Source organism: Funiculus sociatus GB2-C1, from assembly GCF_039962115.1.
Classification (GTDB): domain Bacteria; phylum Cyanobacteriota; class Cyanobacteriia; order Cyanobacteriales; family FACHB-T130; genus Funiculus; species Funiculus sociatus.
In genome coordinates, this window is sequence record NZ_JAMPKJ010000033.1 from 1 (window position 1) to 55,612 (window position 55,612).

General features: G+C 46.6%; 65 protein-coding genes, 1 tRNA gene and 1 pseudogene (1 of these 67 cut by a window edge). 49 read left to right on the forward strand and 18 right to left on the reverse strand.

From position 1 onward, the window contains the following. Positions 1-225: 225 nt before the first annotated feature. The 11 genes from NDI42_RS16100 to ndhN form a co-directional block, all read right to left on the reverse strand. A complete protein-coding gene (locus NDI42_RS16100) occupies positions 226-1,863 on the reverse strand; it encodes a calcium-binding protein (RefSeq protein WP_190459349.1) in 1,638 nt (545 codons plus the stop codon). 206 nt (positions 1,864-2,069) lie between these two features. Further along, the gene (locus NDI42_RS16105; RefSeq protein WP_190459350.1) at positions 2,070-2,846 is read right to left on the reverse strand and encodes an HAD family hydrolase; all 777 of its coding nucleotides are present in this window, start codon (positions 2,844-2,846) and stop codon (positions 2,070-2,072) included. Positions 2,847-2,950: 104 nt separating this feature from the next. Continuing rightward, a tRNA-Gln gene (locus NDI42_RS16110) sits at positions 2,951-3,022 on the reverse strand. A 282-nt stretch (positions 3,023-3,304) separates the two neighbouring features. Then, entirely contained in the window at positions 3,305-5,158 is a 1,854-nt protein-coding gene (locus NDI42_RS16115) for a R3H domain-containing nucleic acid-binding protein (RefSeq protein WP_190459352.1), read from the reverse strand. 83 nt (positions 5,159-5,241) lie between these two features. Further along, positions 5,242-6,477: a circadian clock protein LdpA gene (ldpA, locus tag NDI42_RS16120; protein ID WP_190459354.1), complete on the reverse strand. Its 1,236-nt coding sequence runs from the start codon at positions 6,475-6,477 to the stop codon at positions 5,242-5,244. A gap of 110 nt (positions 6,478-6,587) precedes the next feature. Further along, positions 6,588-7,205 (reverse strand): vWA domain-containing protein, encoded by a 618-nt coding sequence (locus tag NDI42_RS16125; RefSeq protein ID WP_190459357.1) that lies wholly within the window; start codon positions 7,203-7,205, stop codon positions 6,588-6,590. Between the two features lie 19 nt (positions 7,206-7,224). Beyond that, the gene (locus NDI42_RS16130; protein ID WP_190459359.1) at positions 7,225-7,833 is read right to left on the reverse strand and encodes a vWA domain-containing protein; all 609 of its coding nucleotides are present in this window, start codon (positions 7,831-7,833) and stop codon (positions 7,225-7,227) included. Between the two features lie 96 nt (positions 7,834-7,929). After that, positions 7,930-8,535 carry a VWA domain-containing protein gene (locus NDI42_RS16135; protein ID WP_190459417.1) on the reverse strand — a complete coding sequence of 202 codons (606 nt, stop codon included), beginning with the start codon at positions 8,533-8,535 and terminating at the stop codon, positions 7,930-7,932. Positions 8,536-8,666: 131 nt separating this feature from the next. After that, positions 8,667-9,134: a salt stress protein, Slr1339 family gene (locus NDI42_RS16140; protein WP_190459361.1), complete on the reverse strand. Its 468-nt coding sequence runs from the start codon at positions 9,132-9,134 to the stop codon at positions 8,667-8,669. Positions 9,135-9,236: 102 nt separating this feature from the next. Beyond that, positions 9,237-9,842, reverse strand: coding sequence for a vWA domain-containing protein (locus NDI42_RS16145; protein WP_190444212.1), 606 nt, complete (start codon positions 9,840-9,842; stop codon positions 9,237-9,239). Positions 9,843-10,062: 220 nt separating this feature from the next. Beyond that, a complete protein-coding gene (gene ndhN, locus NDI42_RS16150; RefSeq protein ID WP_190424358.1) occupies positions 10,063-10,518 on the reverse strand; it encodes an NAD(P)H-quinone oxidoreductase subunit N in 456 nt (151 codons plus the stop codon). Positions 10,519-11,132: 614 nt separating this feature from the next. Between ndhN and rplC the strand changes: the two genes are divergently transcribed. The 31 genes from rplC to prfA all read left to right on the forward strand — a co-directional run bounded on the left by rplC (position 11,133) and on the right by prfA (position 29,074). Beyond that, positions 11,133-11,771, forward strand: a complete 639-nt coding sequence (rplC, locus tag NDI42_RS16155) for a 50S ribosomal protein L3 (RefSeq protein WP_190424360.1) — start codon at positions 11,133-11,135, stop codon at positions 11,769-11,771. Between the two features lie 87 nt (positions 11,772-11,858). Further along, entirely contained in the window at positions 11,859-12,491 is a 633-nt protein-coding gene (gene rplD / locus NDI42_RS16160) for a 50S ribosomal protein L4 (RefSeq protein WP_190424362.1), read from the forward strand. Next, positions 12,484-12,786, forward strand: coding sequence for a 50S ribosomal protein L23 (locus tag NDI42_RS16165; RefSeq protein WP_190459363.1), 303 nt, complete (start codon positions 12,484-12,486; stop codon positions 12,784-12,786). Before rplD ends, NDI42_RS16165 begins: the two co-directional genes overlap by 8 nt. A 69-nt stretch (positions 12,787-12,855) precedes the next feature. Then, complete coding sequence (rplB, locus tag NDI42_RS16170; protein ID WP_190424367.1) at positions 12,856-13,719, forward strand: 50S ribosomal protein L2; 864 nt, start codon at positions 12,856-12,858, stop codon at positions 13,717-13,719. Between the two features lie 97 nt (positions 13,720-13,816). Next, positions 13,817-14,092 carry a 30S ribosomal protein S19 gene (rpsS, locus tag NDI42_RS16175; RefSeq protein ID WP_190444217.1) on the forward strand — a complete coding sequence of 92 codons (276 nt, stop codon included), beginning with the start codon at positions 13,817-13,819 and terminating at the stop codon, positions 14,090-14,092. Between the two features lie 51 nt (positions 14,093-14,143). After that, complete coding sequence (gene rplV / locus NDI42_RS16180; RefSeq protein ID WP_190424371.1) at positions 14,144-14,506, forward strand: 50S ribosomal protein L22; 363 nt, start codon at positions 14,144-14,146, stop codon at positions 14,504-14,506. A 95-nt stretch (positions 14,507-14,601) separates the two neighbouring features. Beyond that, complete coding sequence (rpsC, locus tag NDI42_RS16185; RefSeq protein ID WP_190424372.1) at positions 14,602-15,330, forward strand: 30S ribosomal protein S3; 729 nt, start codon at positions 14,602-14,604, stop codon at positions 15,328-15,330. 72 nt (positions 15,331-15,402) lie between these two features. Next, entirely contained in the window at positions 15,403-15,822 is a 420-nt protein-coding gene (gene rplP, locus NDI42_RS16190; protein WP_190424373.1) for a 50S ribosomal protein L16, read from the forward strand. Positions 15,823-15,825: 3 nt separating this feature from the next. Then, complete coding sequence (gene rpmC / locus NDI42_RS16195; protein ID WP_190424374.1) at positions 15,826-16,080, forward strand: 50S ribosomal protein L29; 255 nt, start codon at positions 15,826-15,828, stop codon at positions 16,078-16,080. An 11-nt stretch (positions 16,081-16,091) separates the two neighbouring features. Further along, a complete protein-coding gene (rpsQ, locus tag NDI42_RS16200; RefSeq protein ID WP_190424375.1) occupies positions 16,092-16,337 on the forward strand; it encodes a 30S ribosomal protein S17 in 246 nt (81 codons plus the stop codon). 168 nt (positions 16,338-16,505) lie between these two features. Continuing rightward, on the forward strand, positions 16,506-16,874 hold the full coding sequence (gene rplN, locus NDI42_RS16205) for a 50S ribosomal protein L14 (RefSeq protein ID WP_190424376.1): 369 nt from the start codon (positions 16,506-16,508) through the stop codon (positions 16,872-16,874). Further along, the gene (gene rplX, locus NDI42_RS16210) at positions 16,874-17,239 is read left to right on the forward strand and encodes a 50S ribosomal protein L24 (RefSeq protein ID WP_242017833.1); all 366 of its coding nucleotides are present in this window, start codon (positions 16,874-16,876) and stop codon (positions 17,237-17,239) included. Before rplN ends, rplX begins: the two co-directional genes overlap by 1 nt. 90 nt (positions 17,240-17,329) lie before the next feature. Further along, a complete protein-coding gene (gene rplE / locus NDI42_RS16215; RefSeq protein WP_190424377.1) occupies positions 17,330-17,875 on the forward strand; it encodes a 50S ribosomal protein L5 in 546 nt (181 codons plus the stop codon). Between the two features lie 24 nt (positions 17,876-17,899). Further along, the gene (rpsH, locus tag NDI42_RS16220; protein WP_190424378.1) at positions 17,900-18,301 is read left to right on the forward strand and encodes a 30S ribosomal protein S8; all 402 of its coding nucleotides are present in this window, start codon (positions 17,900-17,902) and stop codon (positions 18,299-18,301) included. 123 nt (positions 18,302-18,424) lie between these two features. Continuing rightward, positions 18,425-18,964: a 50S ribosomal protein L6 gene (rplF, locus tag NDI42_RS16225; RefSeq protein WP_190424379.1), complete on the forward strand. Its 540-nt coding sequence runs from the start codon at positions 18,425-18,427 to the stop codon at positions 18,962-18,964. Positions 18,965-18,966: 2 nt separating this feature from the next. Next, positions 18,967-19,329 carry a 50S ribosomal protein L18 gene (rplR, locus tag NDI42_RS16230; protein WP_190424380.1) on the forward strand — a complete coding sequence of 121 codons (363 nt, stop codon included), beginning with the start codon at positions 18,967-18,969 and terminating at the stop codon, positions 19,327-19,329. A gap of 102 nt (positions 19,330-19,431) precedes the next feature. Then, complete coding sequence (gene rpsE / locus NDI42_RS16235; RefSeq protein ID WP_190424512.1) at positions 19,432-19,956, forward strand: 30S ribosomal protein S5; 525 nt, start codon at positions 19,432-19,434, stop codon at positions 19,954-19,956. Between the two features lie 128 nt (positions 19,957-20,084). After that, on the forward strand, positions 20,085-20,537 hold the full coding sequence (rplO, locus tag NDI42_RS16240; protein WP_190424381.1) for a 50S ribosomal protein L15: 453 nt from the start codon (positions 20,085-20,087) through the stop codon (positions 20,535-20,537). Positions 20,538-20,590: 53 nt separating this feature from the next. After that, the gene (secY, locus tag NDI42_RS16245) at positions 20,591-21,931 is read left to right on the forward strand and encodes a preprotein translocase subunit SecY (protein WP_190459365.1); all 1,341 of its coding nucleotides are present in this window, start codon (positions 20,591-20,593) and stop codon (positions 21,929-21,931) included. Continuing rightward, positions 21,931-22,497 (forward strand): adenylate kinase, encoded by a 567-nt coding sequence (locus tag NDI42_RS16250; RefSeq protein ID WP_190459366.1) that lies wholly within the window; start codon positions 21,931-21,933, stop codon positions 22,495-22,497. Before secY ends, NDI42_RS16250 begins: the two co-directional genes overlap by 1 nt. 153 nt (positions 22,498-22,650) lie before the next feature. Continuing rightward, entirely contained in the window at positions 22,651-22,878 is a 228-nt protein-coding gene (gene infA, locus NDI42_RS16255; RefSeq protein ID WP_015203280.1) for a translation initiation factor IF-1, read from the forward strand. 125 nt (positions 22,879-23,003) lie between these two features. Next, positions 23,004-23,117: a 50S ribosomal protein L36 gene (gene rpmJ / locus NDI42_RS16260; RefSeq protein WP_071782548.1), complete on the forward strand. Its 114-nt coding sequence runs from the start codon at positions 23,004-23,006 to the stop codon at positions 23,115-23,117. Between the two features lie 62 nt (positions 23,118-23,179). After that, positions 23,180-23,563 (forward strand): 30S ribosomal protein S13, encoded by a 384-nt coding sequence (gene rpsM / locus NDI42_RS16265; RefSeq protein ID WP_190424384.1) that lies wholly within the window; start codon positions 23,180-23,182, stop codon positions 23,561-23,563. Between the two features lie 104 nt (positions 23,564-23,667). After that, positions 23,668-24,063 carry a 30S ribosomal protein S11 gene (rpsK, locus tag NDI42_RS16270; protein WP_190424385.1) on the forward strand — a complete coding sequence of 132 codons (396 nt, stop codon included), beginning with the start codon at positions 23,668-23,670 and terminating at the stop codon, positions 24,061-24,063. 118 nt (positions 24,064-24,181) lie between these two features. Next, positions 24,182-25,150, forward strand: a complete 969-nt coding sequence (locus tag NDI42_RS16275; RefSeq protein ID WP_190424514.1) for a DNA-directed RNA polymerase subunit alpha — start codon at positions 24,182-24,184, stop codon at positions 25,148-25,150. Between the two features lie 93 nt (positions 25,151-25,243). After that, positions 25,244-25,594, forward strand: a complete 351-nt coding sequence (rplQ, locus tag NDI42_RS16280; RefSeq protein WP_190424386.1) for a 50S ribosomal protein L17 — start codon at positions 25,244-25,246, stop codon at positions 25,592-25,594. A 62-nt stretch (positions 25,595-25,656) separates the two neighbouring features. Then, positions 25,657-26,589 (forward strand): tRNA pseudouridine(38-40) synthase TruA, encoded by a 933-nt coding sequence (gene truA, locus NDI42_RS16285; RefSeq protein WP_190459368.1) that lies wholly within the window; start codon positions 25,657-25,659, stop codon positions 26,587-26,589. Positions 26,590-26,627: 38 nt separating this feature from the next. Then, positions 26,628-27,080: a 50S ribosomal protein L13 gene (gene rplM / locus NDI42_RS16290; protein WP_190424388.1), complete on the forward strand. Its 453-nt coding sequence runs from the start codon at positions 26,628-26,630 to the stop codon at positions 27,078-27,080. Continuing rightward, positions 27,080-27,493, forward strand: a complete 414-nt coding sequence (rpsI, locus tag NDI42_RS16295) for a 30S ribosomal protein S9 (protein WP_190424389.1) — start codon at positions 27,080-27,082, stop codon at positions 27,491-27,493. Before rplM ends, rpsI begins: the two co-directional genes overlap by 1 nt. Before the next feature lie 134 nt (positions 27,494-27,627). Next, positions 27,628-27,882 (forward strand): 50S ribosomal protein L31, encoded by a 255-nt coding sequence (gene rpmE / locus NDI42_RS16300; protein WP_190424391.1) that lies wholly within the window; start codon positions 27,628-27,630, stop codon positions 27,880-27,882. A gap of 94 nt (positions 27,883-27,976) precedes the next feature. After that, positions 27,977-29,074: a peptide chain release factor 1 gene (prfA, locus tag NDI42_RS16305; protein ID WP_190459370.1), complete on the forward strand. Its 1,098-nt coding sequence runs from the start codon at positions 27,977-27,979 to the stop codon at positions 29,072-29,074. 53 nt (positions 29,075-29,127) lie between these two features. Here the strand turns inward: prfA and NDI42_RS16310 are convergent, their stop codons facing one another. Beyond that, positions 29,128-29,565 carry a hypothetical protein gene (locus NDI42_RS16310; protein ID WP_190459372.1) on the reverse strand — a complete coding sequence of 146 codons (438 nt, stop codon included), beginning with the start codon at positions 29,563-29,565 and terminating at the stop codon, positions 29,128-29,130. A 243-nt stretch (positions 29,566-29,808) separates the two neighbouring features. Here NDI42_RS16310 and NDI42_RS16315 point away from each other — a divergent pair, with 243 nt between their 5' ends. From NDI42_RS16315 to NDI42_RS16335, 5 genes and pseudogenes are all read left to right on the forward strand, one after another. Beyond that, positions 29,809-30,156, forward strand: coding sequence for a helix-turn-helix transcriptional regulator (locus NDI42_RS16315; RefSeq protein ID WP_190424397.1), 348 nt, complete (start codon positions 29,809-29,811; stop codon positions 30,154-30,156). Positions 30,157-30,167: 11 nt separating this feature from the next. Continuing rightward, positions 30,168-30,431, forward strand: a complete 264-nt coding sequence (locus NDI42_RS16320; RefSeq protein ID WP_348231430.1) for a hypothetical protein — start codon at positions 30,168-30,170, stop codon at positions 30,429-30,431. A gap of 246 nt (positions 30,432-30,677) precedes the next feature. After that, on the forward strand, positions 30,678-31,160 hold the full coding sequence (locus NDI42_RS16325) for a hypothetical protein (protein ID WP_190459375.1): 483 nt from the start codon (positions 30,678-30,680) through the stop codon (positions 31,158-31,160). Between the two features lie 412 nt (positions 31,161-31,572). Beyond that, positions 31,573-33,267, forward strand: coding sequence for an ABC-F family ATP-binding cassette domain-containing protein (locus NDI42_RS16330; protein WP_190459377.1), 1,695 nt, complete (start codon positions 31,573-31,575; stop codon positions 33,265-33,267). Between the two features lie 157 nt (positions 33,268-33,424). After that, positions 33,425-33,724 (forward strand): annotated as a pseudogene (locus NDI42_RS16335) (endonuclease III domain-containing protein); the annotation flags it as partial. A 150-nt stretch (positions 33,725-33,874) separates the two neighbouring features. Here NDI42_RS16335 and NDI42_RS16340 read toward each other — a convergent pair. Beyond that, positions 33,875-34,009, reverse strand: coding sequence for a hypothetical protein (locus NDI42_RS16340; RefSeq protein WP_348231431.1), 135 nt, complete (start codon positions 34,007-34,009; stop codon positions 33,875-33,877). Between the two features lie 108 nt (positions 34,010-34,117). On the opposite strand from NDI42_RS16340, the gene gpmI reads away from it, so the two are divergent. From gpmI to NDI42_RS16355, 3 genes are all read left to right on the forward strand, one after another. Continuing rightward, positions 34,118-35,716: a 2,3-bisphosphoglycerate-independent phosphoglycerate mutase gene (gene gpmI, locus NDI42_RS16345; RefSeq protein ID WP_190459381.1), complete on the forward strand. Its 1,599-nt coding sequence runs from the start codon at positions 34,118-34,120 to the stop codon at positions 35,714-35,716. Between the two features lie 91 nt (positions 35,717-35,807). Further along, positions 35,808-36,038 carry a preprotein translocase subunit SecG gene (gene secG / locus NDI42_RS16350; protein WP_190424408.1) on the forward strand — a complete coding sequence of 77 codons (231 nt, stop codon included), beginning with the start codon at positions 35,808-35,810 and terminating at the stop codon, positions 36,036-36,038. Beyond that, on the forward strand, positions 36,019-36,834 hold the full coding sequence (locus NDI42_RS16355) for a peptidase (RefSeq protein ID WP_199311407.1): 816 nt from the start codon (positions 36,019-36,021) through the stop codon (positions 36,832-36,834). The genes secG and NDI42_RS16355 overlap by 20 nt, the downstream gene beginning before the upstream one ends. A gap of 24 nt (positions 36,835-36,858) precedes the next feature. Here the strand turns inward: NDI42_RS16355 and NDI42_RS16360 are convergent, their stop codons facing one another. From NDI42_RS16360 to deoC, 4 genes are all read right to left on the reverse strand, one after another. Continuing rightward, positions 36,859-38,106, reverse strand: a complete 1,248-nt coding sequence (locus NDI42_RS16360; RefSeq protein WP_190459383.1) for a glycosyltransferase family 4 protein — start codon at positions 38,104-38,106, stop codon at positions 36,859-36,861. Positions 38,107-38,207: 101 nt separating this feature from the next. Next, positions 38,208-39,896 carry an MFS transporter gene (locus NDI42_RS16365; protein WP_190459385.1) on the reverse strand — a complete coding sequence of 563 codons (1,689 nt, stop codon included), beginning with the start codon at positions 39,894-39,896 and terminating at the stop codon, positions 38,208-38,210. 23 nt (positions 39,897-39,919) lie between these two features. Then, entirely contained in the window at positions 39,920-40,903 is a 984-nt protein-coding gene (gene recO, locus NDI42_RS16370; RefSeq protein WP_190459387.1) for a DNA repair protein RecO, read from the reverse strand. An 86-nt stretch (positions 40,904-40,989) separates the two neighbouring features. Next, on the reverse strand, positions 40,990-41,670 hold the full coding sequence (gene deoC, locus NDI42_RS16375) for a deoxyribose-phosphate aldolase (RefSeq protein ID WP_190424413.1): 681 nt from the start codon (positions 41,668-41,670) through the stop codon (positions 40,990-40,992). Between the two features lie 236 nt (positions 41,671-41,906). Between deoC and NDI42_RS16380 the strand changes: the two genes are divergently transcribed. Continuing rightward, positions 41,907-42,644 (forward strand): DUF3592 domain-containing protein, encoded by a 738-nt coding sequence (locus NDI42_RS16380; RefSeq protein WP_190459389.1) that lies wholly within the window; start codon positions 41,907-41,909, stop codon positions 42,642-42,644. A 299-nt stretch (positions 42,645-42,943) separates the two neighbouring features. Here NDI42_RS16380 and NDI42_RS16385 read toward each other — a convergent pair whose 3' ends face one another. After that, a complete protein-coding gene (locus tag NDI42_RS16385; protein WP_190459391.1) occupies positions 42,944-43,966 on the reverse strand; it encodes a metal ABC transporter substrate-binding protein in 1,023 nt (340 codons plus the stop codon). A gap of 168 nt (positions 43,967-44,134) precedes the next feature. Here NDI42_RS16385 and NDI42_RS16390 point away from each other — a divergent pair, with 168 nt between their 5' ends. The 9 genes from NDI42_RS16390 to NDI42_RS16430 form a co-directional block, all read left to right on the forward strand. Next, positions 44,135-44,902: a metal ABC transporter ATP-binding protein gene (locus NDI42_RS16390; RefSeq protein ID WP_199294923.1), complete on the forward strand. Its 768-nt coding sequence runs from the start codon at positions 44,135-44,137 to the stop codon at positions 44,900-44,902. Between the two features lie 75 nt (positions 44,903-44,977). Beyond that, on the forward strand, positions 44,978-45,874 hold the full coding sequence (locus NDI42_RS16395; RefSeq protein WP_190459393.1) for a metal ABC transporter permease: 897 nt from the start codon (positions 44,978-44,980) through the stop codon (positions 45,872-45,874). An 80-nt stretch (positions 45,875-45,954) separates the two neighbouring features. Then, positions 45,955-46,929 carry an alpha/beta hydrolase family protein gene (locus tag NDI42_RS16400; RefSeq protein WP_190459395.1) on the forward strand — a complete coding sequence of 325 codons (975 nt, stop codon included), beginning with the start codon at positions 45,955-45,957 and terminating at the stop codon, positions 46,927-46,929. A 410-nt stretch (positions 46,930-47,339) separates the two neighbouring features. Next, a complete protein-coding gene (locus tag NDI42_RS16405) occupies positions 47,340-47,945 on the forward strand; it encodes a hypothetical protein (RefSeq protein ID WP_190459398.1) in 606 nt (201 codons plus the stop codon). Between the two features lie 88 nt (positions 47,946-48,033). Next, positions 48,034-50,541: an OmpA family protein gene (locus NDI42_RS16410; protein ID WP_190459400.1), complete on the forward strand. Its 2,508-nt coding sequence runs from the start codon at positions 48,034-48,036 to the stop codon at positions 50,539-50,541. A gap of 2 nt (positions 50,542-50,543) precedes the next feature. Next, positions 50,544-51,071 (forward strand): Rab family GTPase, encoded by a 528-nt coding sequence (locus tag NDI42_RS16415; RefSeq protein WP_190459402.1) that lies wholly within the window; start codon positions 50,544-50,546, stop codon positions 51,069-51,071. 259 nt (positions 51,072-51,330) lie between these two features. Continuing rightward, the gene (locus NDI42_RS16420; protein ID WP_199311408.1) at positions 51,331-53,187 is read left to right on the forward strand and encodes a diguanylate cyclase; all 1,857 of its coding nucleotides are present in this window, start codon (positions 51,331-51,333) and stop codon (positions 53,185-53,187) included. A gap of 107 nt (positions 53,188-53,294) precedes the next feature. Then, on the forward strand, positions 53,295-53,651 hold the full coding sequence (locus NDI42_RS16425; protein ID WP_348231432.1) for a nitrogen regulation protein NR(II): 357 nt from the start codon (positions 53,295-53,297) through the stop codon (positions 53,649-53,651). An 84-nt stretch (positions 53,652-53,735) separates the two neighbouring features. Beyond that, positions 53,736-55,612, forward strand: the 5' portion of a protein-coding gene (locus tag NDI42_RS16430) for an adenylate/guanylate cyclase domain-containing protein (RefSeq protein WP_348231434.1). Its footprint extends 31 nt past the window's final position; 1,877 of the gene's 1,908 nt are visible here — the first part of the coding sequence; it begins with the start codon at positions 53,736-53,738; its stop codon lies off the right edge, out of view.

Consider the following 55,612-nt stretch of genomic DNA (forward strand, 5'->3'; position numbering starts at 1 on the left):
GAACAACGCCGAAATCAAAATTCTTCTCCTGTAGATTGGCGATTTACGACCGAAGATGCCCGGATTAAATTGAAGCGGTTATATCCGTCAATTCCTTGTTGACAGACCACTAGTCCGTTTATAGTGTCATGGCCAATAGTGCCATTGAGGGAGTCATTACCATTCGTACCGTTGATTAAAGCCATATTCTTGTATCCTCTAGTTGCTTAGGTTGAGTGATGTTGCTTAGGCGAAAAGGACGATATCCGCGTTGGTCATAGCCAGTCCAGTAGAAAGGGTGGCAAATTGCACTTGTGCAGTTCCACCAATACCGTCTTTGTCAAAGAACAAACCGCCAGTTGTGCTGTTGTAAATGAAGCGATCGCCTGCGTCCCCAGCACTAGCACCGATGCGGAATTGATCTGCGGTGATTGCCGCCCCAACTGTTAACCCTGCGTTGGCAAACATTGAGCCAGAACGAGTAGCAATGCCAATCGTGTCGTCTGCTACTGAAAAATCCGTAATCCGATCTACAGCGCTTGACTTGCCATAGAAGTAAAACTTATCGGCACCAATGCTGCCTGTAAGTACGTCGCTGCCACCACCGCCAACCAAGGTGTCGTTTCCATCACCACTTGTCAGGATGTCATTACCCGCTTTTCCTTTGAGAGTGTCATGGCTGTAACTCCCCTCTATTCTGTTGTCCAGTTCGTTACCTATGCCATACATGAAATCGGCACTACTCAAGGCATAAAGACGAAGGTTTTCCACGTTGGCACCTAGCGTCCAAGAGGCACTAGAAAAAACCAAGTCCGTACCACCATTTACGGCTTCTATCACGGTATCGTTGGCATCGGTATCGCTATAGATGAGATAAGTATCGTTACCATTTCCACCGATGAGGATATCGTTACCGCCTTGTCCCTCAAACCAGTCATCCCCATCACCACCATTCAAAGTGTTGCTGGCTTCATTGCCGTACATGCCATTATTGAGAGCGTTACCCGTGCCATTTATTGCCGCATCACCTGTCAGATTAAGTGTTTCTATATTGGCAGCCAGCGTATGACTGACGGAACTTTCAACGGTGTCTGTGCCACCGTCGGCAGCTTCGATAATTGTGTCGTTGGTATCGCTGATGAAATATATATCGTTGTCAGCGCCACCATCAAGGATATCGCTGCCGCCGCCTCCCACAAGTCTGTCATCCCCAGCGCCACCAATTAGCGTGTTGTTGGCATTGTTGCCGGTAAGTCCGTTGCCAAAATTATTACCTGTGCCATTTATCGCCGCATTCCCTGTAAGAACTAGCCTTTCCAGGCCCCCACCCAGTGTCCAAGTAATGCTCGATTCAACCGTATCGGTATCATATTGATTAGAAGGATTTCTAAACTCCTCAATAATCTGGTCGCCTATGTTGTCAACAATATAGGTATCGCTACCCGCGCCACCCTCCATTCGATCAGCACCCGCACCCCCATCGAGAAGGTCATCGCCAAAGCCACCAAATAGAGAATTGCTGGCAGAATTTCCGTATATTAGGTTGTTTAGATCGTTACCTGTACCATTAATTGCACTATTACCAGTAAGAACCAGCTTCTCTAGATTGTTACCTAGTACCCAAGTAATGCTCGATTCTACGGTGTCGAAGCTATCACTATCATTAGCGCCTTTTTCATCAATCACGTCGCCTACGTTGTCAACAATGTAGGTATCGCCACCCGCGCCACCCTCCATGCGATCGCTACCTGTTCCGCCATTGAGGATGTCATCACCCAACCCGCCAAAGAGAAAGTCATCACCTGCTAGTCCGTTTATGATGTCATCGCCATTAGTTCCGTTTAAGGCGGGGTCATTACCGTTAGTTCCGTTGATGGTAGCCATACTCTGTGTGTTTGTATCGAATGTATCCATATTTAAGTATTTCGAGCAGCGATCGCACTTCGCCCACTTAGCTCACCCATTCGGGTGATATTAGATACATATATCTACCACTACAGTGTTTTTATTCTCTAAAATATTAAAAATACTTTTCTTTATGTCCCTAATACGATATAGAGACGCGATCTATCGCGTCTCTCGGTTCTCTGTTAGGACCAAGCGGAGAAATCTTGTGCAAACTGTGAAAGGGATAATAGTTTAATTCGTTCGTTGTGGCGCACAGCCTCTCGCTGTTGCGGCGTATTATAACCCCAGTCTGCTAAATACAGCCCGATATCATTAAGGTCTGGTTGCTGTTGTACGACTTGCAAAGTTTTTAAGCGGTCTTCCACAAACCAAAGGCTAATCATGCGATCGCTAATTAGTTCCCGTAGAATTTCGTACTTGGGACGGCGATTTTCTTTACCAAGAATAAACTGCTCTGGTAGATCAATGCCTTGTTGTTGCAACAGTTGGCGAACAAAGCGCCCTTCTTTGGTGGTCACAATGTAGATTTGGACGGGAGTGCCTTGAAGCGAATTTAATTTCTCCACCACACCAGGATAGAAGCGATGCAAAGCTAGCCAAGATTCTAAATCCGCAACAATCCACTCATCCCGGATATTATCAAGCTTCATGGCGATGTTAGCGGCATCTAAATTATCTTCTGCCAGGATTGTTCTGGCAACGGTTGACCAGTCCTGCAACATCTTCTCTTCTGGTATGCCCAATATTAGCGCCCGGATCGCCACTGGCATTTCCCAGCCGACCTCTATCACAGGTCGCCGCAGGTAAAAATTTTCCGCCAAATTCTCTGGAGGCGTTGCATTCTCAGGTGTCCAGATTTGACAGTAGGTGCGCCAAGCTGTCTGAAAATACTCAAGCAACCCGTCGCAAAGCACACCGTCAAAGTCTAAAGCCAGAATAGTTGGAGCGATCACAGACATTGTTCGCCTAGCCAAAATCAACCGTAAGATTTTGGCACACATTGCCCCCGCAAAAAAGAGAGAGACGCGATTAGTCGCGTCTCTCTCTTTTTTTTTAGCTTTAACTGGGGTGCAAGGATTCGAACCTCGGAATGTCTGGACCAAAACCAGATGCCTTACCACTTGGCGACACCCCATTGATTTCACCTCATATATATTAGCAGTTCCTACCAGGGAATTGTCAACAACTTTTTCAAAATTTTTCTAAAAATGTCCCTCGTGAAAGCTGAATAGGTTGAAGAGCAACGGTTGTGCCGTTTGTTTTGAGCGCTCTTGGGGCGTTGCGCTTGAGGGAAACGTTAGCCGACGCTCTCCGGCCATTTGTAGGATTTCGCTGAGTCGCGCCGAACTAACCGACAAAAGAAAAAGGCAAAAGTCTTTCTCTTTTGCCTTTTTCTTAGAGAACTGCATGACCTTCTCTATGCTGGGTAAATTCGCAGCCTCCGGTTAGGTTCTTCCCCAAAACTGTCAGATTTGAGGCGGTAGTGTTCCACCAGTTCGTGTTGCATTTTCCGCACTTTGGCAGAACGCGGTAAAAGTTCCACTGGCTGTCCCTTCGGGATGACAATTTGCTCAACTGCAAGTCTGGCTTCTTCCAGAGCCTCAATCTCGTCCTCGTTACCCGTAGTAGTAAATAAACTGAGTTCGGCAACGTCGGGATTGCTGGGGTCATCCATATCTAGCAGACGCCGCAAGGCGCGGGTAATCTGAGATACAGTGTTTGCCTTAATTGCGTGGATGGGAACATGACGAGCTTTAGCAATATGCCGTAATTTGGAATGGTTCTTTACGTGCGATCGCAATGCCAAAACTGCATCCGCACTATCCATATCCTTCGTCAACACCACAGGCAAATTCAGTACCCGAATCACTTGGTCTAGTTGTTGGCTGCTGATGCCATAAGGATAAACCTGCAACGGCAAATCTTCCCCATTCGGCCCGGCAAAGGAACCATCTGAGAGCAATTCTGACTGATGCCAAGATTGATCTAGCATCTGCTCAAAGTCATTGCTCAGCGATCTTGGCGCTAGTTCTGAAAGATCCGCTGCGTTGGTAACGTCCCGTATCCCAGATGAGCTTCCAAAAGGTAGAGTACGCGGCGAGTTTAGTGCCGTACTCGTTACCCGCAAATCCTGACCCCGCAGCGATCTAGGTTGACTGGGTAATGGCATCATCTGCCCAGAAGTGCGCCAGCCAGCCGGTCGTCCCGGAGTATCCAAGGAAGCAGCATATCCGCCTCCGGTACTAGGCGATCGCATTGGTGTCGGTGCTTGGGGTAACTCACGGGTAATTGTCACTTCCCCAGCGTCAGTGATTGTTCTAACTTGCGGATTTGGCTGTCGCCCCCGCAACAAGTTATCAACCATATCCGCTACCTGCTCGTGTACTACCCAACGCTGCCTTTCCAGCATCTCCACGGCAATTTCAAAGGTCGGCGGGGCTTTGCGCTCCAGAACAGTCTTCTGGCTGCCCCGCCGCCTAGCTTCTTCATCTCCCAGGGTTACCGCCTGAATGCCCCCAACTAAATCGGATAGGGTGGGGTTTTTGATCAGGTTCTCAATCCGGTTTCCGTGTGCCGTACCCACCAACTGAACACCCCGCTCAGCGATAGTACGAGCAGCCATTGCTTCGAGTTCCGTACCAATTTCATCAATGACGATCACTTCTGGCATATGGTTTTCCACTGCCTCAATCATCACTTGGTGCTGGAGTTCTGGACGGGCGACTTGCATCCGACGGGCGCGACCAATCGCTGGATGGGGAACGTCACCATCGCCCGCGATTTCGTTAGAGGTGTCGATGATTACAACTCGTTTTTGTAACTCATCGGCTAAAACTCTGGCAATTTCCCGCAGTGCGGTCGTTTTGCCAACACCTGGACGACCGAGCATCAGAATTGACTGACCTGTTTCTACTAAGTCGCGAATCATGCCAATGGTGCCAAAGACGGCTCGACCCACCCTCAAGGTAAGACCAATTATTTCGCCACTACGGTTGCGGATGGCGCTAATTCGATGCAGGGTACGTTCTAGTCCTGCCCGGTTATCACCGCCGAAATGTCCTACCCGTTCTATACAATAATTTAGCTGTTCCCTGGAAACTGGGATTTGGGAAAGGTACTCTGCCTGCGTAGCAAACCGAGCTTCCGGTAATCGCCCCAAATCCATGACAACCTCAACTAACCTATCCTTGTCAGGATGCTGTTCTAAAGGTTGCCGAATCTCACTTGGTAATACGTCCAATAATTTCTGGAGATCGTCTGTAATCTGCATTCTTCCTAAAGTGACTTTTTTATCCACAACTGGCGATAGAGATAACAGTTGTTAGCCCTTAGTCCTTAGCAACAAACTAATGACTAATGACTCTTAACTTGAGAAACCAGCGATTCAGCGAGACTAACTGCGTGCCAAAGTAAATCTGGATTTTCTTCCAGTCGTCTCGGCATAAATGTCTGACTTGATGCCGATGCCTTCCCCGATACGTCTTTCATATTCATTTTTTCCAATTCGTCTAGAACGGGTGACAACAAAACGCGGGCGTAGCTACCGTATGCAATGCCTGCAATATAGGAGGGTTCAGGATTCAGGACTGAGGAATGATGGAGAGATTTTCGAGTTTGTGGTGCCTTGTTTTTCGGCGATAATTGGCTTTCCACGGCTATGTCTGATAAACTTGCCTCTACCAAGCTTTCAGGTAAATCCACAATTTCTTTTGGCTCCTGACGGTTGTTGAGCAGTCCCATTGTCCTGAGTTTTGCAACAGTGTAGCTGTTCGTGCCTCCTGCTAACTGCACATATCCTCGTAATCCCGCAGATAGAACTTTTTGCCCTAACTTCACAGCAGCTCTAGTTGTGCCATCACCGATATCGCCACTCATCGGTCGCCCGTCGGTTTGCCAGATGAGAGGAATTGGCAGGGGTGCTATCAGGTCGTAAAGAGTCCAGAGGTAATCAATTATACCGTCCCCGTCTGGGCAACTAATTGCTATGAGCTTGAGTTTATTCAACCAAGGCGCGATCGCGCTCCATAAACGTTTAAAATCATCTACTCTACCGATTTGCGTATGAATTTCTAAGGCATCAACGCCACTTGGCAAGACTGACGAAGCGATCGCTTCCGGTGCTGTGACATAAGAACGAGTATAAATTATTTTACTTGGGCATACGGGAATACACCGCCCGCAGCCATAACAACGTTGGTCTATAACTCCAGACAAAGCGATCGCATCTGCTGGACAAATACTTTCACAAGGTCGCGGGCATTCGGTCGGACACTCAGTTGAGTTAAATTCCGCCTTCCGAAAGTGAGGATCTTCCCCATCATTCAAACTGACCATCAGCCACGGTAAGTTCTCTGCACAGTAGCCTCGCACACGCGCTGCACTAGCTAGGTCAGCAGCCGCCTTCAAACCTTCTTGTGCCGCAGCAATTACCGCCGGGTCAGCGGCAACGTCGATACAGTCAGCCCCAGCTAAAGTATAAGCCAATGTCAGATTCCGGACGGCAGGGAGGTCTTGGAAACTAGCTCCGCAAATGAGCTTAAACCAGCGACCCTCTCTTAGGGAGCGTAAGGGATAGAAATAATCAGTCACCCTTATATGCTAAAGCCTTCCTGAATAAATGGGGAGGTGTAAATAGTAAAAAATAGGGGCGGTTGTACTACCCCCCTGCGATGTAAAACGTAAAAAAATGGCGCTTGCCTTTAGCCGGTAATTGCCTTTAGCAACACTTCAGTTAGCGTCATGTTGTCCATCTCATCCAGAGTTAAGGTATCGCAGATGTCAAACTTTGCCCCGATGCCTTGTAATTGTTCATCCAAACCTTTGTAAAATCGCGTTGCGCCTCTGTCTGAACCCACCTGAATGAAGGAAATCGCTAGTTCCTCATCCCGCTGTATTTTCTGAGTGGCGTTAATTATCACTTCCACTACCGCCATCCGATTATTCGGTTCGCCGTCGGACACCACTAAAATGGTTTCGCCTTCTGGTTTTCCCTGACCCGCAGCTTTACGCTGAAAGTAGTTGTTGATTGCGTGCTGCAAGGCAGCGACCAAGTTAGTTCCACCACTAGGACTATTTTCTCGGAAGATTTCGGCGACTTTAGTTGAAGTTACGTTGTCGTACCGTTGAAATCGGTCTGAAAATAGATAAACAGTAATCCCATCTGGGTCAAACTGTTCGCATTTACTTGCCAACCCTAAAGTAGACTCCTGCGCCATTTCCCAGCGACTTTTACCTCCGGGTTGATCGCGAGATGACATACTACCGCTTTTGTCAAGCATTAAGGTGTAGTCGCGATTTTTCAAGACACCAAGTGTCATAAAATTAGTTCCTACTCACTTAGTCAGCGATCGCGTTTAGCAGCACTTCCGCCAGAGTCATGTCCGCCATATCATCAATAGTTATCGCATCGCAGATATCAAACTTCGCCCCCGCACCTTGCAATTCATCATCCAACGCTTTGAGAAACCGCGTAGCCGTTGCATCCGAACCCACTTGAATCATAGAAATTGCTAGTTCTTCATCCCTCTCCATCTGGCGCGATGCCTCAATAATCGCCCGCATTACCCCTTTCCGGTCATCCGGTTCCCCATCTGTCACTACCAAAATCGTTTCGCCACCAGCCTTCGCCTCACCAGCAGCCTTGCTCTCAAAATAGCGGTTAGCCGCATCCTTCAGCACACTTGCCAAGTCAGTAGTGCCAGCTGGGTCATTTTCTTGAAAAATTTGTGCGACTTTACTAGAAGTCACATTGTCGTAACGTTTAAATCGGCTAGAAAACAAGTAAACAGTAATCCCATCTGGATCAAACTGTTCGCATTTTCTCGCCAACGCCAAAGTAGACTCCTGCGCCATTTCCCAGCGACTTCTGCCTCCCGCTTGATCTGGCGTAGACATACTGCCGCTTTTGTCAATAATTAACGTATAATCCCGATTTTCTGCACTCATACATACCCTCCTTTCCCACAAAAAATTAGTAGGGTGGGCATTGCCCACCTTAACTACAAAATCAAACTAAATTACCATCCAAACTCCAAAATCGAGTTAATCATTTATGGCATTAAGCAGGACTTCAGTTAAAGTCATGCCCTCCATATCATCCAAAGTTACGGTGTCACAAATATCAAACTTTGCTCCCGCACTTTGCAGTTCATCATCCAAAGCCTTGAGAAACCGAGTAGCCGTTTGATCGGCTCCAATCTGAATGAAAGAAATAGCTAATTCTTCATCTCTTTCCATGTGGCGAGTAGCTTCAATAATCACCCGCATTACCGCTTTCCGGTCATCCGGTTCCCCATCTGTGATTACCAAAATTGTCTCGCCATTCGCCTTCGTCTCACCAGCAGCCTTCCGCTGAAAATAGTTGTCAGCAGCGTGCTTTAACACATCAGCAAGATTGGTGGTGCCGGATGGATCGTTTTCTTGGAATATCTGTGCAACCTTGCTAGAGGTTACATCATCGAAACGCTTAAACCTACCTGAAAACAGGTAAAGGGTAATTCCATCCGGATCAAACTGTTCGCATTTTCTCGCCAACGCCAGGGTAGATTCCTGCGCCGTCTCCCAGCGACTTCTCCCACTCGGTGGTTCTGGGGTAGACATACTGCCGCTTTTGTCGATGATTAATGTATAGTCTCGGTCTTGTGCCACAGATACTCCTTCCACAAAGAGATAATCTCCTGCGATCGTCAGGGTCTACTGATCTAGCCTAGCCCACTGGCTGAGACTATTAAGTAGATTGAGATTAAAAAAATAAAAAGTTTTAGTTACTTCTAGACTCTTTACGGTTGCGTTTCCCGCAAAGCTTGAAGATAATCAATCGCTGCATCTAGTTTGGCTGGGTAAGCATACGCAAATTCTTCAAACCAAAGACCTTCTTCTGAGAGTGGGTTTAAATTTTTCAGCCACTCCTTCGCTTGGCTTGCTAGTGCCTCTCTTTGCTGCTGCTTAATTTGTTCCTGCTTAATTTTTTTCTCTGCTAGTTGTTGCTGTTCTTTCAGGTTTTGGGCTTTTTCTTGTTCCTCAAATTCAGCCTTAACTTGAGCTAGTACGCTATCTTCATGGGAGTAAGACAAGTTATTTTTCCCAGGTTGCAGGGGGAAATTCTCGACAACCTCTACAGACGGCGCGATCGCGTGCGGGTTCACTAGCTTTTCTTTCAGTTGTTGCGATTTGTGAAGCAGTTTGGGGTTGTCTTTTTCTTCATACTCAGCCTTAACTGACGCGAGTATGTCATCTATCGATTCCATAATTTCGATACCTCCAATAAATTTTAGATTTGAGACTTTAGATTTTAGATACACGCTCACTTATCTAAAATCCAAATTCCAAATCCAAAATTAAACTATGTGTTAGTCAATAATGGCATTTATTAACACTTCAGTCAGGGTCATGTCCTCCATGTCATCAATGGTTACTGTGTCACAAATATCAAACTTGGCACCAGCACTTTGCAGTTCATCATCCAGCACTTTAAGGAATTTACTGGCTTGTGCGTCTGCGCCAACTTGAATAAACGAAATTGCCAGTTCTTCATCTCTATCCATGCGGCGAGAAGCTTCAATAATTACTTTCATCACCGCTTTTCGGTCATCCGGTTCCCCATCCGTAACTACTAAAATAGTTTCACCATTTGGCTTAGTTTGTCCGGTTGCTTTGCGCTGAAAGTAGCTATTGGTTGCATCTTGGAGAACTCCCGCCAAATCGGTACGACCAGATGGTTCATTTTCCCGAAAAATTTGCATTACTTTACTGGCGGTTACATTGTCGTAGCGTTTGAATCTACTAGCAAATAGATAAATGGTAATGCCATCCGGATCGAATTCTTCACATTTACTCGCTAAGGCTAGGGTAGATTCCTGCATGACCACCCAGCGACTTTTACTTCCTGGCTGGTCTATTAGTGACATACTGCCGCTTTTGTCAATGATTAAGGTATAGTCGCGGTTTTCCACCATAAAAGTTTGCCTTATTAGTTTGCTTCTTTAAAGGTATCAAAACTAAATGGTTTAATGGGTTGTAGTAGTTATAATTTGGGCGATTCAGGTGATTTTTGATAGGGATAAGTTAGCCCCACAACCGAGTTGTTGCTGCGGGGCTAAGTAAAAATGCTTGACGATTGTAGGAAATGAGCAGTTGTCGCGGGACTGTGGGCGATCGCTAGAAAAAATCGGTTGCTTAAGCAGCAGCGATCGCATTCTTCAGCGGTGTCCAACGGAATGCGCGATCGCCCCCCATCTCCACCGCAATTTTTACTCGCGGTTCCATGCTTGGCAAAGCGGTTAAATATTCCACTTCCTCACGCGAGAGGATATTTCCTTCGATAATCCACAACACTAAACCCTTCGACTTGGGGGGTAGGTGTTCCAATTGGTAATTCACCACAGGCGGTATGAAATAAGTACGAATGTCTTTTTTACCCAAATGCGCGGGACGCACACCGTGAACGCCTGTTAAATAGGCAGCTAAGTCGCCTAGTCCTTTTGCAGTAATGCGTAACGTGGTATAGCCAGCTGCACGCAACCGCCGCTGGTAACGTCCCTCAAAGCCTCCTTCTAAGGGTACGTACATCCCCAAAGCCCCCTCCTTTTCCAGTCCTTTGACAAATTGATTGCCGATGGTGATAAGTGCCATATATTTATCTTCTACCCTGCTTTAAGTTTTGTTAATGAGTGCTGCGGATTTATTATAGTTGGGTGGTGAGGAGCCTATCAACTGGGACAAGACAAAAAAAAATTAGCGGTTGGTAGACAATTCTTAAGAAAGGGTTTATAGTAAACAATTGTGGTCAAAATTCAGGCGGTTATTGCCGCTGAGGTCGAGATCGGGTAAAGGGACATTAGGCTTTCAGCTAAAAGGCTGTGCAGTCATAAGAATAGAAAGTTCATTGTTCCCAGCGATTTCGCTTCATGCGATGGTATAAAAGAAGGCTTCTTGACGGAAATCTTCAAAGCACCGGAAAAACCACATTCGCCTTCTCGGGATACTGAGTAGATAAAGCTGCTTAAGTCCCCGCGAATATAGGCAATGCCCTTCTGTCGCATATCCGACGGTCGAATAGGTTCACACCATCTGAGGGGAAAGCTTAAAAAGCTTTCTTAAAAGCTTGCTTCGATTCAATGCGAGGCAGTGCTATCTCTGGCTGGTCTGATCGCAACGAATGAAAACGTTTGTAAGAGCTTGTCGGTGTGGCGAGTGATCGCAACACCGCCTCTTTGTAGTGTGTAAAAGGGAGCAACCAAAAAGCCGTGCCTATTGGTATCCTCGGAACCAAACTCGGCATGACCCAAGTATTTGACGAAACAGGAAAAGCAATTCCTGTAACAGTCATCCAGGCTGGGCCATGTACTGTAACGCAAATTAAAACCAAGGACACAGATGGCTACGCTGCCGTCCAGCTTGGTTATCAAGAAGTGAAACCAAAGGCGTTGAACAAACCCCTGTTGGGACACTTGGCAAAATCGAGCGCTGCTCCTTTAAGGAAACTGCGGGAGTATCGCCTAGATAACGTAGGTGAGTTTGAGCTGGGTCAGCAGTTAAAGCCAGATTTATTTACTGCGGGTCAAATTGTGGATGTAATCGGTACAAGCATCGGTAAGGGCTTTGCCGGATATCAGAAGCGTCACAATTTCAAGCGGGGACCCATGTCTCACGGTTCCAAAAACCACCGTCAGCCCGGTTCGACGGGTGCTGGAACCACACCAGGGCGTGTGTATCCAGGGAAACGGATGGCAGGTCGTTTAGGTGGCGATCGCGTCACAATTCGCAAACTGACAGTAGTGCGGGTAGACGCGGAACGAAACTTGCTGCTGATCAAGGGAGCGGTTCCCGGTAAACCAGGTGCGCTCGTCAATATTTTGCCTGCCAAAAAGGTAGGTCGAAAGTAGTCATTAGTCATTAGTCATTAGTCATCCTTCAAAGACAACTGACAAAAGACTCTCGGACAACTGACAAAGGACTCTCGGACTAAGCATATGGTTAACTGTGTAGTACACAATTGGGATGGGGAAGAAGTCGGGCAGGCGACACTAGAATTAAAGGTTGCCAAAGAAGAGAACGCCGCACATATTGTGCATCGGGCATTAGTCCGGCAGCAGGCAAATGCTCGTCAAGGCACCGCTAGCGCCAAAACCCGCGCTGAAGTTAGGGGAGGCGGACGTAAACCCTGGAGACAAAAGGGGACAGGCCGCGCTCGTGCGGGTTCGATTCGTTCACCCTTGTGGCGTGGTGGTGGTGTGATCTTCGGACCCAAGCCAAGAGACTATGACCTAAAGATGAACCGCAAGGAGCGGCGTTTGGCGTTGAGAACAGCGATCGCTGACCGCGCCGAGGACATGGTTGTAGTTGAGGAATTTGGCGACAAGTTGCCCAAACCAAAAACAAAGGAATTGGTTGAAGCGATCGCTCGTTGGGGAGTCGATCCACAATCAAAAATCCTCCTCATTTTGCCAGAGCGCCAAGAAAACGTTTATTTGTCAGCCCGAAATATCGTCAATTTGAAGCTAATTTTTGCTAACCAATTGAATATTTTTGACCTGCTTAACGCTGACAAAATTGTAACAACGCCATCTGCCCTCGCCAAAATTCAGGAGGTTTACAGTGAGTGAATTTAATCGCCGCGACCTGGCGGATATGGTTTATCGCCCCATAGTCACCGAAAAGGCCACTCTGCACATGGAGCAGAACAAGTACGTCTTTGAAGTAATTCCCAAAGCGACCAAACCCGAAATTAAAGCAGCAATTGAAGACCTGTTTAAAGTAAAGGTTTTGAGCGTCAACACCCTTCGCCTACCACGCCGTAAGCGTCGCGTCGGCAAATTTGCCGGGTTTAAGCCTCAATACAAACGAGCGATCGTAACCTTAGTAAGCGGTGACTCAATTACCCTGTTCCCAGAAGTTTAAATTTTGGATTTTAAATAAAAAATCCAAAATAACACTCAACATTTAGCAGTTCAACTAAGAGTTTAAATTATGGGTACCCGTTCCTATCGGCCCTACACCCCCAGCACTCGCGAGACTACAATTTCGGATTTTGCCGAAATTACCAAGAGTGAGCCGGAAAAATCACTAACCCACTTTAACCATCGCGACAAAGGTCGCAACAATCGCGGGGTAATTACCAGTCGCCGTCGGGGTGGCGGCCACAAACGCCTCTATCGGGTGATAGATTTTCGCCGCGATAAGCGAGATATTCCCGCAAAAGTAGCAGCGATTGAGTACGATCCTAATCGTAATGCTCGCATTGCCCTGCTTTATTACCAGGATGGAGAAAAGCGCTATATTCTCCACCCAGTAGGGTTAGAGGTAGGCACATTTATCACCGCAGGTTCCAACTCCCCCATCGAGATTGGCAACGCTTTGCCGTTAAGCAATATTCCATTGGGAACTAGCGTTCACAATGTAGAACTGACAGCAGGTAAAGGTGGTCAAATTGTTCGTGCTGCTGGTGCCACTGCTCAGGTAGTAGCAAAAGAAGGTGGTTATGTATCCATCAAGTTGCCCTCCGGAGAAGTCCGGATGGTGCGCCGCGAGTGCTACGCCACGATTGGACAGGTTGGCAACGTTGAGCATAGAAACCTGAGTGCAGGTAAAGCAGGTCGCAACCGCTGGAAGGGCCGCCGTCCGAAGGTGAGAGGAAGCGTCATGAACCCAGTTGACCACCCACACGGTGGTGGTGAGGGACGCGCACCGATTGGTAGAAGCGGACCTGTGACCCCTTGGGGTAAACCAACCTTGGGCTATAAGACTCGTAAGCCTAAGAAGCAAAGCAGTAAATTGATTGTTCGTCGTCGTCGTAAAGCTTCTAAGCGGGGTCGTGGCGGTCGGGAATCTTAGAATTTTAGATTTTAGATTTTGGAATTTAGATTGCCAATAAATCCAAAATCCAAAATCAGAAATCAGAAATCAAAAATAATTTGGGGTTATGTAAAGTATGGGTCGTTCTCTTAAAAAAGGTCCTTTTGTTGCGGATCATCTGTTGAAAAAAGTTGAAACTTTGAACGCCAGAGGCGAAAAGCAGGTGATCAAAACTTGGTCTCGCGCCTCAACAATTTTGCCGCAAATGCTGGGTCACACCATCGCGGTTCATAATGGTCGTCAGCACGTTCCAGTTTACGTCAGCGAGCAAATGGTAGGACATAAGTTAGGCGAATTTGCTCCTACTCGTACTTTCCGGGGACACTCGAAAGATTCCAAGGCAAAGAGATAATTTTGAATTTTGAATTAGACAAGATTCAGAATTATTAAAACGGAGAAATCTATGGCAGTTGATACTACAGAAGAAGTCAAAGCGATCGCCCGCTACATCCGGATGTCCCCCCACAAAGTGCGGCGAGTTCTCGACCAAATTCGGGGGCGGTCATATCGTGAAGCGCTGATTGTACTGGAATTTATGCCCTATCGGGCTTGCGATCCAGTCCGCGATGTACTGCGCTCAGCAGCAGCCAATGCCGAGCATAACGCCGGGTTAGACCCAGCGAAATTAGTGATCTCTAAGGCATATGCTGACCAAGGGCCAACCTTGAAGCGCTTCCGGCCCCGCGCTCAAGGACGCGCCTATCAGATTCGCAAGCCAACGTGTCACATCACAGTAGCCGTTGCACCAGACACAGAAGAAAAATAACAGAACTGAGTTATGAGGAATGAGTAACAGTTTTACTAAATCATTTACTCAGTCCTCAGCACTCATCACTCAGCACTGATTTAGAGGAAGCATTCGTGGGACAGAAAATTCATCCAATTGGTTTTCGACTGGGTATCACCCAAGAACATCGCTCCCGTTGGTTTGCGGATGCTAAGCGCTACCCAGAACTCCTGCAAGAAGACCACACCATTCGGCAGGTAGTGGAGAAAAAACTCGCTAACGCTGGTATCTCTCAAGTGAGGATCGAGCGCAAAGCCGACCAAATCGATTTGGAAATCCACACAGCTAGACCGGGTGTTGTGGTAGGTCGAGGTGGTCAAGGCATTGAAGAATTACGCTCCAAGCTTCTTGAAGCTCTAGGCGGCAGTAATCGGCAAATCCGGATCAACGTTATTGAAGTGGCGCGGGTGGATGCCGATGCGGGGCTGATTGCCGAGTACATCGCCCAGCAGCTGGAACGACGAGTCTCCTTCCGGCGAGTCGTGCGTCAGGCAATTCAACGCGCTCAACGCGCTGAAGTCCAGGGAATTAAAGTGCAAGTAAGCGGACGGTTAAATGGGGCAGAAATTGCTCGAACCGAGTGGACGCGGGAAGGTAGAGTACCACTACATACCCTCCGGGCAGACATCGACTATGCTTACCGCACCGCCAAAACCATCTACGGGATTCTTGGCGTTAAGGTTTGGATCTTCAAAGGCGAGGTTATTCCAGGTCAGGAAGAAGTGCCTGCTCCTAATAATGCTCAACCCCGGCGTCGCCAACAGCGCCGCCGCCAGCAATTTGAAGACCGCTCAAATGAGTAATAGCTAATTGCTAATAGCTATCCGCTATTAGTAAGAAGAAATTAGCAATTAGCAGTTAGCAAAGGACAAATCATGTTAAGTCCCAGAAGAACTAAATTTCGCAAACAGCAGCGCGGGCGGATGAACGGGTTGGCAACCAGAGGCAGTGACCTAAACTTTGGTGACTTTGGCCTCCAGTCCACAGAACCAGCCTGGATTACATCCCGCCAAATTGAAGCCAGCCGTCGAGCCATGAACCGCTATATCCGCCGGGGTGGCAAAATCTGGATTCGTATCTTCCCAGACAAACCAGTAACCATGCGTCCAGCCGAAACCCGGATGGGTTCTGGTAAAGGTTCACCAGAGTTTTGGGTAGCTGTAGTCAAGCCAGGGCGGATCTTGTTTGAGATTGCCGGGGTACCGGAAGCAACTGCCCGCGAGGCAATGCGTCTGGCCTCCAACAAATTGCCGATTAAAACAAAGTTCATCACACGTGAAGGGGAACAGGTGTAAATTATGCCTCTGCCCAAGATAGAAGAAGCCAGAAATTTAAATGACCAAGAACTGGCTGATGAGATTTTAGCTGTCAAACAGCAGCTGTTTGATTTGCGGATGCAACAGGCAACCCGACGCCTGGAAAAGCCACATCAGTTCAAGCATATGAAGCATCGGTTAGGTCAGCTGTTGACCGTGGAAGGTGAGCGGCAACGGGCGGCAACGGATAACCAGCCAGCCCCAGAACCGCAGCCAGATGCACAATCCCAGGAGTAGAGTAGACCCCAATGGCAGTTAAAGAACGAGTTGGCGTGGTCGTCAGCGACAAAATGCAAAAGACCGTAGTGGTCGCCGTGGAAAACCGTTCGCCACATCCGAAATACGGAAAAATTGTGGTAAACACGAAGCGGTACAAGGCTCACGATGAGGAGAATGAGTGCAAAGTGGGCGATCGCGTCCGAATTACAGAAACGCGCCCCTTGAGTCGCACTAAACGCTGGACAGTCGCTGAAATTCTCAATCGCGAGGCTTAATAAGAAAGTTATGAGTTTTGAGAGCTGAGTTTTGAGTTAAAAATTCCAAGTCTAGAATTTCTTAAATTCTTCCGGCTTCAAAACTCAAAACTTAAAACTCAAAACTATTATTCAAAACTCCGGAGCAACGGAAGTATCCAGCTGGAGCAAAACTCAAAACTCAAAACTATGATTCAACCTCAAAGCTACCTAAATGTCGCAGATAACAGCGGCGCTCGCAAATTGATGTGCATCCGCGTCTTAGGTGCCAGCAGTCGGCGCTATGGCGGCGTTGGCGATGTGATCATCGCCGTTGTCAAAGACGCTATCCCCAACATGGCAGTCAAAAAGTCCGACGTTGTACGAGCCGTAATTGTCCGCACCAAGAAGAATATGCGCCGGGACAGCGGTATGAGTATTCGCTTTGACGATAACGCCGCCGTAATCATCAACGCAGATGGCAACCCCAGGGGAACTCGCGTTTTCGGTCCAGTCGCACGGGAACTGCGCGACAAAAATTTCACCAAAATTGTTTCCCTGGCTCCAGAGGTACTCTAATGGCAACAAAACAGTTTAAAAGAAACGGCTCCCAGCCGAAAGTGCGCTATAAAATGCACGTAAAAAAGGGCGATACAGTGCAAGTAATCGCTGGTCGAGATAAAGGCAAGGTTGGTGAAATATTAAAAGCGATTCCCGAAGAAAGCCGGGTAATTGTTAAAGGGGTTAACATCAAAACCAAGCACGTCAAACCTCAGCAAGAAGGTGAATCCGGTCAAATCGTTACGATAGAAGCCCCGATTCACAGCTCTAACGTTATGCTTTATTCGACCAGCCAAAAAATTGCCAGCCGCATTTGTTACACCTTTAATGAAGAAGGTCGTAAAGTGCGGATGCTCAAAAAGACTGGAGAAATCATTGACTAATAGCAATTAGCTGTGCAAGCTAATTGCCAGTCGGCTAATTGTTAACTACTATTTTCCCTGACCAAGCCCAGGGCATGAAGGAAAAAACCAATGGCACAAAAACTGAAAACGCTGTACCAAGAGACAATTGTTCCTAAACTGACAGATCGGTTTAATTACACCAATGTCCATCAGGTACCCAAAATTGTAAAGGTCTCGATTAATCGAGGTTTAGGAGAGGCATCTACTAACGCTAAAGCGCTGGAATCTTCCCTTAACGAAATTGCCAAGATCGCGGGTCAAAAGCCTGTGGTGACACGGGCGAAAAAAGCGATCGCAGGTTTTAAACTTCGTCAAGGTATGCCAGTGGGCGTAATGGTAACACTACGAGGAGATCGGATGTATGCCTTTCTTGATCGATTAATCAACCTGTCATTGCCACGCATTCGGGACTTTCGCGGTATCAGTCCCAAGAGCTTTGATGGTCGAGGAAATTACAGCTTAGGCATTAGAGAGCAGCTGATATTTCCAGAAATAGAATACGACAGCATCGATCAAATTCGTGGCATGGACATTTCAATCATCACCACAGCAAATACCGACGAAGAGGGCCGCGCCTTACTCAAAGAAATGGGAATGCCCTTCCGGGATAACTGAGGCAGTCATAATAAGGAGGGAACAATGGCGGCAAACGACACAATAGCAGATATGCTGACTCGCATTCGGAATGCGAATATGGCGCGGCATCAAACAACAGAAATACCAGCAACGAAAATGACGAAGAGCATTGCTCAAGTCCTGAAAGCTGAAGGCTTCATTGCTGATTTTGAAGAAGTTGGCGAGGGCATCGAGCGACACCTGCTGGTTTCCTTAAAATACAAAGGCAAGAATCGCCAACCGATTATCAACACATTGAAGCGGGTCAGCAAACCAGGACTTAGGGTATATTCCAACCGTAAAGACTTACCCCGTGTGCTGGGCGGTATTGGAATTGCGATCATTTCTACCTCCAGTGGCATTATGACTGACCGGGATGCGCGGCGTCAGGGGGTAGGCGGGGAAGTGCTGTGCTACATCTGGTAGTCATTGGTCACTGGAACGTTGTCAAATTAAAACGTTAGAAAGGGACTTTTGTTCTAACAACTTTCAAACGTTCAAACGTTCAAACGCCCAGGGACAACTGACAAAAAAAAGGAGTAATTAGTTATGTCTCGTATTGGCAAGCGCCCCATTAATATTCCCGCTAAAGTTCAAGTTGCCATTGACGGTCAACATGTGGCAGTTAAAGGCCCTAAAGGTGAACTTTCCAGGGTTCTGCCAGAGCAGGTGATCATCGAGCAGGAAGGCGAAACGATTGTAGTGAAGCGACGGGATGAATCTCGTGCAGCTCGCCAGCGCCACGGCTTGTCGCGGACTTTGGTTGCCAACATGGTTGATGGGGTTTCTCAAGGGTTCCAGCGACGTTTAGAAATCCAGGGTGTCGGTTATCGCGCCTCAGTTCAAGGTCGCAATTTAATTTTGAACGTGGGTTACAGTCACCCGGTGCAAATTGACCCCCCAGAAGGCGTTCAGATGGCGGTGGAAAACAACACCAATGTCATTGTGAGCGGTATTGATAAAGAAATCGTGGGGAACATTGCAGCCAAAATTCGCGCTGTCCGCCCACCGGAAGTATACAAGGGTAAAGGTATCCGCTACGCCGGTGAAGTGGTGAGACGTAAAGCTGGAAAGGCAGGTAAGAAGTAAAAATGAAGCTAACTCGGAAAGAATCAATTCACCGTCGGCATCGGCGGGTACGTCGCAAGGTGAACGGTACAGGCAATCGCCCTCGTTTAGCCGTCTTTCGCTCCAACCAGCATATTTATGCTCAGGTGATTGACGATGCTCAACAGCGTACCCTAGCTGCTGCCTCTACCCTAGAGCCAGAGCTGAAATCGCGCCTAGAAGGAGGAGCGAATGTAGCAGCCTCCGTAGAAGTAGGTAAGCTAATTGCCGAGCGATCGCTCGAAGTTGGTATCACAAAAGTTGTCTTTGACCGCGGCGGCAACCTTTACCACGGTCGCATCAAAGCCCTCGCAGATGCGGCCCGCGAAGCTGGGTTGGATTTTTAAAGGACAAAAGGCAAAAGGTAAAAGAAATTTTATATTTTTCCTAGTTTTCTTGCTTTTGCCTTTTTAGTTTTTACTTTCACTGTAATGGTTCAAGATAAAGCAATGGCAAAAGAACGTCGTAAAAATTCTGCACGTCGGGAAAAAGAAACTACATTTCAAGAACGGGTGATCCAAATCCGTCGCGTCAGCAAGGTCGTCAAAGGCGGTAAAAAACTCAGCTTCCGCGCCATCGTCGTTATTGGCAATGAGCGTGGGCAAGTTGGTGTTGGTGTCGGCAAAGCTAGCGACGTAATTGGAGCTGTTCGTAAAGGTGTCGCCGACGGCAAAAAGCATTTGATTGACATCCCTTTGACTAAATCAAATTCCATTCCTCATCCCATCAACGGTGACGGTGGTGGTGCCAAAGTGATGATGCGGCCAGCAGCCCCTGGAACAGGGGTAATTGCCGGGGGTGCCGTTCGCACGGTGCTGGAATTAGCTGGGGTTCGCAATATCCTAGCAAAACAGCTGGGTTCTAACAATCCCTTGAACAACGCTAGAGCCGCCATCAACGCTCTCTCCACCTTGCGGACATTTTCCGATGTGGCTGAAGAACGCGGTATCCCCATTGAAAACCTCTACGCTTAATAGTCAGTGGTCAGGCAAGAGTTGGAAAGTTGGAACGTTGGGTAGGTTTCTCGTTGAAACGTTCAAACCTTCAAACGTCTACTGGCAACTGGCAACTGACAACTGACAACTGACAAAGGACAAAAGACATGAGATTAGAAGACGCAGTTCCTAAAAAAGGCTCAAAGAAGCGCCGCCGTCGCATAGGTCGCGGTATTGCAGCTGGTCAAGGCGCTAGCGGTGGCTTTGGTATGCGCGGACAAAAATCAAGATCCGGTCGGGGTACGCGACCCGGATTTGAAGGTGGACAAATGCCCCTTTACCGCCGCCTACCCAAGTTAAAGCACTTTACGGTCGTAAATCGTAAACAGTACACTACGATCAACGTAAGTAAGCTGGCATCACTCCCTGCTGATACAGAGGTGAACCTAACCTCATTAATAGATCGTGGTATTGTCACCTCCAACGACGGGCCTCTAAAAATTCTCGGAGACGGGGATCTGAACGTGGCTCTGAATGTAAAAGCAGCTGCTTTTACAGGCTCGGCTCGCAGCAAAATTGAAGCAGCTGGCGGCAGCTGCGAAGTTGTCGCTGCCCGATAGGGTTAAGCATTGTGTGTGCCAGCGCCTGCTCGATGACGTAGAGGTATCGCTTCATGGTTGTTAGTCGAGATAAAACTCCAACTGCTCAGGAAACTTTTTTGCAGATGGCTCAGGCAGCTGGTCTTAGGGGCCGGCTGCTAGTTACCATCGGTCTGCTAATTTTAGTTCGCGTTGGCATCTTTCTGCCCGTACCAGGTATTGACCGAGCCGCGTTTGGTAGAGATATTCAAAATAGCCCCTTAATTGGATTTTTGGATATCTTCTCAGGGGGCGGTATTTCTGCCTTGGGGATTTTCGCTTTAGGGATTTTGCCCTATATTAATGCCTCCATCATTATCCAGTTGCTCACAGCTGCTATCCCAGCTTTGGAGAAATTGCAGAAGGATGAGGGGGAAGCAGGGCGGCGAAAAATCTCTCAGGTTACTCGCTATGTAGCGCTGGGGGGAGCTTTGCTTCAAAGTACCTTCATTGCCGGGTGGCTTGAGCGTTATGCGACGGATGTTCGCGGGCCTCTGTTCATGGCCGAGACAGCACTGGCACTGACAGCAGGTTCAATGTTTGTCATGTGGGTGTCGGAACTGATTACTGAACGGGGAATTGGCAACGGTGCTTCACTGTTGATTTTTATCAATATCGTGGCGGTTCTACCTCGTTCCCTTGGGCAAACTATTAATTACGCCCAGCTTGATAATCGCAATGTGGGTCCTGTAATTATTCTGCTCGTAGTGTTCCTGGTGATGATCCTGGGGATTGTGTTTGTTCAGGAGGGAACCAGGCGAATACCGATTATTTCGGCACGCCGTCAGGTGGGCAGAAGACTTTATCGGGAAAGAACTAATTACCTGCCGTTGCGACTCAATCAGGGCGGCGTTATGCCGATCATCTTTGCGTCTTCGGTTTTGATTTTCCCTAGTTTTCTAGCTCAGATTACTCAAAACAGTGGCAACAACCAGTTGTTGTCTCAACTCCATCTAATTTTGACCCAGGTTGCTAATGCTCTCAACCCAAGTGGTCAGATGCCGTGGGTTTATGTGACGGTTTATCTCATCTTGATTCTGTTTTTCAGCTATTTCTACGCTTCTCTGATTGTGAACCCGGTAGATATGTCACAGAACCTGAAAAAGATGGGTGCCAGTATTCCTGGTATTCGTCCGGGTCGTGCCACTAGCGAGTATGTTGAGCGGGTGTTGAATCGATTGACATTCTTAGGCGCTATCTTTTTGGGTTTGGTGGCAGTCGTGCCAACAGCTGTGGAAAGTGTTACTGGGATTACTACCTTTCAGGGGCTGGGAGCTACCTCTTTGCTGATTTTGGTGGGTGTTGCAATTGATACAGCTAAGCAAATTCAAACTTATGTCATCTCCCAGCGGTATGAAGGAATGGTGAAGCAGTAGTGACGCGATTGATTTTTTTGGGGCCGCCTGGGGCGGGAAAAGGAACTCAAGCACAAATTCTGGCTCAGGAGCTGGAAATTCCGCACATTTCCACGGGTGACATTTTACGAAATGCCAAGGCTGCTGGAACTCCACTCGGTCTAAAGGCCAAGGGGTACATGGATAGCGGTGAGTTGGTTCCTGATGAGCTGATTTTGGATATGATCCGCGATCGCCTTCTTGAATCTGATGCCAAACCTGGTTGGATTTTGGATGGTTTTCCTCGTAACGTCTCCCAGGCGACTTTTCTGGATTCACTGCTACAGGAATTGAACCAGGGTATTAAGTACGCGCTTAACCTGGAAGTCCCAGATGAAGTGTTGGTCGCAAGGATGTTGGAACGAGGGCGCAAGGAAGGCCGGAGTGATGATAAGGAAGATGTCATTCGCAACCGTTTGGAAGTATATCGCTCCCTGACGGCACCGTTGATTGATTTCTATAATGATCGCTCGAAGTTGGTTTCAGTTGATGGCGATCGCTCGCTTGATGAAGTCACTAACGCACTCAAACAGGTGGTGCATCATTAATCTTTTTTGGGGTCAGTCTGTTGCCAGACTAGCAGCGGGTACTGACCTCAAACCGATGGGTTGATTTTTTGATAAAATATGTTAAGAAAGCCTTGACCGACAATCAGCCCTATGATGCGCGTCTAAAAACAGAAAAATTGAGGAAAAGACAACTTGGCTAAACAAGACTTAATTGAAATGGAAGGCACGGTGACAGAATCGTTGCCTAATGCTATGTTTCGCGTTGATTTGGATAATGGATTTAATGTATTAGCTCATATCTCCGGCAAAATCCGGCGAAATTACATCAAGATTCTGCCGGGCGATCGCGTCAAAGTGGAACTAACCCCCTACGACCTGACTAAAGGCAGAATTACCTACCGACTGCGTAACAAAAAGTAGCCGTAACTAAAAACGGTTCACTCTTAAATAAGCTTGTCTTATTAAAAATTTGCCCTGGCAAATTAACTTACAAATGCACCTAACAAGTGTTATAATATAGAGCTTGCAATGTAGCCAAAATAGGCATGAAAGTTCGAGCATCAGTCCGAAAGATTTGCGAAAAATGCCGCGTCATTCGTCGGCGCGGCCGGGTTATGGTAATCTGTTCCAACCCAAAACACAAGCAACGCCAAGGTTAACGTAACCTAACTACACCAGAACAAATCTATAGCACAAAAGCAAGACTAGGGAGACAACAAGCGTGGCACGGATTGCTGGGGTAGACCTTCCTCGCGACAAACGAGTTGAAATTGGTCTTACTTACATATACGGAATTGGACTCTCGCGCTCCAAAGAGATATTGGTAGCAACGAAGGTTAATCCAGACACAAGAGTTAAAGACTTGAGTGACGCCGACGTTGCTTCCCTGCGCGAAGCAGTAGAAAGCAACTATCAAGTTGAAGGGGATCTCAGGCGCTTTGAGTCTATGAGCATCAAGCGGCTGATTGATATCGGCTCCTATCGGGGGCGGCGTCATCGTATGGGTCTGCCAGTTAGAGGGCAAAGAACTCGTACCAATGCCAGAACCCGTCGCGGTAGAAGGCTTACGGTCGCGGGTAAGAGAAAAGCACCAGGGCCGAAATAGCCATTAAGAGCCTGTTAGCTGCTTTTTAAAATGCAGCTACCCTCATTAGCTAATTGACCTACCAATTCAGCAAAACCATTATAACTACTGTCAACTAGACCCTCATGGCGCGACAACCAACCAAGAAAACTGGTGCAAAAAAGCAAAAACGCAACGTACCCAATGGCGTAGCCTTCATCCAGTCCACCTTTAACAACACCATCGTCACGATTTCCGATACCAACGGGGACGTACTTTCCTGGGCTTCAGCAGGCTCCAGTGGCTTCAAGGGAGCCAAAAAGGGAACACCTTTTGCCGCTCAGACCGCCGCTGAAAGTGCCGCTCGCCGAGCGACCGATCAGGGAATGCGTCAGATTGAAGTAATGGTTAGTGGTCCCGGAGCTGGTCGAGAAACCGCGATTCGGGCGCTGCAAGGGGCAGGACTGGAAATAACGCTCATTCGAGATGTGACGCCAATTCCTCATAATGGCTGTCGTCCGCCCAAGCGGCGTCGAGTCTAGGATTGCTTTAAAAGCAACTAGCAATTAGCGGATATTGGCTAACAGCTAACTGCTGTTGTGCCTTGGAACAGCAGGGGCAATGCTGGAAAAGCACTTTTACGTGCTTTCCAGGGGTTTTATGAAGAAGGGAGGTCACTCCGTGGCGCAGTTTCAAATCGAGTGTGTAGAGTCCAAAACTGAGAACAATCGTAGCCAATATAGCAAATTTGTCTTGGAGCCTCTAGAGCGCGGTCAAGGCACCACCGTAGGCAATGCGCTGAGGCGGGTTCTATTGTCTAACTTGGAAGGTACGGCTGTGACAGCTGTCCGGATTGCAGGGGTTAATCATGAGTTTGCCACAATTGAGGGGGTGCGGGAAGATGTCCTAGAAATTCTCCTGAATATGAAGGACATTGTACTCAAAAGTCACTCTTCTCATCCCCAAATTGCTCGATTAGCCGTCACAGGTCCAGCGACGGTGACAGCCGGACGATTTGATTTACCAACTGAAGTTGATGCAGTTGATCCTAACCAGTATATTGCTACCCTGGCGGACGACGCTAGGCTGGAAATGGAGTTTCGCATCGAAAGAGGGAAAGGATATCGAGCAGTTGATCGAGGACGCGACGAAGCTGCTGCTCTGGACTTCCTCCAAATTGATGCCGTGTTTATGCCAGTGCATAAAGTCAACTACAGCGTTGAAGATGCCCGCATTGACGGTTCTCTGGAAAGAGATCGGCTGATATTGGAAATTTGGACTAATGGCAGTCTGACTCCCCAAGAAGCACTGTCTCAAGCCGCAAGTATCCTGGTGGATCTATTCAACCCCCTGAAAGATATCACCCTCGATCCGATGACGGTTGATTATCCTGATAATGAAGATCCTACCAGCCAGATCCCAATAGAAGAATTGCAGCTCTCAGTACGAGCCTACAACTGTCTCAAGAGGGCGCAGATTAACTCTGTAGCTGACTTGCTGGATTACAGCCAGGAGGATCTGCTGGAGATTAAAAACTTTGGTCAAAAGTCGGCAGAAGAAGTCATCGAAGCTTTGCAGCGGCGACTTGGGATCACGCTGCCGCACGAAAAGGCGGCAAAACCTACTTGAAGTGAAAGAGTTAGGAGTTAAGAGTTAAGAACTCCTCGCCTCCTAACTTTTTTCAATTTCTTATAAACTTTCAAACCAAAATCCAAAATTGTTATGCGTCACAGACGTCGTGTTCCAAAATTAGGTAAGCCTGCTGACCAGCGTCGAGCGCTATTGCGATCGCTGGCAACCGAACTAATTCGCCAGGGTAGAATCACTACCACCCAAACGCGAGCCAAGGCGGTTCGCTCGGAAGTGGACAAAATGATTACTTTGGCAAAAGATGGTTCTCTGTCAGCCCGCAGGCAAGCTATGGGCTATATCTACGACAAACAGCTGGTTCATGCCCTGTTTGAGCAAGCTGCTAGCCGCTATGGAGAGCGTAACGGCGGCTACACCCGTATCCTGCATACCGTGCGGCGTCGGGGTGATAATGCCGAAATGGCAATTATCGAGTTGGTCTGAAGAAGGTGCTAATGGCTAATAGCTAATCACAAGAGGTAGCAATTAGCAATTGGCAATCAGCCATGCACAAAGGACAAGAAACAACGGACAAACAGCGAGTCGCCTTGGTAATCCAATACTTGGGTACTCATTTTCATGGCTGGCAGCGGCAAGCGAATGGGCGCACTGTGCAGGAAGAAATTGAAACAGTTTTGTCCAGGGTGCAGGGGCGAAAAGTTACCTTGTACGGTGCAGGGCGCACAGATAGCGGTGTTCATGCGGCAGCGCAAGTGGCACACTTTGAGGCAGTTGGTTCGATCCCCGCTGATAAGTGGGCGGGTGTTCTCAATAGCCAACTGCCCAAGGATATTCTGATTCGAGCCTCAGCTGCGGTCGATGATAACTGGCACTCCCGATTTTCTGCCTGTTGGCGCAGATATCGCTACACGATTTATACAGATCGTAAGCCAAACTTGTTTGTGCAGCCCTTCAGTTGGCATTATTATTATGCACCACTAGACGAATCTCTCATCCAGGCAGCTTTGAACCCTTTGATAGGGAACCACCATCTGGCTGCTTTCATGAGAGCGCATTCGGCGCGATCGCATTCTTGGGTGGACGTGCAGGAGGCTCAATGCCACCGAGAAGGCTCATTTATTTATATTGAGATTCAGGCAAATGGATTTCTGTATGGCATGGTGCGGCTGCTGGTGGGCTTACTGGTGCAAGTGGGAAGGGGTGAGCGATCGCCAGAAAACTTTACCGATTTGTGGGTAAATGAGCGGCGGCATGAAGTAAAATATTCTGCCCCAGCAAAAGGTCTTTGCCTGTTGCGAGTCGGCTACCCAGATATCCCCTTTCCCCCCGAAATTTGGTTTGACACCCAGCCCAAATTCGCCTTTGGTCCTTCGTCCGTTGTTTTTCCACTGCCAAGACAAGGACAATCTCCGTCTCTACAAGACGGGCAACGAACGAAGACTTGCGGTAATCATCTTCTCTATAAGACAGACAACTGACGACAGGCGTCGTGCCTGTCCTACCAACGGACAAAATTATGAACAAAACTCCTCTCCCTTCTCTAGACTCTATCGAGCGCAATTGGTACGTCGTCGATGCCGCAGATCAACGGCTGGGGCGTTTGGCGAGTGAAATTGCCATGATCCTGCGTGGAAAAAACAAACCAATTTTCACTCCTCACATGGACACAGGCGACTTCGTGGTTGTCGTCAATGCCGAGAAAGTCGTTGTTACTGGTAAAAAACGTACCCAGAAGCTATACCGGAGACATTCCGGGCGTCCAGGCGGGATGAAGACTGAAACCTTCGCTAAGCTGCAAGATCGGATGCCAGAGCGGATCATCGAAACCGCCGTGCGCGGAATGCTCCCCAAAAATTCTCTGGGAAGACAACTATTTACCAAGCTCAAAGTTTATCCGGGGCCATCACATCCCCACGAATCACAAAAACCCCAGGAAGTCAAGATTAATACAATCCCAGGAGAAAATTAATGCAAGCAACAGAACAAAGTGGTCGCGTTATGTACTGGGGAACTGGTCGCCGCAAATCTTCCGTGGCGAGAGTTCGCCTGGTACCTGGTAGCGGTCAGATGATTGTTAATGACCGCCCTGGCGACAACTACTTCAACTACAATTCAGCTTACCTCTCAGCAGCCAAAGCTCCCCTGGAAACTCTGGGACTGGAAAATGAGTATGACATTCTGGTGAAAGCTCACGGTGGTGGCTTAACTGGTCAATCAGACTCGATTCGGTTGGGAGTCGCAAGAGCTTTGTGTCAGCTCGATCCAGACAACCGTCAGCCTTTGAAAAGCGAAGGCTACTTAACCCGCGATCCCCGCGCCAAAGAGCGGAAGAAATACGGCTTGCACAAAGCTCGTAAAGCTCCGCAGTACTCTAAGCGATAAGAATAAAGGCGAGAGGCTTTTGGGTTGCCCGAAGCGTCTTGTCCTTTGCCTAAAAAGGCTTTGGGTGACTGCCCAGATTTGAAAGCTACAATAAACATAGGCAATGAAAATTGTCGAGGAGCAGACAAGTAATTATGGCAAAACAAGGAATTCATCCGGAGTGGTATCCGGAAGCTAAAGTGTACTGCAACGGGGAATTAGTGATGACCGTTGGTTCCACTAAGCCAGAACTTCACGTTGATGTTTGGTCTGGCAACCACCCGTTTTACACTGGTACGCAGAAAATTATTGACACGGAAGGACGGGTTGAGCGCTTCCTGCGGAAATACGGGATGCTGGAAGGGGATCAATCTCAAGCTGGTGATGCTGGCTCCAACAATAAAAAATAGCGGGGTTGCTATGCTCGGTAGCACGACCCGCCTATGGGGTCGAAGTTATTGATGTTAAGCAACAAAGCTGTTTTTATGGAGCGATCGCAGACCAATGGCTGAAACATACCTGCTGGAGAAACTAAAATCCGTTGAGCAAACCTTTAATGAGTTGACCCGCCGACTGGCAGATCCAGATATTGCCAACAACCCAAACGAGTATCAACGAGTCGCGAAGGCTCGTTCGTCCTTGGAGGAAACTGTCAACACCTACGAAACGTGGAAGGCGACGGGGCAAGATTTGGGGGGCGCAAAACAGGTACTCAAGGAATCTGCCAGCGATCCAGAGTTCCAGGAAATGGCAGCCCTGGAAGTAAAGGAATTAGAGCAAAAACTAGAACAACTGGAAACGCGCCTCAAAATTTTGCTTTTGCCCAGCGATCCCAATGATGACAAAAACATCATGCTGGAAATTCGCGCTGGTACTGGCGGAGATGAGGCGAGTATTTGGGCTGGTGATTTGGTGCGGATGTACTCGCGCTATGCTGAGACCCAAAACTGGAAAGTTAGCTTGCTCAGTGAGTCACTAGCAGAGATGGGCGGCTTTAAAGAGGCAATTCTGGAAATCAAGGGCGACGATGTTTACAGCCAGCTGAAGTATGAAGCTGGTGTACATCGGGTGCAGCGCGTACCTCTGACGGAGGCGGGCGGACGAGTTCACACCTCAACCGCAACCGTGGCCGTAATGCCAGAGGTGGATGATGTGGAGATCCACATTGACCCGAAGGATATTGAACTCAAAACCGCTCGTTCTGGTGGTGCGGGTGGTCAAAACGTCAACAAGGTGGAAACCGCTGTTGACCTGATCCACAAACCAACAGGAATTCGGATTTTCTGTACTGAAGAGAGAAGTCAGCTGCAAAACAAAGAGCGGGCGATGCAAATCCTCCGCGCCAAGCTTTACGAAATAAAGCTGCACGAACAACAGGAAGCTGTTACTTCCATGCGTCGCTCTCAGGTAGGCACTGGCTCTCGCTCAGAAAAAATCCGCACCTACAATTACAAAGATAACCGGGTGACAGACCATCGCCTGAATCAGAATTACAGCCTCAATCCAGTTCTCGAAGGCGATCTGGAAGGTATTATTCAGGCTTGTATCTCTCAAGATCAGCAGGAGCGTTTGGCAGAGCTAGCTGCTTCTACTGCTAACTAAAATAAAGCTTCATGTATAGCAATTCCCCAGCTGCATTTAAACGGCTGGGTTTTTTATTTAACAGCTTCTTTGGCAAAGCGCTCCGCTACCGCCAACCGAGTAATCTGGTCTAGCAGCGCATCCCAAATTGCATCCGCCATCTCAGGAAGGTAGTTAAACCGCTGTATATCGTACTGGACAACCTCTTCCAGATTCGCTAATACTTCCAAGTTCTTGCAACTTAAAATCTCCGCGATCGCTTCCGTCTGCCAACGTCCAAACAACCGATAACTGAAAAAAGAACTGCACTTTTGACCTTGCTCGTTCAGGAATACCACAATCACCTGATGACGTTTTGGATACACCTTGACAATTCGCTCTAGAGGCATCAAAAGCGCGTCGGCTGCGTCTAGGCGGGAAATCTGCCATCGCTTAGGTTTGAGCCATCCTGAGGCTGTGAGGCTAAGAGGCGATCGCCTCTTACCAGTCTTTCTGCTGAGTCTGTTGCTCATTGTTAGCCACCGCTGATTTTTTGATGTTTTCTCAAAAATTTACCTGCTGTGCTACCTTACAAAGCCAAGCTGTTTCCAGTTCAAACCAGTCAGGTTATTTTTTTGATGACCTTTAAAAGTAGACTTAGCTTTCTTTAAGTATACTTTTAATATAGTTTTTTCAAAGCAGACTTGTCAAGCTATAAGTTTAGATGTAATGAATGACAACTAAACTTGTAGATGCGGTTGAGTAGCTGTCTAGGCGTGAACATCGAAAGTAGAGAAAAACTGATTGAAATCATTAAACTAGCTCGTGGATCGATGAGTCAGCGAGCGTTCGGCAAGCTTTTAGGAGTTTCTGCTACCGCTGTTCAGTATTGGGAAAAGGGGGTGACAGTTCCCGATATGGAAAATTTGGCTCAGATCGCAAAGAGAGCAGGTTACACCTTGGAGGAGATCCTCAGCTGTTTGGAGGGGAAGCCAGTGTCAGAATCCTCAGATTTGAATCAGATTTTGAGACAAATTAAATATATGCCTCTGACTCAGGTGGCGATGATCGTTCAAGCCGCAGCGGAGAGGTTTGCTACTGCGGCTGAATCTTCAGGTAGCTGAAGCCGATCTGGTTGTTGCGTGTTGCGTGTGCGCTCGCTCCTGAAGTTAGCAAGGGCAATATTTTGCCGCAAGCGGAAGCGATCGCACTCGAAGACCAAGAAAAAGTTAAATCAGCTCTTTTGCGGCGGCCCTACCAAATGCTGGCGGCGAAAACCAGCAAGCAAAAGAGCTTATCAATTGGTTTGGCCTTCTACGCCACTATCCCTAGCCTGAAATTCTGGCAAAATTGGTTAAGAACGGTTATGGGCTGGACTCCTGCTACAAAGCTGGGATAATTCTCGCCATTACCTAAAAAACAACTGATTATCTCGCCTAACTTTCTTGGCAGCCAGAAAAGTTTGACTAATGCTTTTCAAAAATATTATTTTATTGTAGTTTATTTCTATTAAAAATATAAAATAGATAATTAATGTATTATAAAACAATATTCTCAGCACATAAAATGTATAAATTTTAAAGTTTCAGTCCTAATGATTTGCCCGAAAAGCTTGTAAAGGTAGCTGTCGTCAGGAGGTGCTAAAATGCCGCAAAATAATCAATCTGTAAACTGGAAGTTTGACGCCAACGATGCTTATTCTCCGATTTACTACAAAGAGACAGTAGTCGGATTTGTAAAGCCAGACTATGCAAGTAAAATTATTGAATTTCTCAATGATAATGAAAGATTACGCAAAGCATTTAAAATGGCTTGTTTTGACTTAATACTTGAGTCCGGGGGTGACACAAATAAAGTCAATGAGTTGATGAAAAAATACATAGAAAGCACCGAACGCCCCCAGAATGGAACGGGAGCGATCGCTTACCTCCTGCGCGACAGACAAGAAGCACTAGACATAAGTGATAAAGAGTTTGTTCGCTTCTGCGATTCTTATAGATTGTCGTGGAGAGAACTGAAAGAAATTTATGCTGGGAAAGAAGTTAGTGATAGCCAGCTAGGAGCGATCGCCAGAATCGTAGGTAAATCGATTGAGGAATTAATTGAAGTCCGGGATGGACACGATTAAGAAACAAAGCGCGCTTGTTTTAAGATAGCCTCCCAAAACTCAAAAAAAAGTAACTGTAGGTTGGGTTAAAATAATGAAAATCAAAGCTATAAAGGCAATTGTTGGGTTTCATTATTTTGCACGGGCGCAACCTACAATTATTCTGATTCTTCCAAAGTCGGTATCGGCGTGAGCGAGGCAAAAACAGCCTGAGTGCATAAACGTGAAATGCTCCCAAGCAATAACGTTACCCTACCGCCCCTACCCTTAGATTCTTGAATCTGCCTTGTGTAGGGTTGCCAGCACTCAATTTACAATTAAATTTTGTTAAGATTAACTCGACCAAGTGGTACCGCCTGACAGATAAATCTGTGACTGCACCCTCGTCCGGCGCTCTCATTTGCCCTGCTGCTATATTTTTTGGAGACTATTGATGCTGCGACTCGAACATATCAGTAAAATATACCCCACAGGCGAAATCCTCAAAGATGTCAACTGGGAAGTCAAAGCGGGCGATCGCATTGGCTTAGTCGGCGTTAACGGTGCAGGCAAATCCACCCAACTCAAGATTATAGCGGGAGAGACAGAACCCACAAGCGGGGAAATCATTCGTCCTGCCAGCTTGCACATCGCCTACCTGACACAAGAATTTGAGGTAGATCCCACACGCACCGTGCGGGAAGAATTCTGGACAGTGTTTACCGAAGCGAACCAGGCGCAGCAATCCTTGGCGCAGGTGCAGCGAGATATGGAAACCGCCACCCCAGAAGAATTAGACAAACTAATTCATAAATTAGATCGTTTCCAGCGACAGTTTGAAGCTTTAGATGGCTACGGGTTGGATGCGCGGATTGAGAAAATGTTGCCAGAGATGGGGTTTACGTCGGAAGATGGCGATCGCCTCGTTAGTGCTTTCAGCGGCGGCTGGCAGATGCGAATGAGCTTAGGCAAAATATTACTGCAAAAACCAGATTTATTGCTGCTGGACGAACCGACAAACCACCTGGATTTAGAAACTATTGAGTGGCTGGAAACTTATCTCAAGGGACTTAAAAACCCGATAGTAATAGTTTCCCACGACCGGGAATTTCTCGATCGCCTTTGTACCCAAATTGTAGAAACAGAGCGCGGAGTTTCTACTACCTACTTGGGCAACTATTCTGCTTATTTACAACAAAAAGCAGAAAACCAAGAAGCGCAATTAAGCGCCTACGAACGCCAGCAAAAAGAATTAGAAAAACAGCAAACTTTCGTTGACCGTTTCCGCGCTAGCGCAACTCGCAGCACCCAAGCAAAAAGCCGCGAGAAACAACTAGAAAAAATTGAGCGAATTGAAGCGCCACCAGGCGGATTAAGAACGCTACACTTTCGATTTCCTCCCGCGCCTCGCAGCGGACGTGAGGTGGTGGAAATTAACGATTTGGTACATACTTATGACGACAAGATTCTCTTCTTGGATGCGAACCTGTTAATTGAAAGAGGCGATCGCATTGCGTTTCTCGGCCCCAACGGTGCTGGCAAATCCACCCTACTGCGCCTGATTATGGGCATGGAACAGCCCACGGAAGGCACAGTAACTCTAGGCGCTCACAACGTCATTCCAGGCTACTTCGAGCAAAATCAGGCAGAAGCTTTGGATCTTTCCAGAACAGTTATGGAAACCATCCATGACGAAGTGCCAGACTGGAAAAATGAAGAAGTTCGCACCTTGTTGGGACGATTTCTATTTAGTGGCGACACCGTATTTAAAAAAGTTGCTGCCTTGAGCGGAGGAGAAAAAGCGCGTCTTGCCTTGGCAAAAATGCTTTTACGTCCAGCAAATCTTCTAATTTTGGATGAGCCTACTAATCACCTAGATATTCCAGCCAAAGAAATGATGGAAGAGGCAATCCAGAATTATGACGGCACGGTAATTGTAGTTTCCCATGACCGATATTTTATTTCCAAAGTGGCGAATAAAATTGTCGAGATTCGTGAGGGTGAATTCCGAGTTTATCGGGGCGATTATCACTACTATCTCGATAAGATTGCTGAAGAAAAAGAGCAGGCAAAATTAGCAGCCCAAGAAGCAGAGAAAGCTGCGAAAAAAGCGGCAAAAGCTGCTAAGTCTGCTGCAAAACGCAAATAATGAGTTTAAAACGCAAAGATTAAGTGATTCTTGGCGTTACTCTGAGTAAACCTCTGCGTTCCTTTGCTACTACAAAAACATACGAAACGCCCGTGCAGCTAGCTGCACGGGCGTAATAATGGCGGCTAAATGCACAGATGAGTGAGTAAATCAAGTAACAGTAGAATTATTTAGCCGCTTTCAGGGTGCGATCGCGCAAGCAGATCCAGCTAAGTTAGAAGCCATTTCGCGCCCCTTGAGCTTCTTTTGCAACAAAGCCAAGAACATTGAAGCCACCGCGAAAATGCTGCTGGCGCGTTTTCGCGGTGAAGTGCGACAGAAAATAGCGCAGTTACTCCAGCTTCCATCTGTCGCCCGCAAGACTGCCACAATGGTGCTGCATTACGCCTACGGAATTGATGGTGGCGTGATCGATACCCATGTCAAGCGGCGTTGGAGTTTACATCGACAAAATTAAGAAAGACCTGATGCAGCTTTTGGCTCAATCAGAGTAGGGGAATTGTTTCGTTTTGTTGACATATCACAATCGAGCTGTTTGCAAAGCCAAGAAACCTACCTGTAACGCCTGTGTAGTGGCTTCTTTATGCCCCAGCGTCGTAATGGTAGGTTAATAGGTGCCATAAAGTGGTATGTCCTTGCGGGAACCCATAAGAGCGCCAAACCAAGCGATCGCGCTATTCAAATAGCTCAATATCACATCTGTCGTCAAGTAGGTAATAACTCCCAAAAACTCTAGTTCCAACGACAGAAAATCCTAAAAGCTGAAATTAGTTCCAAAAAATGCCGCTTCGAGAACGAAATCCGATGATATCATTGCGAAGAAATCACTGAAAATAAAGGTTATTATTGTATGGCGCAAGCACCTGTCTCTCCCGTGGTGCTAGTCATCTTAGACGGATGGGGCTACCGCGAAGAAACTGACGGCAACGCCATAGCAGCCGCCAAAATACCCGTAATGAAAAGTCTCTGGGAAGCCTATCCCCATACACTGATTCAAACATCAGGCAAGGCTGTGGGGCTACCGGAAGGACAAATGGGGAACTCGGAAGTAGGACACCTTAACATTGGTGCCGGACGGGTTGTACCGCAAGAATTAGTCCGGATCTCAGACGCTGTGGAAGACGGCACTCTGCTGAGCAACAACAGCCTGGTGCAAGTCTGTCAGGAAGTCAAGAGTCGAGGCAGTAAGCTTCACTTAGTGGGGCTTTGCTCAGATGGCGGAGTGCATTCTCATCTAGATCATTTACTGGGATTGCTGGATTTAGCCAAGACACAAGAAATTTCAGATGTCTGCATCCACGCCATTACCGATGGACGCGATACCAGTCCTAAAGAGGGTGTACAGGCAATTCAAAAAATCCAAGACCGCATTGACCAAATTGGAGTCGGGCGCATTGTCACCCTCAGCGGTCGCTACTACGCAATGGATCGGGATCATCGGTGGGATCGCGTCAAAAAAGCTTACGATGTGATTACTCAGGATGGTTCCGGGGATGGTCGTTCGGTTCTGGAGGTCTTGCAGGCTTCCTACGCTGAAAATGTCGCCGATGAGTTTGTCATCCCGACGCGCATTGCCCCAGGAGCGCTAGAACCTGGAGATGGGGTAATTTTCTTTAACTTCCGCCCTGACAGAGCAAGACAACTAACCCAAGCTTTTGTCTCTCCGGAATTTAAGGGTTTTGAACGGCAGCAAATCCAGCCGTTGAGCTTCGCAACCTTTACCCAATACGAGCCAAATTTACCTGTTTTGGTGGCATTTGAGCCTCAGAACTTGAGTAATATCTTGGGGGAAGTAATTGCAAATCGAGGTTTGCACCAGTTCCGCACCGCTGAAACAGAAAAATACGCTCACGTTACTTATTTCTTCAACGGCGGCTTAGAGGAACCTTTTCCAGGGGAAGATCGGGAACTGGTGCCAAGTCCAATGGTGGCAACCTATGACCGGGAACCCGCAATGTCAGCAGACGCGGTGACAGATGTCGTCATCGCCGCCGTGGAAAAGCGCATTTATTCACTGATTGTCATCAACTACGCCAACCCGGACATGGTGGGTCACACAGGACAGATAGAACCCACAATTCAAGCACTGGAAACAGTTGACCGATGTTTGGGACAACTTCTGGAAAGCATTAATAAGGCTGGTGGTACAGCGATTATTACAGCTGACCACGGCAACGCCGAATATATGCGGGATGAAGAAGGCAATCCTTGGACGGCGCACACAACTAACCCCGTACCATTTATCTTGGTGGAAGGGGAGGGTTTAAAAATTCCTGGGCATGGCGCTGAAGTTACTTTACGGAGTGATGGACGGCTGGCAGACATTGCACCGACAATTTTAGAAATCTTAAGGCTGCCCCAACCTCCAGAGATGACGGGTCGTTCAATGATTGAACCAGTTGGATTTGAAGTCCGAGCCAATCGCACGCCTGTGCGAGTTTCACTGTGAGTTGCGAATGGCTAATAGCGCCGTTGCATTTTTCTGACGATTAGCTATTAGCCATTCGCAATGAGCTATTTTTTACAACTGACAACTAACTATGACACTTGTTAACATCTTCCAATCTATTTGGGCGCTGTCTGCCGTCTGTCTGATTGTTTTAGTGCTGCTGCACTCTCCTAAAGGAGATGGGATTGGGGGTATTGGCGGACAGGCTCAACTGTTTACGAGTACCAAGAGTGCAGAGACAGCGCTAAACCGAGTGACTTGGGTTCTCAGCGTGATTTTTCTGGGTTTGACGGTAATTTTGAGTGCAGGTTGGCTCAAGTAGTAATTTGATCTCAAAACTCAAGACGCGATCGCTCACATTTTTACAAAATCGAAACGCGATCGCGATCCTCTCTACAAAATTCTTGACGGCGACGTTAATCGCGATCGCCACCTTTCTCATAGCCATTTTTCCCCATTTTCATCTGGGGGGCGATAATCCTGTGTTGGCAGCCCAAACCTCGCTACCCCCTGCACAAATTCACGTTTTGCCCCCGACGATGGCACGCTGGAAAGATACAACCAACAGCGGCGATTACTTCTCCCAGATCAAGCCTACCCCGGTTGGTTATCTAGTCTGGTCGCAGTTTCCAATTAAGGTTTATGTAGAAAATCACGATAAGTGGACAAATTCTGTTGTTGAAGCGGTGCAGGAATGGGCAGTTTATTTGCCGCTTGAGATAGTTGAGCAGTCAGATAATGCTGATATCAAGATAGTGCGAAATCTTCCTGCCCTCAAACCCTCCTTCAACCGCAGAACAGGCGAATTCCATCTGCCCCGCGCTCGCAGCGCCGAAACCCGATATGAATTTTATATTAGCCATCTTGATAAAAATGCAGTTTTATGCCACCGAGTCACCATCCAGCTAAGTCCAACTCAGGCTGGCAATTATATTAAAGCAGCTGCCCGTCACGAAATTGGTCACGCACTTGGTATATGGGGACACAGCCCTTTAGAAACAGATGCCCTATATTTTTCTCAGGTGCGTAATCCCCCCCCAATTTCCCAAAGAGACATAAACACGCTTAAGCGCGTATACGAGCAGCCAACGCGACTAGGTTGGAAACTGGTTAACTAATTTATTACTGGTTAATTGAAGAATTTATTCACAAGTACGCCCTGAATCATCAACCATAAACCATGAAGAGGCTGATTCTTTAGCTCTGCGCTTGTAACGCAATCCAGCCAATTGTATATTTTGAATCTTTCGCTCCTGCAACAGATCCTCATATAGCTTTACCAGTTGGTCGATGTTGCGACTCAGAGTATATTGCTCCATAATCCTAGCTCTGGCTTTTTGTCCCAACTGTTTTGTAAACTCCTGATGACCTCGAAGGACTGGCAGCAAAGTTCGCAATTGCCCCGCTACCCCATTAGTTCTGAGAATTATCCCTGCGTCCCCTTCCAAAGGATTCCCCTCCAAAACTTCGCCATCGGCACCAGCATCCGTAGCTACGCAAGCGACACCACAAGACATTGCTTCTAACAGCGACAGTGAAAGTCCCTCTACCAGAGAAGGCAAAATAAATACATCCGCTCCCCGCAAAATTTCAATTCGACGCTGCTCATCAGCTTCAGCTCCCCACCAGATGATGCCGCATTCTTCGTCATAAAATGCCTCTAAAGACGGCTTCAACGGGCCATCGCCAACAATCAGTAACTTGGACTCAGACCCCATTTCTGACTGCTTCCAAGCCCGTAGCAGTGCTTCCACATTCTTTTCTGTGGCTATGCGACCCTGATAAACAAAAAGGCGCTTGGCATTCAACTGGGATTTAATGTTAGAAGGGCCTGGGCAATACTTCCGTTCATCAACGCCATTGGGAATCACGGCTATATTTGTTGCAGCAACGCCCAACCGCTCCAGTAAATCTCGCTGCACTTTAGAAAATATAATTACCCGGTCGTAATTTGCCAGAAAAGGAGCATAAAGCTGATAAGTCAGCAATTGAGTTCCTGATTTGATATTGCGTTGCTTGCCATCAAAGGGGGTGTGGAAGGTGGCAATTAGAGGTATATTCAACTCTTCGCAAATTTCCGGCAGCAGGAAGTCCAGAGGGGAGAGAGTCAAGCTAGCGTGTACCAAGTCTGGCTTTAGCTGTTCGAGACTCCGCATCAAAACTTTTCGGGATTTGAGAGTGGGAAGCGTGTAAACCTGGGACTTGTATAGAAAAGGTAGAGAAACTTCCAGACAACTAGGCCAGTTGCTGGCATCAGATACTTCTTCTTCTTGGGCGAAGTGAAGGAAGCTGACTTGCAGACCCCGGTCTAACAACCCATTGGTAACTTCTCGAGAGTAAGTGACATTGCCGCAAAAGGGTGATTTTTTTCCGATCCAGGCTATGTGCATTTTCTAAGAGTTTTGAGTTTTTAGCTTTGAGTTTTGGGGAGCCGGAGACTTCCGTTGTGGAGCTTTGAGTTATTAATTCAAAACTCGTCATTCAAAACTCATCACTTTTCTTTTCCTGTACCGGAAATATACCAGGTTAAGAGTCCTCCTGCGATCGCGATCGCCGCTAAACCCAGAAAAACTGTCTGTAAACCCAAAATCGTCTCAGCAACGCCCGCCAAAGCTAAAGGTAACGTCAGAGCAATATTAATCACATTGTTCTGTAACCCAAACACCTTACCCCGCATTTGGTCGGGGGTTTCTGCCTGGATGGTGGTCTGCATCGGGATAGCCACCATTGCCCCAAAAAGACCCAGAAGCATTGTCAAAAGTAAGGCAATCCAAAGCTGTTGCGTAAATATAGCCAAACCTACTAGAGATGCTGCCACTCCCAGAGAACCATAAAGATTCAGCCGACGATGGGAAAAATGCTGTCCCATCTGTCCGAGAATAGTCGCTCCGCCAGCCATGCCAACCCCGCCAGCGGCTAGTAAAAAGCCAAACTGGGAGGACTTCAGACCGGGGATAACCTCTGCCATTCGCACAGCCAGCACCGACAGAGCGGCAAAAATAGAAAACAAAATCACCAGCTGAATTAAAGCACTGCGGACGCGCTCATGTTCTTTCAGGTAAAGCAGTCCATCGCGCAAATCTTCCCAAACGTGGGGGAATTCGTGGTCGGGGGATTTAGTTTTTTCACCAGTGCGAAGAAACAGCAAGAGCAACCCCGCGATCGCATAACAGCCTCCTACGGCAATTTCCTTACCAATGTCAAGTCCCCCGCCAAGCGATCGCGCCACAGTATCGGCAAATCCCAACAGTGGCTCGCCCACCGCAAACCCCACAATCACCGATGCCATCATCGTCATCGTGTAAAGAGAGTTTGCCGACAACAGGCGATGACGCTCAACAATCAACGGCATCACTGACTGCTCTGCTGGTGCAAAAAACTGTGTCAGCGTCGAAACCAAGAAAGTTAACCCCAATAAAATATAGAATCCTACTGGCAGCCCTGCGACTAGCCCCCAATCCTTGCTGATCCACAGCAAAGGCGGCATAGCCAAAACCAGCGCCCCCCGCAGCAGATTTGTGGCGACTAGCACCCCCTTCTTCGACCACCGATCTACAAACACACCTGCAACTGAACCAAACAGCACAGCAGGAATGGTAAAGGCAATCATAATCGCCGATACCCAGCCACTGATCGTCTGACCCGCCGCCTGAAACTGACTAGCAACCAGCGCAATCACCAGCACCAGATACACCTTATCTGCCATCTGCGAGAAAACTTGACCGCTCCAGAGCGCCAAGAAATTGCGGTTTCTCAGAACAGGCACAAATCCTCGATCTGCATCTGCGTCAGCCTCATCAGCATCAACCTTAGACAATGCAGGGTTGTGCCAATCTCCATTAGAGCCATTGGATTGTGCATCTATCTCTGGAACTAAACCGTCATCAACGGTAGATTGGGGAAAAGAAACCTCTGGGCTAGAGACGCGATTAAGCGCGTCTCTACTGTTGTCAGGGTCATGAGGGGGTGTCAGGCGATCGTCAGACAAGGGGCGCGATGTAGTAGGTGTTGATGATGCAGTCAAACCCCGGCTGGATGGCTCCGTTCCAGGGACAGGAAGTTTAGAAGATCGAGGAAATGTGGGTTCCCCCGTTCGTCGTTCATTGTCCTCTGTCCTCTGTCTGGACAAACTTAGGGACAGACTTTTGGCTTGCAAATCAGAATCATAACGTTGAATCATGGTTTATAAAAATTCGGCTGGGACTAAAAACAAGCATCCATCAAAGCAGCAGAGCGAATTGATCGCCCAAACTGAAACTGGACGTACTGACGTAAAATCTGCTCTACACCAACCCAAGCTGCATGATAAGAAGGATGATGGGTTAGGGATAAGGGATGAATTGATTCTTCACTCATCGTTGGCGGTTCATCACTACTCGTATCAACCTGGGGTAGTTCTGGTTGAGCCAGCTTTTGCAGCAGCGCCAGCTCGACGGCATTCAGTTTAGTGTTCAGTATCAGGGGGGTTTGAGCATGAACAACAGTTTGGTAGTTACCGCCCTTTTCCTGCGCCACGATACCAGGCATTTGTGGCGAGACGGTGTTTTTTAGTGCTAGATTTCCCCTAGTCCTTTGAGTAGCGATCGCCCGCGCTTCTGCTTGCAGACGTTCCAAGGCTGGTAAACTCACCGTTCCCCCAGCAGCAGCACTAAAGCCAACCCGCCAGTCTGGATCGTTAAATTGCGGCAGCAGTGGTTGTCGCGTCACGCAACATTCTTGAACTTCCGGCGCAACGCCAGCCAAAGCCATCAAATGAAAGACACCGTGGGTAAGGTGAGCTAAAACTGAGGCAGTGTCGGGAGATGGCAACTGCTCCAAGCGGCGTAGATGTTCATTTAGTAGCTCATACAGTTCCTCCTGCGGCTGATCGCTCAATGCCTGACACAGAACTAATTCCGCAAGATATTGGCTGGCTGTCAGTTTCCTCAAGTCCTGACTTAAGCCGGGGTAAGATTCTATAGTTTCTGCCTGAGTTATTTTATCGAGCGATCGCCCTTTAGCAATCAGTAGCTCATTCACCACAAACAGCCCACTCCTACCACCCATCTTTGAGTGGTGTTTGCGTGCGCCGGGAGCCACAGCCCGAATTAAGCCAAATTCCCGCGTCAAAATCGTCAGCAGTCGGTCTGACTCGCCTAACGGCATACCCTTAAGATTAATTCCTGTTACTTTGTAGGTTCGGCTCATTAGCTTAAGTTTTGAGTTTTGAATTTTGAGTTCTGAGTTACAGGAATTTTTAAACTCAGCACTCAGCCCTCAGCCCTCACCACTCCTCAGTCTTCTTTTTCCAGCGTATCGCGCTGACGGATCAAATCGGGGCCGCGAGACGTTCCTAACCGCGTAGCTCCTGCCACGATTAACTCTATGGCTTGCTCAACGGTACGGATTCCCCCCGATGCCTTAATGCCTACCTGCTCCCGCGCCAGCTGCTTCAGAAGGCGGATATCCGCCACTGTGGCACCCCCCTGCCAGCCCGTGCTGGTTTTTAAGAATGCCACTCCTGCATCCATACATATTTCAGCTGCCACCTTCTTTTCTGCATCTGTCAGCAGGGCAGTTTCCAAAATTGCCTTCACAGTCTGCCCAGTTTCGTCGCAAATCTGGGCAATTTCTCGATGCAGCTCCTCGGTTTTTCCAGCTTTCAACAAACCCAGGTTGATCACGACATCTAACTCAGTAGCTCCATTTTCTACTGCCTCTTGAGCTTCATATAGTTTCGTCCCCACTGTCGTCGCCCCAGTGGGAAAGCCAATTACAGTACACACTTTGGGATTCTTTCCGTGCAGCAAATCAGCTGCTTGCCGCACGTATGCGGGATACACGCACACCGCCGCAAAATTAAACCTATATGCTTCTTCGCACCACCGCACCACTTGCTCGCTTGTAGCTGTGGGATTTAGCAGCGCATGATCGATAAACCCCGCAATATCAATATCAGGCTGATTTGCAGCCATCGTTTCTCCCCTCACTCACCTACTGTTAAGTTTTATCAGAATTTAAGAAAAATTACTTAAACCCAACCGGAATAACTTCTACCTGGTCTGTAGACACCGTATACATCTAAAGATAGAGAACCGCTCTTATTTAGCCCGCCACAGGTTTTCATGGCATTTTCAAAAACTGTGCTGATTAAGGCGTATCTAAAACCTTCTCAAAACCCACCTAGCTACAAGGAGTAAAAATAAATAAAATGGCAAAAAAAGACATAACGTTAACGTGGATAGGCTGCATATTTAGTATTACCGGAATCGGAATGCTTATCGGGAGTTTTTTATCTTATAATTCTACCCATAATTTTATTAAAAATTCATCCTCTACCATAGCCACTGTAACCGAACTTAGACTTCACACTTCTAGCAGTTCCAGCAGTAGCAAATCCAGTACCTATTACCCGATAGTAAAATTCAAAACTCAGAAGGGGGAAACCGTAGAGTTTCAATCAAGCGTTGGCACTTATCCACCAAGTTTTCGTGTAGGCGAAACGGTTTCTGTTCTCTACGATGCCAACAATCCCGCCGAAGCAGAAATAAACTCTTTTTGGCAACTTTGGTTTACTGCTATCTTTTTATTGGCAATGGGAGGGCTTTTTGCCGGAATAGGCTTGAGTTTACTCGCTGGCCCTTTAGCATTTAGATTGTTATCAAATAAAAATGCTGCAAAGCTGCAAGCTAATGGCAAAAAGATAGTAACTAAATTCACTGGAGTGGAATTAAATACATTTTTAACAGTCAACGGTTCCTCTCCTTACCAGATAACTTCCCAATGGTTTGACCCGGAGACTAATCAAGTTTACGTTTTTCACAGTGAAAATATTTGGTTTGATCCGGAAGAATTTATCAAATATGAAACAATAGATGTATATGTAGACCCCAACGATATGAAAAAATATCACATGGATATATCGTTTTTACCAAAATTGGCGAATTAAAATTTCCCCTGGGAAATTTGATTCCGCTTCTCGCATCCTTAAGCATCCGCCCCCGGCTTTGGCAACCCCTCAGACAGAAGCTCTTTTAATAATGAAAATTGGTTGAATCTCCGGCTGAGACATGGCAAGATTTAGTAACCATGTGATGAAGTTACCACAGCCATACAATGATTCAATAACTCTGTTCTAAATGCCACCATAACTCGGATATTTAAGTCTATCGGTGACAAGTGCGGCAGATATTTGAAAGCGCTTGTAGGTTAGGTTGAGAAACCCAACCTACAATGATTCTTAACTATTCACTTTTTTTCCCTGCCACTAACCTCAAATGGCGTGTACCTTCCTCCCAAAGCTTCTACAATGGTGCGGGTATTAGCAACCATCATGTTTATGTAAGAATCAGCGTCACTTCCAGCGGCACCAATCGAGTCAGAATATAGTTGACGCGGTGCTAATTTTATGCCTGATTCTTGCGCTACAGTAGTAATCAAAGCTGGGTTAATTGTTGTTTCTGCAAAAATTGCAGAAACACCAGCTACTTTAACAGATTCTACCAATTTTCGTACTGTTTGAGCGCTAGGTTGTTCTTCCGTACTGATGCCAATCAAAGTACCAGCAACTGGGATTCCATAACCACGGCCATAATATTGAAAAGCGTCGTGAGTTGTTATTAATTTCCGCTTATTTTCTGGAATGGTTTTAATTTCCTGGATAATCCAGCTATCAAGTTGTTTTAACTCAGCAGTGAGTAATTCTGCATTTTGAGTAAATTTCTCTTTGTCTTCTGGTGATACTTCAATTAACGCATCGCGAATGGCATTAACCATTTGGATCGCGTTATCAGCATCTCCCCAAACATGGGGATCTGGCACTACTTCTCCTTTACCTTTATCCAGTTGCAAAGACTTTACCACTTCCCCTACAGCCACTTTCCGAGCTTTGCCGCCAGAGGCGTTCATCAGCTTAATCAACCCTGGTTCTAAGTTGTAGCCGTTATACAAAATCAGGTTTGCTTTCTCTAAAGCCTGAGAGTCTTGTGGCACTGGTTCGTAAACGTGGGGATCTGTTCCTGGCTTGAGAATGCCCTTAAGCTGAATCTCTTCTCCTCCCACCCGTTCAGTTAAGTCTTCGATGATGGTGCTGGTGGCAACTACGTTGGGTTTGCTGTCTGCGGCTGGATTGGTACTTTCTGAGGAGGGCTGATTACAACTGAATAGGGCAAAAGGTAGAAGCAGCCCCAGTCCTAACCAGGTAAGGTGAGCAAAAGAAAGAATTTTTGGCTTTCTCTTATTTCTTTTTTTCTTTTTTAGGTTTTCTTCCATCTTTCTACTGTGAAGGTGCTGCACAATTAATCTTGCCTATCTTTTAGATTATTTCCATTTATAGATGTTTTCATAATCCTTTCATTTTTAGATTATGCTCAAGGAAAGCAAGATCGAACCACACTAATGAGTACCGTCACTTTTTCACCTGATGCGGATTGGACAAAAATGGTATGCCATCTGAGAGATGTGCCTGTGGCGGCGACAGGTGCAACAAGCATTAACGTCAGCCACTTGGGAGTTCAGTACCGCACGGTAGAGGCGCTGCGAGATGTCAGTTTTGCGGTGAAATCGGGGCGACTGACGGGAATTATTGGACCCAATGGTGCTGGTAAAAGTACGCTGATGAAGGCGATGTTGGGGTTGATTCCGGCTGCTGCTGGCAGTGTACTGTATAACGAGCGCCCGTTGATGGAGCAAAGGGAACTGGTTGCTTATGTGCCGCAGCGATCGCAAATAGACTGGACTTACCCCGCTACTGTCTGGGATGCGGTAATGATGGGTAGGGTGAAGAAAACTGGCTGGTTTCGTCGCTTCTCAAACGTTAGCAGACGAGTAGCGGCAGATGCTATCGAGCGTGTGGGGATGAGCGCTTATCGTGATCGCCCGATTGGGCAACTTTCAGGCGGACAACAGCAACGGGTATTTTTAGCCAGAGCGATCGCTCAGCAAGCGGAGATTTTCTGTTTTGATGAGCCGTTTGCGGGAATCGATCAGAAAACTCAGTCAATTATTTTTGACATCTTCCACGAACTCGCCGACGCCAATAAAACTGTTCTAGTCGTCAACCACGACTTAGGGGAATCTATCACCCACTTTGATGATTTGATTTTACTAAATACTGATTTAATTGCCAGTGGTTCGCGCCAAGAGGTGCTAAGTCAGGAAAACCTTTACCGCGCCTATGGGGGCAAGGTTGCATTTTTTGCAGCTTAGAAAATTAGAAGCTAAGAGTTATTAACTCATCACTCCTAGCTTCTAAATATTTCCAATTACCAAAATAAAATTATTATGCTAGAAGTGTTAATTGAGCCGTTGCAGTATGGTTTCATGCAGCGATCGCTTGTAATTGCCATTCTTGTCGGCCTTTTGTGTGCTGTCGTGGGTAGCTACCTAATGGTGCAGCGATTGGCTTTGCTGGGAGATGCCATTAGTCACTCGGTATTGCCTGGGTTAGCGATCGCTTTTATGGTGGGAGCGAATATCTTTGTTGGAGCCTTTATTGCCGGAGTCTTGAGTACAATGGCGATCGCTTGGATTCGGACGCGATCGCCTATTAAAGAAGATGCGGCAATGGGTATAGTTTTTTCCGCCTTCTTTGCCTTTGGTATTACCTTAATTACTCTAATCCAAAAAGACAACAAAATCGACCTCAACCACTTCTTATTTGGCAATATTTTAGGTGTCACCATTCAAGAAGTCCGAGACACAGCTATCATCGCCGCAATTGTATTAATAATTGTTGTACTGCTGTATAAAGAATTATTGTTCTATACCTTCGATCCCCTCGGAGCGCAGGCAGTTGGATTACCTACCAATCTGCTAAACTTTGGGCTGATGCTGCTAATTGCTCTAACGATTGTTGCCAGCATGAAAGCCGTGGGAGTAATCTTAGTTTTATCTCTACTAATCACGCCGGGAGCAACCGCATATTTATTAGTTAAACGGCTGCACAATGTGATGATTTTGGGGGCGGTAATTGGCATTATTTCCAGTATTAGCGGGATGTATCTCAGCTACTTTTTTAATCTGCCTTCTGGCCCCGCAATTGTATTAGTTGTATCGGGATTATTTGTAATAGCATTATTATTCAGCCCCAGCTACGGGATATTTACCAACAAAAAGTCAGATTCGGGGCAATTATTTCCTGTCTTGCAGGAGTTGAAACAGCTGATGCGATCGCGCTAAAAAATCGCCCTAAAAGTTATTTCTAAAACTTCAACTGTCTAGGCTTATGATTAAAAAAGTCTGAATTTAGGAACTCTGGCATGATTCGCGCTTTTTTCCGAGCCGCTAAAGTTGACAATGCCAAACCGCCCTACGACACAATTCATCTCAAGGTACTATATCCCGCCAAGATGTCGGGAAGCCAACAGCAACTAGCTCAAGGCATTGTGCCAGCAGACTCAGACAAAGCTCCGTTTCCGGTGGTAATTTTCTTTAGTGGGATTAACTGCACGAGCCAAATGTACCAGTGGCTAGCAGTTCAACTTGCCCAGCGGGGAATGGTGGTAGTTACATTTGACTGGGTTGCCGAAAATTTACCAGGGATATTCAGCCTCACTCCAGGTGTTGACATTGCAATGTGGACACCCGATAAATACGGCACTGGCTCCACTGCTTCGGCTTTACCAACACTGCTAGGCGAACTTGAAAGCCTCCAGTCGGAGGGAGTGCTGGCGGGAATGCTGAACTTACAACAAATTATTTTGGGCGGACACTCCGCAGGTGGCAGAATTGCCCTAGAAAATGCCGAACCACGCTTTTTTCCACAAGTCGCGGCGGCTTTTGCCTACGGCGCTCACAATGCCGCCCCGATAATGCTAGGATTTGCACCAGAAACAATATTGCCGCTGCCCTCATCGCTGCCTCTGTTGCTCATAGGTGGCACCAAGGACGGGGTAATTGCGACCAGCAGTGGACAGTATGGACTCAGTAGCGACGCTACTACAGCAGTTGTCCGCACCTTCCACGAGGCAATAACCGGCGGGCGAGATGACACCTATCTGCTAATTCTGGAAGGGGCAAATCACTTTTCCATTGCTTATCCGCCAGATATTACCACTGCTTCACCTTTTGACTTACCAGCTACTCAACCGGAAGAGGCAATACGTTCTCTAGTGGGTGAAACGATTGGTTTGTTTATTGATGCTCATGTACGTCACAAACCAGACGCATCGCAGGGGCTTGAGAGTTTGCTATTGGGTGCTAATCCAACGATCGCATTGTTGGCGCGAAAGTGAGCAGGGGTGATGGTACCGAAGATGCGATCGCTCGTGACGGTAGGCTACAGTAAGCTGATACCTGATTGCTTCTTTGTTAAGTAGACTCCTGAATTCAGAAAAACTCAGCACTGATGTTAAAGATAGTCCTCTACAGGGGAATACTTACAAAGGAGGATGTCAGGAAGTTTCTCTAGAAGCAGTATGCCGCCCAAGCTATGTGATAACTACGAGAATCCATTGCCTCTATTGGCGGAGATTCTAACATAGGTTAGCGATGACGAAGACTAAAGGTTTCTCCGCTTAAACCTGACGTGAAACTAGAATATGGGCTGAATTTTTCCATATGTTTTCTTCCTGAATTGATGCTGGATAGTCCATAGTCTGTTTAAATGAACAATAGGCAGTTTTCTCAATAACAAGGTCTAATTATGAATGAAATTACCAAAGATGAAATGCGTGAAAGACTGGGAAACATAGATCAGATTCGCGACATTCTTTTTGGCTCTCATGTTCGAGACTATAGCAAGCGCTTCGAGCATTTAGAGTTGGAATTATCCAACCTAGATCAAGAAATCAATCAGCGCATTGATCGGATAAAAGATGCTCTTTCCCTTGAGCTGCAAATAGCAGTTGATTCTCTGGATAAAAAAATCAGAACTTTAAGCCTAAATACCCAAAAAGATAGCGCCGATCTTCGTCAACATATCGACCGCACCAGCCAAAACATTTCTAACGCATTGGGAACCTTGGATGATGTTGTCGATACCCAGACAAATGCGATTCGACAAGATATCTCGCAAACCAGAGAGAAACTCCAAGAAGATATCCGAAGTTTGAAAAAACAAGTTTTTGAAGAAATGGAAAAACGCTTTTCTTCAATGACTGATGTCAAACTTTCTAAGGATGATATGGCAGAAATAATGTTTGAGTTTGGCATGAGGCTAAAAGGGTCTAACTTAGTGTCTGATTTGTCAGACGACAGTAGCACAAGTGTAGCTGCCGAGCTTTTGTTACCAGAGTCAGGCAATCATTAGATAAAATTAAATTCCGGCGCGGAATTAAGGTGTATTGCTTGATTTTTTAGCTTTATTAGTTAAAAATTAGAGTAACGGATGGCAGTACATGACTTTATCCAAAAAAAATCAAGCTGAAGATTTTGCTCCCCTAGAAGGGTTGGTGAAGTTATTAATTGACTTAGAGCTTTTCAACCCTCCTAAGGGAGATAGAGAAGAATCAAACGCCGCTTCTTCTGAAGTAAAGACGGTACTTCAGGGGTTGAAAAGTTTGTCAGAAACACCCCAACAGTTTGAAAATAAAGCCGAAAATCTACCTAAGAATTCACTTTTATCGGAGCAGGATTTCGAGGTAGTTACTGTACCTAAGCCTTCAGAAAAATCGCCAACGGTACATCTGGCATCTGACACCATTATCGAGCAGGGGGAGGTAGAGCCTCCTAATTTTCGTTCCCACGCTGGCCCTGGGAACGAGATAGATTTGATTTCATCTGAGGAAGATGAGTTAGATATTCCAGGTGATGTAGCTACGAGTTTTTCGCAATTAAAAAACTTAATTTTTTCAGGGACACTCTTAGAAAATAAAGCCAAAAAATCTCCTGTAGACTTACTACCATCTACTGAGGTAGTGACTGCGGGTGAACCTATTAAAAAAGCGCAGAATGCGTTGATTTTAAGTGAAGATAAAGCCAAAAAATATAGGGAGGTGTCGAACACATCTCAGCAGAATTTAGATGATGTCGATGCTCCAGACGATTCCCTGGCTCGCTTAGAAAATCTTCTGGTTGATATTGGCATGGGTGAATATCGGCACTTGATAGTAAATATTGAACAAAAACTGAAAATTCTAGAAAATCAGATTTATGAGCCGACAGAGTTAATAAATTTACTTTTGCCTTTGATTACAGAGATTTTGATTCTCAAGATTGAGCAATCCAAGGAAGAAGTTGTTGAGGCGATCGCGCCGATCATGGATCGGATGATTGAGAGCAGAGCTGGTAAAGATAAAGTAGCGATGGCTGGCGCTTTAGCTCCGCTGATATCGGCGGCAATTTCCCGACAGATCAGTGACTCGCCGGAGGAAATTGCTAAAGCGATCGCGCCCACAATGGGAAAAGCTATTAAAGAACAGATTTATCTTGAGCGCGATTCGATGGTAGATGCCCTCTATCCGATCATTGGTAGCACAATTTCTAAATACATGGTGGAAGAAATTCGTGCCATTAATGAAAAAATTGAAAATACCTTGAGCGTAGAGGGAATCACTCGCAAAATCCGCGCTAAGGTGCAAGGAGTCTCTGAGGCAGAACTAATCCTCAAAGATGCAATGCCCTTTAATATTCGAGCCATTTTCTTGATTCACAAAAGCTCTGGTTTAATCCTTTGTGAGGTTCAACAGCCTGAGCTACAGAAACTAGAATCTGATATGGTGGCGGGTATGCTCACAGCTATTCGCAGCTTTGTTAATGACTATATTGCACTTTCAGGGGAAATTTCGGAACTCGATCATATTGACTATGGCGCTTCCAAAATTATCCTAGAAGTGGCAGGATACTGTTACATGGCGGTAGTAGTTCAAGGAGAACCGCCTAACTGGTTAATGTTGAGAATCCGGAGTACCCTCAGCAGAATCATTCAAAAATATGGTAAACCAATCGAGATGTTTAATGGAGATACCGCCACCATCCCGGAGCAGGTAAACCATATATTAGAAGACTTTGGAGACAGCTGCACAAAGTCAAATAAAAACAAAGCTACTAAACCACCTACGCTGCTAATACTCGGCTCAATGCTACTGAGTTTCATCTTATTGCCTTGGGGAATTTATCAGTATCGCCACAGAAGCGATCGCGCCATTGAGCAAAATACCGCCCTCGCCTTAGCCTCTAATCCAGAGTTAGCAGTTTATCGTCTTACAGTCGATGCCGATGCCGAAATCCTGAAGCTTGCTGGAAAAGTGCCTAACGAGTATTTACGCCAAAAAGCTGCACAAATTGCCCAAGATACTTACCCAAGTCTGAAGTTAAACAATAACGTCATCGCCATCAATACGCCCCCCGATCCGGTATTAGCAGCAGCTGAGGTAAAGCGAGTAACATCAATCCTCAATCAGATGGACGGCGTTTTCATTTCTGCTAAATATAATGCTCGTAAAGTCACAGTCCAGGGAACTGCTTTGCAAGCGATAGATGCCCAGAAAATCACTCTGGCATTCGGAAAAATTCCGGGAATTGAGTCTGTCACCAACACTGTAGAAATACAGCCAAGTGCGATCGCTACCCGAATTTACTTTAGTCGCGGTACACAAAAGCTCAAATTTAAAGATATAAAAAATAAAATTCTACCAATCCGGGCATTCTTAAGTCAGTATCCAGAGAAGCATCTTATGATAGTAGGTTACGGTGATGCCAGCGACAACCCAAACCGAGATCGGCGCTTGGCACTTGAGCGAGCTAAGACGGTGCGAGATGCCTTAATAGAGCAAGGCGTTGCTCCTCGACGATTGCGAGTTGCAGGAATGACAAACCACCCCTTAGATGTAGATGCTGACCAACCCCTATGGTTAAGTAGGTGCGTCGAATTTGAGCTAGCGACACCAGTTGTCCAAAGTAAATAAATATGTCAAGTATATCCAAAAAAATCTGCTTAGTTGGTGACTTTGGCGTGGGTAAAACCAGCTTAATTCGCCGCTTTGTAGATCGTCAGTTCAGTGATAAGTATCTTTCAACTGTGGGAGTCAAAATTTCTCGCAAAACCGTGGAATTAGAACAGGTAAAACAACACGAAAAGCTGAGCGTAAATCTGCTAATTTGGGATTTAGAAGGTAGTACCAAATTTAAAGCGATCGCGCCTACTTACCTGCAAGGAGCCAGCGCTGCCATACTCGTTGCTGATGTCAGTCGTCAGGAAACCATCGAGCATCTTACAGATCATCTAAACCTATTTTTGTCAGTCAATCCCAAAGGATTTATCATCATTGCCTTGAATAAATCCGACTTGGCTGATGAAGAAAAATTGGCAAAATTGCTCCAAATGAGTAACAATTACCAGCAATCTCAAGTATTATCAATCCAGCCGACTTCAGCAAAAACAGGTCAAGCCGTCGATGAAATTTTTCAAAATATAGCTTACAAAATTATAGAATAGTCATGGCTACTCCAGAATTTCTGTAACTATTTCTGCTTAAGAGTCTCAGCCTCATATTCTTCTCGTTCCTCGGCTGCGGAATGGGAACGCAAGTCTTAGAAGCTCTTGCCTCCACCTAATAGCAAGAATTACCCAGAAAGAGGTGAGATAGTCGCCTCACGTCGCATTCCTAGACCGCAGCCCAGGAACGAGGATAAAGTCTCATTTTGCTTCTTGCTAATTCCGGATTTGCCTAATATTACTACCGAAAGTTGTAATTATGTTTACAAGTTCTGTAAATCCGTACTTTAAAAAACTCTTAGCACCCCGACGCATCGAGTATTTGGCGTTGGATCGGAAATTGAGCATTTTAGATACATCTTTGAACGTGCATAAGTTTGCCGAGCAACCAGATGAGGTAGTAAAGGGCAAGGATGCCCGTCTTGGTTTCCCTGAATTAATCGGGCTTGAAGAAGTTTTCAGCGAAATATTGTCAGGAGAGAAGCAGAATTTCGATCTAAAAGGTATTGCCCGCTCTTCAGATAATGGCTCTCTTCTATATATTGATATTTCTGTGAGCAAATACCAATATAACGAAGAAGACTTAGAAGACTGGTTAATCATCTTCTTTGATGATGTAACCGAAAAAATGTCCATGACGCAAAACCTGGTGCAGAGAACAAACGAAGCAAATCTTTTACTTAGCGCTTTAACGAGTTCTAAAAATTATATAGATAAAATTATTACGTCAATTGCTGAGGTTTTGTTGGTAACAACAGCATCAGGAAAGATAAAAGCCCTAAATAAAGCTGCGAAAGATTTATTCGGGTATAGCGAAAAAGAATTAATTAATAAGCAAATTTCTCAGATTATTACTGACAATGATTTTTTCCAGAAAGCACGGTTACTGTATCCTTTATCTCCTGGTGAATTATTAAAGGATGTGGAAGTAATTTGTAAGACAAAAAATGGTAAAGACATTGTTGTAGCATTTTCCTGTTCAGCTATTGAGACTGACATAGAGGACTTACAAGATTTTGTTTATATCGGGCGGGACATCACCCAGCGCAAGCTAACAGAAGCAGCCGTACAACAGGCAAACGAAAAACTCACCATCTGGGTTAATGAATTAGAACAGCGCAACCGAGAGATTACTCTGCTGAGCGAACTAAGCGAATTACTCCAAGCTTGTTTGAGTGTTGAGGAAGCTTACACCGCCATTGTCCAGATGATGGAACCGCTTTTCCCGGACACGGTGGGTGGAGTTTTTATGATTCATCCCTCAAAACAGCTGGTTGAGGCGGTGGCGACTTGGGGTGAAGATGCGGGAACTGAAGTTTATACAAGCCAGAAACTGTTCTCAACTCATGAGTGCTGGGCGTTGCGGCGGGGGCGATCGCATTTCGTAACGAACACCCACAACCGTATGCTCTGCAAGCATTTGCACCCAAACCCGCCCCCTGCTGAATATGGCTGCATCCCGATGATGGCGCAGGGGGAAGCGATAGGAATGTTGTATGTAAGTCCTTTAGAAAAAGAACGATTAACCGAAGCCAAACAACGGCTGGCTGTCACCGTAGCTCAACACATTGCGCTTGCTTTGGCGAATCTGAGACTGCGGGAAATCCTGAAAAATCAAAGTATTCGCGATCCGCTTACGGATCTTTTTAATCGGCGTTACCTGAAAGAATCCTTAGAGCAGGAAATTCATCGTGCCGAGTGCAAGCAGCAACCGCTAGGCATCATCATCCTCGATATTGACGACTTTAAGAAATTTAATGACACTTATGGTCACGAGGCAGGCGATGCGGTGCTGCGGGAAGTAGGTTTATTTTTACAAAAAAATATCCGCAAAGGCGATGTTGCCTGTCGTTATGGGGGCGAGGAGTTCACGCTAATTTTACCGCAGGCACCTCTAGATGTCGTTTTGGAACGAGCGCAGCAACTTCGGGAAAAAATTAAGCAACTTCAGGTAAAGTATCACGGTCAACCTTTGGGTACCATCACCCTCTCGCTAGGGGTCGCTTGTTTCCCAGAACACGGTTTGACGGCATCAGAAACGATCCAAGCTGCTGATATGGCGTTGTATCAGGCTAAGACTCAAGGGCGCGATCGCGTCTGCGTCTGTGGCTCTTAGCAGCTTAGAGCGTTATGTATGCTACAAAAAGTAGTTAATAGTCAAGAGTTCTAAGTTATTAGCTAGGTACTAATGACTAATGACTCTTCAGCCTTTTGCCTTGAATTATGAATTCCCTGTTTAAAAAATTTTTGGCTACACGCAGCATGGAGTACCTAACACTTGATCGGGACTTGATCGTGTTAGAGACATCCGAGGGAGCGCAACGTTTTGCCGAGCAACCCCAGGAGTTCGGAGCGGGTAAGGATGTCCGCCTGGGATTTCCGGAACTGATAGGATCTGAAAATTATCTGATGGCTGTCTTTGAAGGGCAGCGGAGTATTTTCGAGTTTGTTTCTCTGGGACGTGGAGATAATAATTTTCTATATTTTAATTTATATGTAATTTTGCAGGAAAAAACTGAGGATAATCTGTCCGATAATTTAATTATATTTCTTGAAGACGTAACCGAAAGAATAATTTAAGAACAAAATTTAGTACAAGCTACTAATGGCACCAATCTTTTAGTAAGTGCTTTATCTGAGTCTAAATATTATATCGATAAAATTATTGATTCAATGGCAGATGCCCTGTTGGTAACGACGACATCGGGAAAGATAAAAATAGTTAATAAAGCTGTCGAAGGATTATTCGGTTATAGCGAGTCCGAATTAATTGGGCAGCAAATTAGTATGATTATTGATGATAAAAACTTTTTTAAACAAGCAAATCAGCAGCCTCCATTATTTGCAAATAAATTTAAGAATGTAGAGGCTGTTTGTCAGACCAAAGCTGGAAAAAAAATTTCCGTCGCCTTTTCCTGCTCAGTTATTCAGACTGACGTACAAGATTTACAAAATTTTGTTTATATAGGTCGAGACATCACCCAGCGTAAGCGCGACCAGCAGCGTCAGGTGGCGCAGTATGCTACAACTCGCGTTTTGTCAGAGTCAACAGCACTAAACAAAGCAATCCAAAAAATTCTGCCAGCGTTGTGTGAAAGCCTGAGTTGGGATTTAGGTGAATTTTGGATGGTAGAGGAAGGTTCAGGGGAGGAGGGGAGAGGGGAATATTTGCCCAGTGGCCAATTGCGATGTGTGGAAAGTTGGGCGAGGGCGTTGGTTGGGATTAAAGAGTTTATAGAGTCTACTAAAAAGATTACCTTTGCGCCAGGGGTGGGTTTGCCCGGTCGCGTTTGGGCATCGCGATCGCCCTTGTGGATTAGCGATGTGGTCAATGATGCTAAATTTGAGCGATCGCATATCGCATCTCGTACCCAAATCCACGGAGCATTTGGGTTTCCCATCCAAAGCGGCGGTGAAATTTTTGGGGTGATGACTTTCTTTAGCCGCGAGAAACAGATACCTGATGAAGATTTGCTTCAGATGATGATGGCTATTGGTAGCCAACTCGGCCAATTTATCCAGAGTAAGCGAGCCGAAGCCGCGCAACTGGAGAGCGAAGAAAGATACCGAGATTTGTTTGAAAATGCCAACGACTTAATTCAGAGCGTCGCTCCAGATGGGAATTTTTTGTATGTTAATCATGCTTGGCGAGAAACTTTGGGATATAGCGAAGCTGAAATTGCTCAGATAAAGGTATTTGACGTTATTCATCCAGATTGTCTAGAACAATGTTTGGAGAAGTTCCAGAGGGTGATGTCTGGAGAAAAAATTGGTCAAATTAAAGTCGAATTTATTACTAAAAATGGCGAAAAAATATCGCTAGAAGGAAGCGTAAACTGTAAGTTAGTAAATGGAAAACCTGTTGCTACAAGGGCGATCCTTCGAGATATCACTGAGCGCTTAGCCGCAGAAGAAGCACTGCGCTATCAACAGGAACAAACCGAACGCCTGTTGCTAAATATCTTACCCCAGCCGATTGCCGAACGCCTGAAACGGCAGGAAAACACTATTGCGGAAAACTTTTCCGATGTCACGGTTATGTTTGCCGATTTGGTTGGTTTTACAGAGTTTTCAACTAAAGTTTCGCCGACAGAACTGGTAGAGATCCTTAATGTGATTTTCTCGGAGTTTGACCAGCTGGCTGAACAACACGGCTTAGAGAAAATTAAGACGATTGGAGACGCTTATATGGTGGTGGGGGGTATTCCTCATGCCCTGGGGAACCACGCAAGCGCGATCGCGCAAATGGCACTTGATATGCAAACTGCGATCGCTCAATTTAGCCGGGAAACTGGGCAAGCTTTGAGTATGCGGATTGGCATCCACACCGGGCCTGTGGTTGCAGGTGTGATTGGCACGAAAAAGTTTATCTACGACCTCTGGGGGGACACGGTGAATATTGCTAGTCGCATGGAATCACACGGTTTACCTGGTCATATTCAGGTGACAGCAGCCACCTACGAACTCTTGCGGGAGCAATATTTATTTGAGGAACGGGAATCAATCCAAGTTAAGAGTAAAGGAAAAATGACTACTTACCT

Excerpts from the sequence above, each read along its gene's own strand:
- NDI42_RS16400 (WP_190459395.1), top strand. The coding sequence starts at position 45,955 with ATGATTCGCGCTTTTTTCCGAGCCGCTAAAGTTGACAATGCCAAACCG.
- NDI42_RS16100 (WP_190459349.1), bottom strand. The coding sequence starts at position 1,863 with ATGGCTACCATCAACGGAACTAACGGTAATGACCCCGCCTTAAACGGA.
- NDI42_RS16395 (WP_190459393.1), top strand. The coding sequence starts at position 44,978 with ATGCTAGAAGTGTTAATTGAGCCGTTGCAGTATGGTTTCATGCAGCGA.
- NDI42_RS16360 (WP_190459383.1), bottom strand. The coding sequence starts at position 38,106 with ATGCACATAGCCTGGATCGGAAAAAAATCACCCTTTTGCGGCAATGTC.
- prfA (WP_190459370.1), top strand. The coding sequence starts at position 27,977 with ATGGCTGAAACATACCTGCTGGAGAAACTAAAATCCGTTGAGCAAACC.
- rplR (WP_190424380.1), top strand. The coding sequence starts at position 18,967 with ATGAAGCTAACTCGGAAAGAATCAATTCACCGTCGGCATCGGCGGGTA.
- rpsQ (WP_190424375.1), top strand. The coding sequence starts at position 16,092 with ATGGCAGTTAAAGAACGAGTTGGCGTGGTCGTCAGCGACAAAATGCAA.
- NDI42_RS16115 (WP_190459352.1), bottom strand. The coding sequence starts at position 5,158 with ATGCAGATTACAGACGATCTCCAGAAATTATTGGACGTATTACCAAGT.
- NDI42_RS16125 (WP_190459357.1), bottom strand. The coding sequence starts at position 7,205 with ATGACACTTGGTGTCTTGAAAAATCGCGACTACACCTTAATGCTTGAC.
- rplF (WP_190424379.1), top strand. The coding sequence starts at position 18,425 with ATGTCTCGTATTGGCAAGCGCCCCATTAATATTCCCGCTAAAGTTCAA.
- rplE (WP_190424377.1), top strand. The coding sequence starts at position 17,330 with ATGGCACAAAAACTGAAAACGCTGTACCAAGAGACAATTGTTCCTAAA.
- rplB (WP_190424367.1), top strand. The coding sequence starts at position 12,856 with ATGGGTACCCGTTCCTATCGGCCCTACACCCCCAGCACTCGCGAGACT.
- NDI42_RS16130 (WP_190459359.1), bottom strand. The coding sequence starts at position 7,833 with ATGAGTGCAGAAAATCGGGATTATACGTTAATTATTGACAAAAGCGGC.
- NDI42_RS16415 (WP_190459402.1), top strand. The coding sequence starts at position 50,544 with ATGTCAAGTATATCCAAAAAAATCTGCTTAGTTGGTGACTTTGGCGTG.
- rpmE (WP_190424391.1), top strand. The coding sequence starts at position 27,628 with ATGGCAAAACAAGGAATTCATCCGGAGTGGTATCCGGAAGCTAAAGTG.
- NDI42_RS16330 (WP_190459377.1), top strand. The coding sequence starts at position 31,573 with ATGCTGCGACTCGAACATATCAGTAAAATATACCCCACAGGCGAAATC.
- rplO (WP_190424381.1), top strand. The coding sequence starts at position 20,085 with ATGAGATTAGAAGACGCAGTTCCTAAAAAAGGCTCAAAGAAGCGCCGC.
- rpsK (WP_190424385.1), top strand. The coding sequence starts at position 23,668 with ATGGCGCGACAACCAACCAAGAAAACTGGTGCAAAAAAGCAAAAACGC.
- rpmC (WP_190424374.1), top strand. The coding sequence starts at position 15,826 with ATGCCTCTGCCCAAGATAGAAGAAGCCAGAAATTTAAATGACCAAGAA.
- rplP (WP_190424373.1), top strand. The coding sequence starts at position 15,403 with ATGTTAAGTCCCAGAAGAACTAAATTTCGCAAACAGCAGCGCGGGCGG.
- rplM (WP_190424388.1), top strand. The coding sequence starts at position 26,628 with ATGAACAAAACTCCTCTCCCTTCTCTAGACTCTATCGAGCGCAATTGG.
- rplN (WP_190424376.1), top strand. The coding sequence starts at position 16,506 with ATGATTCAACCTCAAAGCTACCTAAATGTCGCAGATAACAGCGGCGCT.
- NDI42_RS16405 (WP_190459398.1), top strand. The coding sequence starts at position 47,340 with ATGAATGAAATTACCAAAGATGAAATGCGTGAAAGACTGGGAAACATA.
- NDI42_RS16310 (WP_190459372.1), bottom strand. The coding sequence starts at position 29,565 with ATGAGCAACAGACTCAGCAGAAAGACTGGTAAGAGGCGATCGCCTCTT.
- NDI42_RS16425 (WP_348231432.1), top strand. The coding sequence starts at position 53,295 with ATGAATTCCCTGTTTAAAAAATTTTTGGCTACACGCAGCATGGAGTAC.
- NDI42_RS16105 (WP_190459350.1), bottom strand. The coding sequence starts at position 2,846 with ATGTCTGTGATCGCTCCAACTATTCTGGCTTTAGACTTTGACGGTGTG.
- rplQ (WP_190424386.1), top strand. The coding sequence starts at position 25,244 with ATGCGTCACAGACGTCGTGTTCCAAAATTAGGTAAGCCTGCTGACCAG.
- rplD (WP_190424362.1), top strand. The coding sequence starts at position 11,859 with ATGGTTAACTGTGTAGTACACAATTGGGATGGGGAAGAAGTCGGGCAG.
- NDI42_RS16410 (WP_190459400.1), top strand. The coding sequence starts at position 48,034 with ATGACTTTATCCAAAAAAAATCAAGCTGAAGATTTTGCTCCCCTAGAA.
- secG (WP_190424408.1), top strand. The coding sequence starts at position 35,808 with ATGACACTTGTTAACATCTTCCAATCTATTTGGGCGCTGTCTGCCGTC.
- rpsE (WP_190424512.1), top strand. The coding sequence starts at position 19,432 with ATGGCAAAAGAACGTCGTAAAAATTCTGCACGTCGGGAAAAAGAAACT.
- NDI42_RS16275 (WP_190424514.1), top strand. The coding sequence starts at position 24,182 with ATGAAGAAGGGAGGTCACTCCGTGGCGCAGTTTCAAATCGAGTGTGTA.
- truA (WP_190459368.1), top strand. The coding sequence starts at position 25,657 with ATGCACAAAGGACAAGAAACAACGGACAAACAGCGAGTCGCCTTGGTA.
- NDI42_RS16390 (WP_199294923.1), top strand. The coding sequence starts at position 44,135 with ATGGTATGCCATCTGAGAGATGTGCCTGTGGCGGCGACAGGTGCAACA.
- secY (WP_190459365.1), top strand. The coding sequence starts at position 20,591 with ATGGTTGTTAGTCGAGATAAAACTCCAACTGCTCAGGAAACTTTTTTG.
- NDI42_RS16325 (WP_190459375.1), top strand. The coding sequence starts at position 30,678 with ATGCCGCAAAATAATCAATCTGTAAACTGGAAGTTTGACGCCAACGAT.
- NDI42_RS16380 (WP_190459389.1), top strand. The coding sequence starts at position 41,907 with ATGGCAAAAAAAGACATAACGTTAACGTGGATAGGCTGCATATTTAGT.
- rpmJ (WP_071782548.1), top strand. The coding sequence starts at position 23,004 with ATGAAAGTTCGAGCATCAGTCCGAAAGATTTGCGAAAAATGCCGCGTC.
- NDI42_RS16145 (WP_190444212.1), bottom strand. The coding sequence starts at position 9,842 with ATGGTGGAAAACCGCGACTATACCTTAATCATTGACAAAAGCGGCAGT.
- NDI42_RS16385 (WP_190459391.1), bottom strand. The coding sequence starts at position 43,966 with ATGGAAGAAAACCTAAAAAAGAAAAAAAGAAATAAGAGAAAGCCAAAA.
- recO (WP_190459387.1), bottom strand. The coding sequence starts at position 40,903 with ATGAGCCGAACCTACAAAGTAACAGGAATTAATCTTAAGGGTATGCCG.
- deoC (WP_190424413.1), bottom strand. The coding sequence starts at position 41,670 with ATGGCTGCAAATCAGCCTGATATTGATATTGCGGGGTTTATCGATCAT.
- NDI42_RS16420 (WP_199311408.1), top strand. The coding sequence starts at position 51,331 with ATGTTTACAAGTTCTGTAAATCCGTACTTTAAAAAACTCTTAGCACCC.
- NDI42_RS16365 (WP_190459385.1), bottom strand. The coding sequence starts at position 39,896 with ATGATTCAACGTTATGATTCTGATTTGCAAGCCAAAAGTCTGTCCCTA.
- rpsH (WP_190424378.1), top strand. The coding sequence starts at position 17,900 with ATGGCGGCAAACGACACAATAGCAGATATGCTGACTCGCATTCGGAAT.
- rpsI (WP_190424389.1), top strand. The coding sequence starts at position 27,080 with ATGCAAGCAACAGAACAAAGTGGTCGCGTTATGTACTGGGGAACTGGT.
- rpsS (WP_190444217.1), top strand. The coding sequence starts at position 13,817 with ATGGGTCGTTCTCTTAAAAAAGGTCCTTTTGTTGCGGATCATCTGTTG.
- rplV (WP_190424371.1), top strand. The coding sequence starts at position 14,144 with ATGGCAGTTGATACTACAGAAGAAGTCAAAGCGATCGCCCGCTACATC.
- NDI42_RS16140 (WP_190459361.1), bottom strand. The coding sequence starts at position 9,134 with ATGGAATCGATAGATGACATACTCGCGTCAGTTAAGGCTGAGTATGAA.
- rplX (WP_242017833.1), top strand. The coding sequence starts at position 16,874 with ATGGCAACAAAACAGTTTAAAAGAAACGGCTCCCAGCCGAAAGTGCGC.
- gpmI (WP_190459381.1), top strand. The coding sequence starts at position 34,118 with ATGGCGCAAGCACCTGTCTCTCCCGTGGTGCTAGTCATCTTAGACGGA.
- ndhN (WP_190424358.1), bottom strand. The coding sequence starts at position 10,518 with ATGGCACTTATCACCATCGGCAATCAATTTGTCAAAGGACTGGAAAAG.